59 protein-coding genes and 1 tRNA gene (1 of these 60 cut by a window edge) are annotated in these 56,548 nt (G+C 63.0%); 25 read left to right on the top strand and 35 right to left on the bottom strand.

Translation table 11 applies throughout. The features are described from left to right. A protein-coding gene (serA, locus tag VMF11_00300) for a phosphoglycerate dehydrogenase (GenBank protein ID HTU68732.1) crosses the window boundary here: on the bottom strand, positions 1-202 show its beginning. Its footprint begins 1,397 nt before the window's first position; only the first 202 of its 1,599 coding nucleotides appear in the window; it begins with the start codon at positions 200-202; its stop codon lies beyond the left edge, outside the window. A 75-nt stretch (positions 203-277) separates the two neighbouring features. Between serA and VMF11_00295 the strand changes: the two genes are divergently transcribed. From VMF11_00295 to VMF11_00280, 4 genes are all read left to right on the top strand, one after another. Then, the gene (locus VMF11_00295) at positions 278-1,144 is read left to right on the top strand and encodes an aldehyde dehydrogenase family protein (protein HTU68731.1); all 867 of its coding nucleotides are present in this window, start codon (positions 278-280) and stop codon (positions 1,142-1,144) included. Positions 1,145-1,148: 4 nt separating this feature from the next. Continuing rightward, positions 1,149-1,925 (top strand): EAL domain-containing protein, encoded by a 777-nt coding sequence (locus tag VMF11_00290; GenBank protein ID HTU68730.1) that lies wholly within the window; start codon positions 1,149-1,151, stop codon positions 1,923-1,925. Between the two features lie 50 nt (positions 1,926-1,975). After that, positions 1,976-2,698 (top strand): hypothetical protein, encoded by a 723-nt coding sequence (locus VMF11_00285; GenBank protein HTU68729.1) that lies wholly within the window; start codon positions 1,976-1,978, stop codon positions 2,696-2,698. Between the two features lie 69 nt (positions 2,699-2,767). Beyond that, positions 2,768-2,855, top strand: a tRNA-Ser gene (locus VMF11_00280). Positions 2,856-3,002: 147 nt separating this feature from the next. On the opposite strand, the gene VMF11_00275 is transcribed toward VMF11_00280, so the two are convergent. Next, entirely contained in the window at positions 3,003-3,305 is a 303-nt protein-coding gene (locus VMF11_00275; protein HTU68728.1) for a hypothetical protein, read from the bottom strand. A gap of 53 nt (positions 3,306-3,358) precedes the next feature. Here VMF11_00275 and VMF11_00270 point away from each other — a divergent pair, with 53 nt between their 5' ends. Continuing rightward, the gene (locus tag VMF11_00270; protein ID HTU68727.1) at positions 3,359-4,204 is read left to right on the top strand and encodes a hypothetical protein; all 846 of its coding nucleotides are present in this window, start codon (positions 3,359-3,361) and stop codon (positions 4,202-4,204) included. Here the strand turns inward: VMF11_00270 and VMF11_00265 are convergent. Then, positions 4,201-4,947, bottom strand: a complete 747-nt coding sequence (locus VMF11_00265) for a hypothetical protein (GenBank protein HTU68726.1) — start codon at positions 4,945-4,947, stop codon at positions 4,201-4,203. The two genes, VMF11_00270 and VMF11_00265, sit on opposite strands and share 4 nt — an antisense overlap. Before the next feature lie 7 nt (positions 4,948-4,954). Then, positions 4,955-5,440: a YqeG family HAD IIIA-type phosphatase gene (locus VMF11_00260; protein ID HTU68725.1), complete on the bottom strand. Its 486-nt coding sequence runs from the start codon at positions 5,438-5,440 to the stop codon at positions 4,955-4,957. Positions 5,441-5,725: 285 nt separating this feature from the next. Between VMF11_00260 and VMF11_00255 the strand changes: the two genes are divergently transcribed. The 3 genes from VMF11_00255 to VMF11_00245 all read left to right on the top strand — a co-directional run bounded on the left by VMF11_00255 (position 5,726) and on the right by VMF11_00245 (position 15,135). After that, positions 5,726-14,107 (top strand): LAGLIDADG family homing endonuclease, encoded by an 8,382-nt coding sequence (locus VMF11_00255; GenBank protein ID HTU68724.1) that lies wholly within the window; start codon positions 5,726-5,728, stop codon positions 14,105-14,107. An 87-nt stretch (positions 14,108-14,194) separates the two neighbouring features. Continuing rightward, positions 14,195-14,776, top strand: coding sequence for a hypothetical protein (locus VMF11_00250; protein HTU68723.1), 582 nt, complete (start codon positions 14,195-14,197; stop codon positions 14,774-14,776). A 113-nt stretch (positions 14,777-14,889) separates the two neighbouring features. Further along, the gene (locus VMF11_00245; protein ID HTU68722.1) at positions 14,890-15,135 is read left to right on the top strand and encodes a YdeI/OmpD-associated family protein; all 246 of its coding nucleotides are present in this window, start codon (positions 14,890-14,892) and stop codon (positions 15,133-15,135) included. 293 nt (positions 15,136-15,428) lie between these two features. Here the strand turns inward: VMF11_00245 and VMF11_00240 are convergent, their stop codons facing one another. After that, positions 15,429-15,941: a GNAT family N-acetyltransferase gene (locus tag VMF11_00240; GenBank protein HTU68721.1), complete on the bottom strand. Its 513-nt coding sequence runs from the start codon at positions 15,939-15,941 to the stop codon at positions 15,429-15,431. 41 nt (positions 15,942-15,982) lie between these two features. Continuing rightward, positions 15,983-17,023 (bottom strand): methionine synthase, encoded by a 1,041-nt coding sequence (locus VMF11_00235; protein ID HTU68720.1) that lies wholly within the window; start codon positions 17,021-17,023, stop codon positions 15,983-15,985. A gap of 39 nt (positions 17,024-17,062) precedes the next feature. Between VMF11_00235 and VMF11_00230 the strand changes: the two genes are divergently transcribed. From VMF11_00230 to VMF11_00210, 5 genes are read left to right on the top strand one after another with little or no spacing between them, the layout of a single operon-like run. Continuing rightward, positions 17,063-17,806: a dienelactone hydrolase family protein gene (locus VMF11_00230; protein ID HTU68719.1), complete on the top strand. Its 744-nt coding sequence runs from the start codon at positions 17,063-17,065 to the stop codon at positions 17,804-17,806. Between the two features lie 38 nt (positions 17,807-17,844). Further along, a complete protein-coding gene (locus tag VMF11_00225; protein HTU68718.1) occupies positions 17,845-18,522 on the top strand; it encodes a DUF969 family protein in 678 nt (225 codons plus the stop codon). Further along, positions 18,519-19,475, top strand: coding sequence for a DUF979 domain-containing protein (locus VMF11_00220; GenBank protein HTU68717.1), 957 nt, complete (start codon positions 18,519-18,521; stop codon positions 19,473-19,475). The genes VMF11_00225 and VMF11_00220 overlap by 4 nt, the downstream gene beginning before the upstream one ends. Continuing rightward, positions 19,472-20,455 carry a DUF2891 family protein gene (locus VMF11_00215; protein HTU68716.1) on the top strand — a complete coding sequence of 328 codons (984 nt, stop codon included), beginning with the start codon at positions 19,472-19,474 and terminating at the stop codon, positions 20,453-20,455. Before VMF11_00220 ends, VMF11_00215 begins: the two co-directional genes overlap by 4 nt. Before the next feature lie 45 nt (positions 20,456-20,500). Further along, positions 20,501-21,025, top strand: a complete 525-nt coding sequence (locus tag VMF11_00210) for a DNA starvation/stationary phase protection protein (GenBank protein HTU68715.1) — start codon at positions 20,501-20,503, stop codon at positions 21,023-21,025. A 51-nt stretch (positions 21,026-21,076) separates the two neighbouring features. Here the strand turns inward: VMF11_00210 and VMF11_00205 are convergent, their stop codons facing one another. From VMF11_00205 to VMF11_00195, 3 genes are read right to left on the bottom strand one after another with little or no spacing between them, the layout of a single operon-like run. Next, positions 21,077-21,460: a DoxX family protein gene (locus VMF11_00205; protein HTU68714.1), complete on the bottom strand. Its 384-nt coding sequence runs from the start codon at positions 21,458-21,460 to the stop codon at positions 21,077-21,079. A gap of 1 nt (position 21,461) precedes the next feature. Further along, positions 21,462-22,130 carry a hypothetical protein gene (locus tag VMF11_00200; GenBank protein ID HTU68713.1) on the bottom strand — a complete coding sequence of 223 codons (669 nt, stop codon included), beginning with the start codon at positions 22,128-22,130 and terminating at the stop codon, positions 21,462-21,464. A gap of 11 nt (positions 22,131-22,141) precedes the next feature. Continuing rightward, entirely contained in the window at positions 22,142-22,948 is an 807-nt protein-coding gene (locus tag VMF11_00195; GenBank protein ID HTU68712.1) for a glucose 1-dehydrogenase, read from the bottom strand. Between the two features lie 59 nt (positions 22,949-23,007). On the opposite strand from VMF11_00195, the gene VMF11_00190 reads away from it, so the two are divergent. Beyond that, positions 23,008-25,821: a TonB-dependent receptor gene (locus VMF11_00190; protein HTU68711.1), complete on the top strand. Its 2,814-nt coding sequence runs from the start codon at positions 23,008-23,010 to the stop codon at positions 25,819-25,821. On the opposite strand, the gene VMF11_00185 is transcribed toward VMF11_00190, so the two are convergent. Genes VMF11_00185 through VMF11_00165 form a run of 5 tightly spaced genes read right to left on the bottom strand, consistent with a single transcriptional unit; the run spans position 25,811 to position 30,758 of the window. Beyond that, positions 25,811-26,344 (bottom strand): DUF1697 domain-containing protein, encoded by a 534-nt coding sequence (locus VMF11_00185; protein HTU68710.1) that lies wholly within the window; start codon positions 26,342-26,344, stop codon positions 25,811-25,813. The genes VMF11_00190 and VMF11_00185 overlap by 11 nt on opposite strands. Positions 26,345-26,348: 4 nt before the next feature. Next, on the bottom strand, positions 26,349-27,008 hold the full coding sequence (locus tag VMF11_00180) for a hypothetical protein (GenBank protein ID HTU68709.1): 660 nt from the start codon (positions 27,006-27,008) through the stop codon (positions 26,349-26,351). After that, complete coding sequence (locus tag VMF11_00175; GenBank protein HTU68708.1) at positions 27,005-28,234, bottom strand: heterodisulfide reductase-related iron-sulfur binding cluster; 1,230 nt, start codon at positions 28,232-28,234, stop codon at positions 27,005-27,007. Before VMF11_00175 ends, VMF11_00180 begins: the two co-directional genes overlap by 4 nt. Then, positions 28,231-29,370: an FAD-binding oxidoreductase gene (locus tag VMF11_00170; protein HTU68707.1), complete on the bottom strand. Its 1,140-nt coding sequence runs from the start codon at positions 29,368-29,370 to the stop codon at positions 28,231-28,233. Before VMF11_00170 ends, VMF11_00175 begins: the two co-directional genes overlap by 4 nt. Then, entirely contained in the window at positions 29,370-30,758 is a 1,389-nt protein-coding gene (locus VMF11_00165; protein HTU68706.1) for an FAD-linked oxidase C-terminal domain-containing protein, read from the bottom strand. The genes VMF11_00170 and VMF11_00165 overlap by 1 nt, the downstream gene beginning before the upstream one ends. 56 nt (positions 30,759-30,814) lie before the next feature. Here VMF11_00165 and VMF11_00160 point away from each other — a divergent pair, with 56 nt between their 5' ends. After that, positions 30,815-32,977 (top strand): S9 family peptidase, encoded by a 2,163-nt coding sequence (locus VMF11_00160; GenBank protein ID HTU68705.1) that lies wholly within the window; start codon positions 30,815-30,817, stop codon positions 32,975-32,977. A gap of 3 nt (positions 32,978-32,980) precedes the next feature. Next, positions 32,981-33,922, top strand: coding sequence for an alpha/beta hydrolase (locus VMF11_00155; GenBank protein HTU68704.1), 942 nt, complete (start codon positions 32,981-32,983; stop codon positions 33,920-33,922). A 4-nt stretch (positions 33,923-33,926) separates the two neighbouring features. On the opposite strand, the gene VMF11_00150 is transcribed toward VMF11_00155, so the two are convergent. The 3 genes from VMF11_00150 to VMF11_00140 all read right to left on the bottom strand — a co-directional run bounded on the left by VMF11_00150 (position 33,927) and on the right by VMF11_00140 (position 37,588). Beyond that, the gene (locus tag VMF11_00150; protein HTU68703.1) at positions 33,927-34,448 is read right to left on the bottom strand and encodes a hypothetical protein; all 522 of its coding nucleotides are present in this window, start codon (positions 34,446-34,448) and stop codon (positions 33,927-33,929) included. 72 nt (positions 34,449-34,520) lie between these two features. Then, positions 34,521-36,155, bottom strand: a complete 1,635-nt coding sequence (locus tag VMF11_00145; GenBank protein ID HTU68702.1) for a DUF6600 domain-containing protein — start codon at positions 36,153-36,155, stop codon at positions 34,521-34,523. A gap of 113 nt (positions 36,156-36,268) precedes the next feature. Beyond that, positions 36,269-37,588 (bottom strand): adenylate/guanylate cyclase domain-containing protein, encoded by a 1,320-nt coding sequence (locus VMF11_00140; GenBank protein ID HTU68701.1) that lies wholly within the window; start codon positions 37,586-37,588, stop codon positions 36,269-36,271. A 125-nt stretch (positions 37,589-37,713) separates the two neighbouring features. Here VMF11_00140 and VMF11_00135 point away from each other — a divergent pair, with 125 nt between their 5' ends. Further along, positions 37,714-39,234: an adenylate/guanylate cyclase domain-containing protein gene (locus VMF11_00135; GenBank protein ID HTU68700.1), complete on the top strand. Its 1,521-nt coding sequence runs from the start codon at positions 37,714-37,716 to the stop codon at positions 39,232-39,234. A gap of 6 nt (positions 39,235-39,240) precedes the next feature. On the opposite strand, the gene VMF11_00130 is transcribed toward VMF11_00135, so the two are convergent. Next, a complete protein-coding gene (locus VMF11_00130) occupies positions 39,241-40,161 on the bottom strand; it encodes a hypothetical protein (protein HTU68699.1) in 921 nt (306 codons plus the stop codon). Positions 40,162-40,182: 21 nt separating this feature from the next. Here VMF11_00130 and msrA point away from each other — a divergent pair, with 21 nt between their 5' ends. Beyond that, complete coding sequence (gene msrA / locus VMF11_00125; protein ID HTU68698.1) at positions 40,183-40,824, top strand: peptide-methionine (S)-S-oxide reductase MsrA; 642 nt, start codon at positions 40,183-40,185, stop codon at positions 40,822-40,824. Positions 40,825-40,830: 6 nt separating this feature from the next. Here msrA and VMF11_00120 read toward each other — a convergent pair whose 3' ends face one another. Next, entirely contained in the window at positions 40,831-41,595 is a 765-nt protein-coding gene (locus VMF11_00120; GenBank protein ID HTU68697.1) for a 3-hydroxyacyl-CoA dehydrogenase, read from the bottom strand. 28 nt (positions 41,596-41,623) lie between these two features. After that, positions 41,624-42,445 (bottom strand): CoA transferase, encoded by an 822-nt coding sequence (locus tag VMF11_00115; protein HTU68696.1) that lies wholly within the window; start codon positions 42,443-42,445, stop codon positions 41,624-41,626. Between the two features lie 90 nt (positions 42,446-42,535). Between VMF11_00115 and VMF11_00110 the strand changes: the two genes are divergently transcribed. Next, complete coding sequence (locus tag VMF11_00110) at positions 42,536-43,423, top strand: divergent polysaccharide deacetylase family protein (protein HTU68695.1); 888 nt, start codon at positions 42,536-42,538, stop codon at positions 43,421-43,423. On the opposite strand, the gene VMF11_00105 is transcribed toward VMF11_00110, so the two are convergent. Further along, positions 43,389-43,778: a helix-turn-helix domain-containing protein gene (locus tag VMF11_00105; protein HTU68694.1), complete on the bottom strand. Its 390-nt coding sequence runs from the start codon at positions 43,776-43,778 to the stop codon at positions 43,389-43,391. The genes VMF11_00110 and VMF11_00105 overlap by 35 nt on opposite strands. A gap of 85 nt (positions 43,779-43,863) precedes the next feature. Here VMF11_00105 and VMF11_00100 point away from each other — a divergent pair, with 85 nt between their 5' ends. Next, entirely contained in the window at positions 43,864-44,367 is a 504-nt protein-coding gene (locus VMF11_00100; protein HTU68693.1) for a DoxX family membrane protein, read from the top strand. A gap of 3 nt (positions 44,368-44,370) precedes the next feature. On the opposite strand, the gene VMF11_00095 is transcribed toward VMF11_00100, so the two are convergent. Continuing rightward, a complete protein-coding gene (locus tag VMF11_00095; GenBank protein ID HTU68692.1) occupies positions 44,371-45,024 on the bottom strand; it encodes a hypothetical protein in 654 nt (217 codons plus the stop codon). Then, positions 45,003-45,521 carry a hypothetical protein gene (locus tag VMF11_00090; GenBank protein HTU68691.1) on the bottom strand — a complete coding sequence of 173 codons (519 nt, stop codon included), beginning with the start codon at positions 45,519-45,521 and terminating at the stop codon, positions 45,003-45,005. The genes VMF11_00095 and VMF11_00090 overlap by 22 nt, the downstream gene beginning before the upstream one ends. 23 nt (positions 45,522-45,544) lie before the next feature. Between VMF11_00090 and VMF11_00085 the strand changes: the two genes are divergently transcribed. From VMF11_00085 to VMF11_00075, 3 genes are read left to right on the top strand one after another with little or no spacing between them, the layout of a single operon-like run. Next, complete coding sequence (locus VMF11_00085; protein HTU68690.1) at positions 45,545-46,402, top strand: YihY/virulence factor BrkB family protein; 858 nt, start codon at positions 45,545-45,547, stop codon at positions 46,400-46,402. Positions 46,403-46,410: 8 nt separating this feature from the next. Next, positions 46,411-47,100 carry an alpha/beta fold hydrolase gene (locus VMF11_00080; protein ID HTU68689.1) on the top strand — a complete coding sequence of 230 codons (690 nt, stop codon included), beginning with the start codon at positions 46,411-46,413 and terminating at the stop codon, positions 47,098-47,100. 14 nt (positions 47,101-47,114) lie between these two features. Beyond that, complete coding sequence (locus tag VMF11_00075; GenBank protein ID HTU68688.1) at positions 47,115-48,125, top strand: hypothetical protein; 1,011 nt, start codon at positions 47,115-47,117, stop codon at positions 48,123-48,125. A gap of 5 nt (positions 48,126-48,130) precedes the next feature. Here the strand turns inward: VMF11_00075 and rimM are convergent, their stop codons facing one another. The 12 genes from rimM to VMF11_00015 form a co-directional block, all read right to left on the bottom strand. Then, on the bottom strand, positions 48,131-48,637 hold the full coding sequence (gene rimM / locus VMF11_00070) for a ribosome maturation factor RimM (GenBank protein HTU68687.1): 507 nt from the start codon (positions 48,635-48,637) through the stop codon (positions 48,131-48,133). Continuing rightward, complete coding sequence (locus VMF11_00065) at positions 48,615-49,145, bottom strand: KH domain-containing protein (protein HTU68686.1); 531 nt, start codon at positions 49,143-49,145, stop codon at positions 48,615-48,617. The genes rimM and VMF11_00065 overlap by 23 nt, the downstream gene beginning before the upstream one ends. After that, positions 49,145-49,435 (bottom strand): 30S ribosomal protein S16, encoded by a 291-nt coding sequence (gene rpsP / locus VMF11_00060; GenBank protein ID HTU68685.1) that lies wholly within the window; start codon positions 49,433-49,435, stop codon positions 49,145-49,147. The genes VMF11_00065 and rpsP overlap by 1 nt, the downstream gene beginning before the upstream one ends. Further along, complete coding sequence (ffh, locus tag VMF11_00055; protein ID HTU68684.1) at positions 49,429-50,763, bottom strand: signal recognition particle protein; 1,335 nt, start codon at positions 50,761-50,763, stop codon at positions 49,429-49,431. The genes rpsP and ffh overlap by 7 nt, the downstream gene beginning before the upstream one ends. A 131-nt stretch (positions 50,764-50,894) precedes the next feature. Next, complete coding sequence (locus VMF11_00050; GenBank protein ID HTU68683.1) at positions 50,895-51,137, bottom strand: acyl carrier protein; 243 nt, start codon at positions 51,135-51,137, stop codon at positions 50,895-50,897. A gap of 41 nt (positions 51,138-51,178) precedes the next feature. Beyond that, a complete protein-coding gene (locus VMF11_00045) occupies positions 51,179-51,934 on the bottom strand; it encodes an SDR family NAD(P)-dependent oxidoreductase (protein HTU68682.1) in 756 nt (251 codons plus the stop codon). Continuing rightward, positions 51,931-52,872, bottom strand: a complete 942-nt coding sequence (gene fabD, locus VMF11_00040; GenBank protein HTU68681.1) for an ACP S-malonyltransferase — start codon at positions 52,870-52,872, stop codon at positions 51,931-51,933. The genes VMF11_00045 and fabD overlap by 4 nt, the downstream gene beginning before the upstream one ends. Beyond that, on the bottom strand, positions 52,872-53,855 hold the full coding sequence (locus VMF11_00035; GenBank protein ID HTU68680.1) for a beta-ketoacyl-ACP synthase III: 984 nt from the start codon (positions 53,853-53,855) through the stop codon (positions 52,872-52,874). Before VMF11_00035 ends, fabD begins: the two co-directional genes overlap by 1 nt. Before the next feature lie 9 nt (positions 53,856-53,864). Beyond that, complete coding sequence (rpmF, locus tag VMF11_00030; protein HTU68679.1) at positions 53,865-54,071, bottom strand: 50S ribosomal protein L32; 207 nt, start codon at positions 54,069-54,071, stop codon at positions 53,865-53,867. 22 nt (positions 54,072-54,093) lie between these two features. Beyond that, the gene (locus tag VMF11_00025; protein ID HTU68678.1) at positions 54,094-54,507 is read right to left on the bottom strand and encodes a DUF177 domain-containing protein; all 414 of its coding nucleotides are present in this window, start codon (positions 54,505-54,507) and stop codon (positions 54,094-54,096) included. Between the two features lie 165 nt (positions 54,508-54,672). Then, entirely contained in the window at positions 54,673-54,903 is a 231-nt protein-coding gene (locus tag VMF11_00020) for a hypothetical protein (protein ID HTU68677.1), read from the bottom strand. 6 nt (positions 54,904-54,909) lie between these two features. Continuing rightward, positions 54,910-55,083: a ribbon-helix-helix protein, CopG family gene (locus tag VMF11_00015; protein ID HTU68676.1), complete on the bottom strand. Its 174-nt coding sequence runs from the start codon at positions 55,081-55,083 to the stop codon at positions 54,910-54,912. 210 nt (positions 55,084-55,293) lie between these two features. Here VMF11_00015 and VMF11_00010 point away from each other — a divergent pair, with 210 nt between their 5' ends. After that, entirely contained in the window at positions 55,294-56,004 is a 711-nt protein-coding gene (locus VMF11_00010) for a transglycosylase SLT domain-containing protein (GenBank protein HTU68675.1), read from the top strand. Between the two features lie 12 nt (positions 56,005-56,016). Then, entirely contained in the window at positions 56,017-56,379 is a 363-nt protein-coding gene (locus VMF11_00005) for a hypothetical protein (protein ID HTU68674.1), read from the top strand. The last annotated feature ends 169 nt before the right edge of the window (positions 56,380-56,548 follow it).

Here is a 56,548-nt window from a genome sequence, read left to right as displayed (position 1 = left end):
CCGAATCGAGCAACGCCGCATCGACGCGTGTTTCCGAGCGCACGATCAGCCCGCGCGCTTCGTGAAGCGCTTCAAAGAGGGCCTCACGCGGTCTGCCGACGAGGGAAATTACCTCCGCGCCGGCCTCGCGCAAGACTGCAAGACCGCGTTCGTCAAACGGTTCGGCGACGACGACGCGTCCAAGGGAACTGGGGGAGACCATGGGCCGCAGCTTCGCCCGAGGGCTCGCCCTCCCTTGCGTCGTACCCGGTCCTTCGCAATGTCCAAGAACGGCGACGTGCGGCTCTCTGTCCGCAAAATGTACAAACTCTACATCAATGGCGCGTTTGTACGCTCGGAATCCGGCCGCAGCGATCCGTTGTGGGACGGAAAAGAATTTGGTGCGAACATTGCGCGCGCATCGCGCAAGGACGCGCGCGACGCGGTCGTTGCCGCGCGCGCTGCGCAGCCGGGGTGGTGGAAAACCGCGCCGAGTACGCGCGGACTGGTTCTCTATCGCTTGGCCGAGATGATGGAAGCGCGCCGCGACGAGCTGACCGAGCGCGTGCGGGAAGGCGCGGAGTGCTCGGAAGCCGAGGCCGAACGCGAAGTCACCGCGGCGATCGACCGTACCGTGTGGTACGCCGGTTGGTGCGATAAGTACGCAGCTCTGCTCTCGACGCGCAACCCGGTCGCCGGCCCGCATTTCAATTTCTCGACCGCGGAACCGATGGGCGTGGTGGTCGTGTGCGCACCGGACCGTCCCGCTCTGCTGGGTCTGATCTCGGTGCTGCTGCCGCCGGTCGTCGCCGGCAACGCGGTCGTCGCTCTCGCCTCGGAATTCGATCCGCGCACGGCGGTCGTCTTCGCCGAGGCACTTGCGACCAGCGATCTTCCGGCGGGCGTGGTCAACGTGCTTACCGGCTATCGGAACGAGATCGCCCCGGTCATGGCCAAGCACATGGACGTGAACGCGATCGTCGTGCCGCGCGGCGATCCGCAGCTGCGCGACACGGTCGAACGGGAATCGGCGGAAAACGTGAAACGCGTACGGCTCTATCCGATGCGTTCGCGCGACGAATGGTTTGCCTCGAGCGCCCAGAGTCTGGGCGACATCGGCGACTTCTGCGAAATCAAGACGATCTGGCATCCCGCGGGGGTCTGAGCCGGTGAGCTACCGACTCCCGATGCACCAGCGCCTCTCCAACGCGCTGAGCTATGGGGAGTTCCAGATCTTCTACCAACCGGTTGTTCGCTTGGCTGACGGGGCGATCCATGGGATGGAAGCGCTGTGCCGGTGGCCGCAGCGCGACGCGACCTTTGCATCGCCCGAAACCTTCATCACGCAGGCCGAAACCTCGGGATTCATCGTGCAGCTCGGCGAGTGGGTGATGCGCACCGCGATCGATCAAGTCAGCCGCTGGCAGGGCGAACACGCGCGCGATCTTCACTTGGCCGTGAATCTCTCGGGCCGCCAATTTCTCCATCACAACTTGGCCAAGAGCATTGAGGAAGCGGTACGCAGCGCGCACTTGCGTCACAACACACTCGAGTTCGAAATCACCGAAAGCGTTGCCATGCACAACGCCGAGGATTCGATCGGGATCATGCGTCAACTCAAAGGGCTCGGTCTTGCGCTTGCGCTCGACGATTTTGGGACGGGGTACTCCTCGCTCTCCTACCTCAAGCGCTTTCCGATCGACAAGCTCAAAATCGACAAGTCGTTCGTGCGCGACATCCCCGACGATACCAACGACGTCGCGATCGTTTCCGCGATCATCGCGATGGCGCACGCGCTCGGCCTCTCGGTTCAGGCGGAGGGCGTCGAGACCCAGGACCAGGCGGACTTCCTCGCCGACTGCGGATGTGAGTTCGCTCAAGGCTTCTTGTTCGGGCGCGCGCTGCCCGCCGGTGAATTCACAGCCCTCTTGGCAGGCGGGCGCTAAAAAGAGCCATAATTTAACGGTCGACTGCTACTTTCTCGGGGGGTTTATCTATGTCTGTTCGTGCCTCTCGCGCGTTCGGAGCGCTGATTGCCCTGACGGCCCTCGTGTACGCCTGCTCAGGCGGCTCCGGCCAGTCACCGACCCCGTCGCTCGGCTCCGGCAGCGACCCCGGCCAATTGACGAACTTCCGCGCCGCGACCAGCGCGGAGAAGGGCGAGGTCCGCCCATCGCTTTCGGTCGGCAGCCGTGTTCCCGCAACCGACTCGCGCGGCAAGCCCGGTTACTACACGCTCGTCACATCGCTGACTACCAACGACAAGCTTGATTTCAGCGAATGGACGAGCCGCTGCGATCCCGATATCTTTCGCGCGCCGTGGTACGTCTCGCTCCGGAATCTCTCGCTGACGGTTCCCACCACGACGCTTGCGGTGTGCTCGTCGAGTTCCGCGACCGCCACGCCCAGCCCGACACCGACGCCGACTGTCACGCCGGAACCGGTTTCGAGTTCCTTCAGCGTCACGCGCGCGTCTTCGTCGCAGGCGGCCGGCCTGTACATCGTCAAAATCGATATCGGCTTCTTAGACCTGAGCGTGGACACACTCAGCGGCCCGGCGACGACGGCGAACGGCGAGTGGACATTCTATCCCGACGAATCCACGACAAACTTCCAGTTCGGACATTTCTACGCGTTCTTCGTGGCACAGTGGAACGCGGGCAGCGCGCCGACGGCATCGCCATCGCCGACGCCTACGCCGACCTCAGCCTCGTTCTAAGAAACACCAGGACTCTGGTTCGGCCGATGCCAATCGACGAGAGGCTCCGAAAGGAGCCTCTCGCTTTACGGAGGGGTGGTCGAGCGGTTGAAGGCACTCGCTTGGAAAGCGAGCAGACGTGATAAGCGTCTCGAGGGTTCGAATCCCTCCCCCTCCGCGGGCTTTATCCGCCAAAGCTGAAGCTTTGTCGTTTAAAGCCGTCGTGGCTGCGCTCGCCCCCTGGGCTCGCTTCGCTCACGCTGTGACGTTCGATGCACCCCCGCACGGGCTTAATAGTAAGGCTGAAGCTTTGTCGTCTGCGTTACTAATTGCGGTCGAGTAATCGCCATTCGCCGGCGATTTTTATCCAGCGGTCGATCGTGTTCGTGCTGTGGCCATGGATGCCGACATACTCGGCATAGACCTCGAGGCGGTTGCCGTGCAGAACGATCTTGCGCACCAAGACAGTGAGCGGATCGTATTCGAACGTCGCGAGCTTCATGCGCGCGCGATCTTTGAAGTGCGGAGCGAGCACGCTTGCCTCTTGCGTCGGATCGTGCGTGACGGCGTTGCCGAGCTGCGCGTAGCGCTGCGCGATCGTCGACTGAACTTCCATCGGAACGGGCATGCGGAAACCTCCGAGGCTTGCGCAAAGGCGCAGCGCGGCGTAGCGTTCGTGGTATGGCCCGCATACTGCTACAGACCACGATTCCCTACGCCGCGGACGATTGGCACGTCGGCCGCTTCTCGCTCCTGCGCGATGAGCTGGCGCGCGCCGGCCATGCGGTCACCGCCCGCAATCGCGAGCCCGACGCCGGCAGCGACGATCCGGTGCTTTCGACGCTCGCGCGCGCCTCGTTCGATCAACTCTGGTTGATGGGCGTCGACACGGGCGACGGCCTGAGCGACAACGACGTCGCCGGCATCATCGCATTTCGCGATGCCGGCGGCGGCGTGTTGACCGCGCGCGATCATGCCGACCTGGGCGCCTCGATCCGCAAACTCGGTCTGCTCGGGGTGGTCAATCACTTTCACAACTTCAACCCCGAGGAAGAGCCGGCGCGCCGCGCGCAGGACGATCAGGACGACCCCGACATTCCGTGGCCCAACTATCACTCGGGATCGAACGGCAATTATCAGCGCGTCGAACTGATCGAACCGGTGCACGAGATCTTTCGCTCCGATCGCGCACCGAACGGCGCGATCGAATTCTTCCCCGCGCATCCGCACGAAGGGGCGGTCGGCGCACCGGCGAGCGAGTCGCGGGCGCGGGTCGTCGCGCGCGGGCGCAGCACGCAGAGCGGGCGCTCGTTCAACATCGCGGTCGTCATCGATGGTGAGCCGGGCCGCGCGGTCGCGGAATCCACGTTCCATCATTTCTGCGATCTGAACTGGGACGTCGATCGCGGTTGCCCATCGTTCGTCACCGACAAACCGGGCGATGAGATGAAGCGCGATCCGCAGCGGCTCGAAACCTTCAAAGAGTACGTGCGCAACATCGCACGCTGGCTCACACCGGCGGCTTAGCTGCCCTCGGGCGCGACACCCTCCACGTGCGCAAGCCAAAAATCGAATGACGCGCGCGCCTGTTCTTCCAGCATCGCGTCACCGGTCACGATTTCGCGTTCGAGCTGATGGTGCAACGTCGAGCGTCCTCCGTAATTTGCGTCCATCAGGATGTCGGCGCGCATCAGCGCATCCAGCATGTCGGGCTCGAAGCGGACTTTCGGCGGCAAGGTGCTGATGATGATTTCCGGCGGGTTTTCACTGGGCCAGGGCTGCGCATCGTAGCGTTCGCAGGCCGCCTGTACTTTCTCTTGGTTGCGTCCCCAGACGAACATATACGCGTCGTTTTCCGAGAAATGGCCGAGGATCGCCCGAGCGGTCGGGCCGTAGCCGAGAACGCCGACGCGCTTGAGCGCGACGGGCTCTTCCAGCAGCACTTCGAGCGCGCTGCGCGCGCCGATGCCGTCGGTATTGTGCCCGATGATCTGCGGCCCGAAAAACAGCGTGTTCACCGCCTGCGCGCGCTGCGCTTCTTCGGTCAGCACGTCGCACGCGTGCAGCGCTTCTTCTTTGAGCGGCGTGGTGACGTTGGCGCCGGTGTAGCCGTCCATCCGCATGCGCCGAATCACCGCGACCGCGTTGACCGCGGGCACCCGGATGGCGACGTAACTCCCGTCCTCGATCTCGGCTTCGCGCAGAAGGTGCCGATGGATCTCGGGGCTGCGGCTGTGCGCGACGGGATCGCCGATGACCGCGAGTTTCATGCTTTCCTCACTCGGTCGGACGATCGGGCAACATCAAGCGCTCGAAAAACCGGAAGATCTTCGTGATCGGAAAATCCTTGCGCTCGATCGGCTCGGTAAGAATGGTGTAGAGCCCGCAGAGTTTGCCCGAGAGCACGTCGGTGAAGAGCTGATCGCCGACGACGGCGATCTGCTTGCGCGGAAGGCTGAGCATGCGAACGGCCCGCATCACCCCGAACGGCAGCGGTTTGAGCGCGTTCGGAATACACGGGATCTTCAGCTGCTCCGCGATCGACGTCACGCGCACGGTAAAATTGTTGGAGACCATCACCATCGCGAAGCCGCGCAGCCGCGCTTGCTCGACCCAAGCGACGTGATCGGCCTCGAGTTCGGTCTGGCGGAAGCCCATCAGGGTGTTGTCGAGGTCGATGATCAGACCGCGAAAGCCGTGCTCGTAGAGGGTGTCCACGCTGACCCCGGCCAGGCGCGAGACGTAGCGGTCCGGACCGAACATTTGCGCTGCGTTCCGACGGCTTATCCCCGGTATCCTCGGAAGGCTCCACAGCCTCTCCTCGCGGCGCGAGGGCCATCCCCGCTTTCTCCGCAGCTTTTTGCCGTTCTCCACACGGCAACCACAAGGAAGACAACCGGCCCGACCCCAATATCTTGTGCCAATGCGGGTATTGTGACACAATAGGTGTCCCGACAGCCCTCCGACGCACCCGATACGAACAGGTGTTCGCATAGCTAGCCGCGAAGTCTTCTCATTCCCCCAAAACGAGCAAGGAGCAGCTCTTCCATGAAGTTTCGCCGCCTCTATTCCACCCTCGGCGACCCCTACGCGGGCCTCGAATTCGAACCGCGTACCTCACGCATCGTCAACCCCGACGGCTCGGTGATTTTCGAAGCCAAGGACGTCATGGTCCCGACCGGCTGGAGCCAGGTCGCGGTCGACGTCCTGGCCCAGAAATATTGCCGCAAGGCCGGCGTCCCGAGCTCGACGGTGCGCGTGCCCGAAGAGGGCGTGCCGGAGTGGCTGTGGCGCTCGGAGGCGGCCTCGGATGCCACGTTCGGGGCGGAACGCGACTCGCGCCAGGTCTTCAACCGGCTCGCCGGCTGCTGGACCTATTGGGGCTGGAAGTACAACTATTTCGATTCCGAGGACGACGCGCGCGTCTATTACGACGAAATGTCGGCGATGCTCGCGCGTCAAGTCGGCGCGGCGAATAGTCCGCAGTGGTTCAACACCGGCTTGCATTGGGCGTACGGCATTTCGGGCCCGGCGCAAGGGCATTACTACGTCGATCCGCACAGCGGCGAAGCGGTCAAATCGACCTCGGCATTCGAAAGGCCGCAAGTTTCCGCGTGCTTACCGCATCACGCGCTTGTTTCCACGCCGGATGGACCAATTTCGATCGGTGATATTGTCGATGCTAAGCTGATCGGTCAATGGGTCTACGACGAGCATGGTCTCACTCAGGTCGTTGCCGTTATGCCGAACGGAACCAAACCGGTCGTGCGCGTCAACCTTTCCAACGGCAATTTCATCGAGGCTACCGCCGATCACCGCGTTCGTGTGAGAACATCTAAGTCGCGAACGGCTGCATGGAAGCGAATCGACGAGTTGCAACCCGGCGATCGCCTCATCGAGAGAACGAATACTGCTATTCTCAAGCGTTCAGCTTCACTAGCTGACATTGCCGAGGCTTCACTTGCCGGCTGGGTCCAGGGCGACGGCTTCGTCGGGAAGTATCGCACGGGAACGAACAAGAGCCTGACCCTTGAAGCTCTGGCCGTAAACGGTGACGAGCGCGCCCATGTGAGCGCCATTTCAGAAATCGCGCTCGCCGGCTTACATTACAACGAGTCGACGCGCCCAACGCCGATCGGGGGCGTGCAAGTGACACGCCGCCGTTATTATGGCGAAGTGCTCCGCTCATTCGTCGAGCAGTATGAACTCGAAAAACGAAGCGAAGAACTCCGCGTACCGAAGGCAATTATGCGCCTCGGCCGGGACGCCGTTTGTGAATACCTGCGCTCCCTTTTCCAAGCCGACGGGTGTGTAACGAGCCAGGGTAAAGTTGAATTTGGCACGGTCTCTCGAGAATTCGCAGATGACGTTTCTGCACTTCTGCGCAATCTCGGGATCGGCAACATCGTACGGACGTATGGCCCATACGATGACGTGCGGAGGCCGTTTACCAAAGTACAGATCGCACGCGAATGCGATCGCTTGCGGTTTAGCGAGCACGTTGGCTTCGTCGACGACGAAAAATCGCACAAGTTGATGCAAACGTTTCTGCGGCCCGGAAAGTACTCACGCAGGGAACGCTTGCTCAGTGTGTTGTCGGTAACGCCGGTTGGCGTCATGCCCGTCTACGATATACAAACGACTAGCGGCAGTTTCCTGACGCGCAACGTCGTCGTCCATAACTGTTTTATCCTCTCCATTGAAGACGATCTGGTCAACGAAGGCGGCATTTTCGACGGATTGATTCGCGAAGCGCGCATCTTCAAAGGAGGCTCGGGTTCCGGTGCCAACTTCTCCAAGCTTCGCGCCGAAGGCGAAAAGCTCACCGGCGGCGGCACGTCGAGCGGCTTGATGTCGTTCCTCAAGGTCTTCGATCGCGCCGCGGGTGCGATCAAATCCGGCGGCACCACGCGCCGCGCCGCCAAGATGGTCGTGCTCAACGCCGATCATCCCGACATCGAACAGTTCGTGACATGGAAGGTTCGCGAGGAGCGCAAGGTCGCGGATCTGGTGATCGGATCGCGCATTCTACAAGAGCAACTCAACGCAGTCATGGCTGCCGCGCACGACACACGCATTCCGGAAAGTTCGCGCCTCGACGTCGCGTTCAACCCGCATCTGCGTGAAGCGCTGCGCAAAGCACTCGCGATGGGCGTGCCCAGCGGCGCGACGCAGCAGGCGTTGGATTACGCGCGTCAGGGCTACAAGAGCTTGGAGATCGAGCAGTACGACACCGGTTGGGATTCCGAGGCATATAACACGGTCTCCGGTCAGAATTCGAACAACTCGGTTCGCTTGACGAACGCGTTCTTCGATACGCTCGATAAAAACGAGGATTGGGCGCTGACCTCGCGCACCAACGGCAACACGGTCAAGACGATCAAAGCCGCGGATCTGTGGGAACAAATCGGTCTTGCCGCCTGGCAATGCGCCGATCCCGGATTGCAATTCGACGACACGATTCAGGAGTGGCACACGTGTTCGAACGACGAGCGCATCAACGCAACGAACCCGTGCGTCACCGGCGACACGCTGATTGCCACGGCCGATGGCCCTCAGCGCATAGCCGAGCTCGTCGGTAAGGCTGCGTTTGTCATTGGCTCCGATGGCAAGCCGCACTTTGTTAACAAGATCTTCTCGACTGGCCACAAACCCGTCTACCGGCTTGTGACAAAGGCGGGCTATACGCTGGACCTGACCGCCGACCACAAGGTCCTCACTGAGAACCGTGGCGATGTCGCGGCTTCCCAACTGCGGGAAGGTGATCGAATTCTTCTATCCGGTTCTGGCTTCGGTAGCGAGCCATTGGATGAAAAGATCGCCGTCGGCATTGGCGTAGCTGTCGGCGATGGCTGTGTGACCAATGGCGACAGCAATAGCCTCATCCTAACCATGCACGACGACGAAAGGCCAGTGCTTCAAGATATCGCAGATGGCATTAACATATTAAAGGCCGCGATGCTCGACGACGGTCGCAGCCGACGAGCCACAATGGTCACCGCGCCTCAGTCCGCATCGGGAACACGAATCTCGATTGGGAACAAGCGCGTCATCGAACTCTTCTCTCGCTTCGCCGTACTAAATCACGGGAGCGCCAAGAAGCGGTTTACCGACGCTGTCTACCGTCTCGATAAAAATTCGACAGCGGCACTACTGCGCGGCCTCTTTACTGCCGACGGAACAGTCGCGAATTATGGTGAGAAGTCGCAATATATCTCGCTCGACTCTTGTTCGTTGGAGCTTTTGCAGCAAGTTCAATATATGCTGCTTTCCTTCGGAATCAAAGCAAAGCTCTACACGGATCGCCGCACGTCTTCTTCTTCCATGTGTCCGGATGGGAAAGGCGGTCTTTCGAAGTACGACGTCGTCCAGATGCACTCACTTCGCATTTCCCGCACGTCCCGTCTTGCCTTCGAACGCGAGATAGGTTTCCACGTTGGCTCGCATAAAGCTTCGGCATTGAGGCGTCTAAACAATTCCGTTACGTGTTATCGCGATCATTTAGCCGACAAGTTCGAAAGATTGACCCCTATCGGCCGAGCTGATGTATACGATTTAACCGAGCACGACACTGAGCACTTCGTTGGTAACGGTTTGCGAATACATAATTGTTCGGAATACGTATTCATAGATGACAGTGCCTGTAACTTGGCATCCTTGAATCTCGTGAAGTTCGAGGACGAACGCGGAAGCTTTGATGCAAAGCGTTTTGCCGAAGCAGCGCGCGTCTGGACGACCACGCTGGAAATTTCCGTCGCAATGGGACAAATGCCGTCCAAGACGATTGCCGCGAAGAACCACAAGTATCGTACGCTCGGCCTTGGCTATGCCAACCTCGGCACGCTGCTCATGCGCATGGGTCTACCTTATGATTCCGAGGAAGCATTTGGCTGGTGCGCGGCGATCAATGCGCTGATGACCGGTTCGGCCTATCGTACGTCGGCCGAAATGGCGCAGCAGCTTGGCGCGTTCGAACGCTACGAAGCTAATCGCGAGCCAATGCTCCGCGTGATCCGCAATCATCGTAACGCAGCCTACGATGCCAATCTCGGAGAGTACGAAGGGCTCAGCATCAAACCCGTCACCTATGCCCCGACGCTGTTCACGCAAGAGACGTGGGCACTCGCGCGCAAGATGTGGGATGACGCGCTCGCTATCGGCGAAGTCTCGGGTTTCCGCAATGCTCAGACGGTCGTGATCGCGCCCACGGGTTGTCTCACCGGCGATTCGATGGTTATTACCGATCGCGGCCTGATGCGGCTCAATCGCCTTGGCAATGGAGATGGCGCGAAGTGGCAAGACGTCGATTTCCGCGTTCTAACCGACGACGGCGAGCAGAAGGCAACAAAATTCTTCGTCAACGGTGTCGAGCATACGCGGCGCATTGTCACCAAGAGCGGCTACGTTATTCAGGGTACGCCGACGCACCGGATCAAGGTCGTTGATCCGGCAAGCGGCGATCTCCAGTGGAAGCGCATGGCCGACGTTGCGCCGGACGATGTCGTCGCGCTTTCCATGGGCAAGCTCATCGGGACGCCGAAGACCGTCGCGCTACCGGACATCAGCGAGGAATACTGGACCGGCGATTACACCACGCGCGTACCGCGCACGATGGATGCTGATCTCGCAGAGCTCGTCGGCTACTTCATGGGCGATGGGTCCTTCCACAGCAAGGGCCTGCGTTTCTGCGTCGCAAACGCCGACACGGACGTTGCCGAACGGCTCTGCAAACTCGCGAAATCTCTCTTCAATCTCGATGCCGTATGTACAAAGAAGACCGGCTACACCGAGGTCGCGATCAATTCGGTACCATTGACCCTCTGGTGGGAGGCCTGTGGTTTCAAGAAGCTACCACCAACCGAAGGCCACAGCGGGAAGGGATACGTGCCGCGGATCCCCGATGCATTGCTTGCGACGAACGATCCGGTGATCTACGGTGCGTTCGTGCGCGGCCTTTACGAAGCCGACGGCACCGTAACGAGCGGGGTACCGTGTTGGACGACCGCATGCCGTGAATTCTCGGGCGAAGTGAAGACTCTACTCCTGCTTCTGGGCATCCCGACGACGACGACAACCAATATCTCCGGCTGGGGCCAGTCAGAGACCTATTGTACGCGGGTACGGAACGTTTCATACAACAAAGTCTTTGTGAGTGTGGCGGGCTTCATCGGCGCACGCAAAGCAACGGCGGTGGCGCACAACGATTCGTGGCAGGGTCGTAAGAAGGATAACGTCTACATCGGCGAGACCGCGTTCCGCGAGCTCGTCTCGACGGGCAGCGTCTCGAAGGCCGTTCTCTACAACTCCAACAGACGCTACCGCGGCGCGATTTCGCGCCACCTTGCGACGCAGATCGTTGCCCGGACCGGTAACGAGGAACTAGCATGCTCGCTTGACTTCTACTACGACCATGTTACGAGCAACGAAGACGGCGGCGAGCAATTGACGTACGATCTCTCCGTGCCTGCGAACGTCACGTACATCGCAAACGGCTTCATTTCGCACAACACCATCGGGCTGGTCATGGATTGCGATACGACCGGTATCGAGCCCGACTTTGCGTTGGTGAAGTTCAAAAAGCTCGCCGGCGGCGGCTATTTCAAGATCGTCAATCAATCCGTCGATGCGGCGTTGCATCGCCTCGGCTATTCGCAAGAGCAGATCGAAGAGATCGAAGCTTACGCCAAGGGTACCGGCACGCTCTTCGAGGCGCCGCACGTCAACCGCGCAACGCTCAAAGCCAAGGGTTTCGACGACGAGGCGATCGCGCGCATCGAGGCGGCGCTTCCAGGCGCGTTTGAGCTGCCGTTCGTCTTCAACAAATTCGTCCTCGGCGAGGAATTCTGCAAGGACAAGCTCGGGCTGAGCGACGAGCAGCTCAACGACTGGAACTTCTCGCTCCTGCGCGACGGCCTCGGTTTTACGACGCAACAGATCGAAGAAGCCTCGGCACATATCTGCGGACGTATGACGTTGGAAGGCGCACCGCACCTCAAGGACGAGCATTTGCCGGTCTTCGATTGCGCTACGCCCTGCGGCAAGTACGGCACGCGGTACATCCGCCCCCTCGCCCATGTCGACATGATGGCGGCCGCGCAGCCGTTCGTTTCCGGCGCAATTTCGAAGTGCGTCGTGGGTGAGACACTGTTGACAACCGAAAATGGGCTCGTTCGCATCGAATCTCTGCACCAGGGTGAACGTGATGACTCATTCCGTTTGCACGAAATGCGCGTCGCCTCGCTCAACGGTTCTCGCAATACCGACGCATTCTACTTCGGCGGCAAGCGCCAGGTCCGCGAGATTCGCCTGCGCTCGGGCCACCGCGTGGTCGGAACCCCGAATCACCGTGTTTTGACGTGCGGCGATCAAGGGTTAGCATGGCGTTACCTCTCGGACATCCAACCGGGCGAGTACGTTGCCACGCAATATGGCGATGACCTTTGGTCGAGCGAGGCTGCCCGGTTCGACGACTTTATCGCGTCTCCGAGCTACGGCTCACAAAAGAACGTAAGCGTTCCTGAGCAGATGACATCGGATCTCGCGTTCTTCCTAGGCGCCTACGCGGCTGAGGGACATACCTCGCGTTCCAACTACACCGTCAACATAACGAATTCGGTGGAAACGGTGCTCCTTCGCGTGCAGGACGCTGCGCGATCGGCATTTGGGATTGAAGGAAAGATTCTTCACCCGGCCGATCGTTGCTCGAGCATCGTCTTCGCCTCGAAGACACTCGTCGAGTTTCTGGAATATCTTGGATGTGGCTCGCGCGCACGCGCGAAGCGGATCCCGGATGCAGTTCTGCGGTCACCGCGCGAACACGTACTGGCGTTTCTCACCGGCCTTTTCCTCGACGCCTACGTTACGACAGAAGGATTGAGCAAGTGGGCGCTTTGTCTCGACTCGCCTGCACTGCTCGACGATCTTCAAGCCGTCCTCACCAACCTTGGCATCGTTCACAGCCGCATCGAGAAGCTCAACCGGCAGAACGGAAAGACGTACGGTGAGGTCCATGCAGCGGGCCGTCAGGCGCAAAAGCTGCTCGCCATGGTTCAGTTCCCGGAGCCCGCGAAACTCGCTCGCACCTGGTCGATCCTTACCGATAGCTTCGCGCAGAGCGCGGCAGACGTTGTTCCTGGTGTCAGCGGCCGCGCGCTGTACGATTTGCTGCCGCGCGGTACCTCCGGCCGGAGCGGAGCAGGTACGGGAGGCGTACGCAGCCGTTACACCAACCTGCTTGATTCGCGTACAAAACATGTCTCCTGGGAAACGCTACAGCGCCTCTCCAAGGAGATTGAACTTCCCGAGTGGCTGGACGAGATTGTGAACCGGAATCTTCACTTCAGCCCGGTCGAATGCGTCGCCGACGCCGGCGAGCGCCTCGTCTACGACATTTCCGTGCCCGTAACCCACGCCTTTGTCGGCAATGGCATTGTGAACCATAACACGATTAATTTTCCGTCCACTGCAACAATCGCCGATATCAAAGAGGCGTACCGGTATAGCTGGGAGCGCATGATCAAGGCGGTCGCGCTCTACCGCGACGGCTCGAAGCTCTCGCAGCCGTTAGCCGCAAGTTTCGATTTCGGCGGCGATGCATCGATTGGCGAAGAAGTTCCACAGGCGCAGCCGTTCCAGCAGCCGCTGCAAGTGGCCGAGAAGATCGTCTACCGCTATATCGCAAAGCGCCGCAGCATGCCGGCGCGCCGCAGCGGTTACACGCAGAAAGCGGTGATCGGGGGACACAAAGTCTACCTGCGCACCGGCGAGTACGACAACGGGCAGCTCGGTGAGATCTTCATCGACATGCATAAGGAAGGCGCCGCGTTCCGATCGCTGATGAACAACTTCGCGATCGCGGTGAGCCTAGGTCTGCAGCACGGCGTGCCGCTCGAGGAATACGTGGAGGCCTTCACCTTCACGCGCTTCGAGCCCAATGGTCCGGTGGTCGGTCATCAGAACATCAAGATGGCGACCTCGCTACTCGACTACATCTTCCGCGAGCTGGCGGTGAGTTATCTCGGGCGTTACGATCTCGCCCACGTGCAGCCGTCGATGGAGATGGATGCGATGGACGTGGGCGGATCCGGCGAGGAGTACATCGCCGAAGAAGCCGGTCCGACGCGCGTGCGCCCGGCCGGCGTCGCCGAGAAATTCCACCCCGTCTCGACACATCTGCGCCCCGGCAAGGACGAGGGCGATCACGGCGACCCCGGCGGCGGCATGCACGCGCCGGCGATGCACGATACACCGAAGCCGTTGCCGCACGCTGCCACGTCAACCGCGGTCATGTCGAAAGTCGAAGCGGTCAATGCTTCCAAGGCGAAAGGCTACACGGGGAACGCCTGCGGCGAATGCGGGCAACTCACCATGGTCCGCAACGGCGCCTGCGAGAAGTGCGACAACTGCGGAGCGACGAGCGGATGTAGCTAAACCGGTGCAGCAGGTGTGGTGACAGAACTCACGCGACATCCTTCCCCCGTGCCAGGTCCGCAAGGCCTTGCATGGGACGGTACGACTATGTGGGTGACGAGCGCCGCAGATGGCCACTTGTATGCGATCGATCCTCAGATGTGGACGGTCCAGCGCGAGTTCGTTTCGCCGTCCGCGTCATTGGGCATCACATTTACCGGCTCCGATTTCCGGTTGATCCTGGCGCCGGCGATCGACGAACCGGACCTCGAGCGCGATCACCGCTACGTCTATGCATTTTCGCCTGACGCCGGATTTGCCGAGTGTTTCGTTTGTCCGGATAACTCAGGCTCGTTCCTGGCCTATGGAAACGGAAGCTTGTATCTCTCGCAGGCCTGGGATAAGAAACTCATCGAACTCGACAAACACGGCGCCGCCGTGCGCGAAGTGCAATTGGAGCGCCGCCCGGTCGGCATGACGATCGTCGACGGCGCCTTCTACCTCGCGACCGTCGACGACGAGTGGGGCGACGGACGCTTCGAGCGACTCGGCATCGGCGATGATGCGTCATCGATACAAGCGCTTCGCTCGTTTCCCTTCAAACCGCGCAGCGTTGTATTCGATGGAGCGCGGTTCTGGGTCGCCGATCGCAATAACCACGCGATCGTGTCGTTTGCGCCAAGTACCTGACCTAGCGGGCGTGGGTGCACGTCATCAGCGGCAGCATACGCGCCGGGCAGCGAATGCCGCCACCACACGACCGGAAAGTACCCAGCGCCCTACGAACTAGGGCCCTGATGGCCATGGCAAAGCAGCGGGGCGGCCCGGTTCACAACCTGCCCGCCGACTTCCGCAAAGCAATCGAGTCCGACGCGATCGCGAAGGAAGTGTGGGCCGACATCACGCCGCTGGCCCGCAACGAGTGGATCTGCTGGGTTACGTCCGCGAAGAAAGACGAAACCAGGCAAAAGCGCATAACCGTCGGGCTCGACAAGATGCGCAAGGGCATGCGCCGTCCGTGCTGCTGGCCCGGCTGCCCTCACCGCTAGGGAAACCTGCGCACTCGCGCTGGAACGGACGGGCGACGTGAAATACCTCCGGCATCAGTCCGGGTGCAGCCCAGAGTTCAACGAGAGCGAAAGCAGACATTGAAAGAGCCGAAAGAGATTTGGAACGCGTTCGCAACGATCTGAACGATGCAACAGCATCGCTCGAGCGAAATTGGCGCGGGCAATCCGCGAAGCGACGCAAAGGGCACTCGAACGAACGGATCGGTTAGAATTCGACATGCGACAGGCCCTGGAAGAAATCAACAAGGCAGTGAAATAATCTGGATGGATGGTTACATGCATTTCTCCATTCGCACCACTTCGATTGCTCGTCCGACGCCCAGCTGCACATCGAACGTTTCACGCCGCGCGTATCCCCGAGCCTCGTAAAACTTCACACCGGTGAGCGTTGCAGCCATCTCGAGCCGTCGAAAACCCTCGGCAAGCGCGGCGCGCTCGCAAGCGTCAAGAATGAGCGTCCCAATGCCGCGCCGCGCCCATGACGGATGCACGAAGAACGCTCGGATCTTTGCGGCCTCGCGCACCGGATCGAGCAGCAACTCGTCGTGTCCATGCCACTGATCGCCGCCGAAGAGCGTCTTGCGCCGGCTCCAACCGCCGCAACCCACGATGTTCCGCTGCCGCGTCTCGTCCGCCGGAATCTCGGCTACGAAATACGTGCCGTCAGCGATCAGCGTGGTGTCGACGCCATACACTTCGACGATAGCCGCTTCGATCTGAGCGGCGGAATAATCTCCCGCCTGCAATCCTCGGACGGACGTCTCGATCAGGCGCTGCAGCTCCACGGCATCTGCTTGTCGTGCCGGACGAATCTGCGCGCGCGGCGTCATCCTCGCGCGGGAGCCGAAACGTAGCGCGCTCGCATCGAACGCGCTCCTTCGCCCAGGGCGCGCAGCTTTGCGTAGGCGACGTCACGTGACATCGGGGCCATGCCGCAGTTCGTAGTCGGGCTGATGGCTTCCGCCGGCAGATATTCGAGTGCCGTTTCCATCGTTCGCACGACGTCTTCCGGCGTCTCGATCTCGTCGGAAGCGACGTCGATGCAGCCGACCGCGACCGACTTCGCCTTCAGATGCGCAAGCACGTGCGGCGGGACGCGCGAACCCGCGAGCTCGATCGCGACCTGGTCGACGTTGCTGCGCGCCAGCATCGGAAGCACGATGTCGTACTGATCCCACTTCGCCCCGAGCGAACGCTTCCAGTCGTTGTTCGCCTGAATCCCGTAGCCGTAGCAGACGTGGACCGCCGTCTTGCACGATACGTCGCGAACGGCGGCATTGAGCGCGTCGATGCCCCACTCGTCGACCTCTTCGAAATACACGTTGAAGGCGGGTTCGTCGAGCTGAACGACGTCGACGCCGAGCGCGCACAGATCGAGGATCTCGTCGTGGATCACCTCGGCGAAGGCGAACGCGAGATCGCGCCGCGAGCCGTAGAAGCTGTCGTACAGCGTATCCACGATCGTCATCGGCCCGGGAATCGTGATCTTCAGCGAACGATCGGTCACGCTGCGAGCGAAGCCCACCTCCATCGCGTGCACGCTCGCCGGGCGGCGAATCGGGGCGACGACGCTCGGGCAATCGGCTTCATAGCGATCGGCGCGGATACCGCGCCGCACCTTCTTCGAAAAGTCGACACCTTCCAGACCGGCGACGAAGCCATGCACGAAGTGGTCGCGGGACTGTTCGCCGTCGGTCACCACGTCGATCCCCGCGCGCGCCTGCTCGAAGAGCGCGATCCGTGTTGCGTCGCGCATCGCTTCGGCGAGCGCGTCTCCGCTCTGGCGCCACTGCGGCCAGAGGCGTTCGGTTTCGGCGAGCCAGGATGGCTTCGGGAGGCTGCCGGCAATCGTGGTCGGGAAAAGCATAACGCGGGAATTTCGACTCGCCACCGGCAAACGACTCCCATGATCGAACGCCAAGTCGAGATCGTCACGTCCGCGGGGCGCATGGACACGTTCGTCACGCACCCCGAACGCGACGGGCCCTTTCCGGTCATCTTCTTTTACATGGATGCGCCCGGCATTCGCGAGGAGTTGCGCGACATGGCTCGCCGCCTCGCGAGCGTCGGCTACGTGGTCGTGCTCCCGAACCTCTACTATCGCGCCGGGACCGGAACGACGCTGGATCAATCCACCGTGCGCGACGAAGGAGGACCCGAGCGCGAGCGGATGTGGCAACTCATGTACAGCCTCACCAACGCGCTCGTCATGGACGACACGCGAGCGCTCTTCGATTTTATCGATGAGCAACCGTACGCGCGCACGGCCCGCATCGGCTGCGTCGGCTACTGCATGAGCGGCCAATTCGTTTTTACGGCCGCGGCGGAGTTCCCCGATCGCATCGCCGCGATGGCCTCACTCTACGGCGTGGGGCTCGTGACCGACCGGCCCGATAGCCCGCACCTGCGTGCGGATCGCATCGCGGCCGAAATGTACTTCGGCTGTGCCGAGGTCGACAGCTACGCGCCGCCCGAGGTCGTCGTCGAACTCGAACGCACGCTGGCGGCAACGAGCGCGGTTTTCGAGGTCGAACGCTATCCGGGAACCGAGCACGGTTTCGCGTTTCCCAAACGACCGGTGTACGATAAAGCCGCCGCGGAACGGCACTGGGAACGGCTATTCTCGCTCTTTCGTCGCTGCCTCGATTAGCCGAAGGCCCTCGGAACCGCCAGTCCTAAGACCACGCCATGATCGTTCTACTGGGCGTTGCGCTGGTCGTCGTCGGATTCGCGCTGCGCATCAATCCGCTGCTCGTCGTAACCGTCGCCGGCATCGTCTCCGCGTTGCTCGCCGGCTTGAGTCCGGTCCATATCCTCGAAGCGTTCGGCACGGGATTCGCTGCCAGCCGTTCCGTCACGCTCGCGTTCCTCGTCCTCCCGGTCATCGGACTCCTGGAGCGCTACGGGTTGCAGCAACGCGCGCGAGCGCTGATCGCGCAAGCCTCGGCGCTTACGGCGGGTCGCTTGCTGCTGCTCTACCTCGCGTTGCGCCAGTTGACGGCGGCTTTCGGCCTGACCAGCCTCGGCGGCACGCCGCAGATGGTGCGCCCGGTCATCTACCCGATGGCCGAAGGCGCCGCTATGCGTTCGTTTGGGGAGGTCCCGGAGAGCGTAACCGAGGCCATCAAAGCCAATGCCGCCGCGGCTGATACCATCGGCGACTTCTTCGGCGAAGATTGCTTTGTTGCCATCGGCTCGGTGCTGCTGATCACCGCCTACGTCAACGCGAGCTACCATCTCAAACTCGACCCGCTACAGATTGCGCTCTGGGCCGTGCCGACGGCGATCGCGGCGTTTCTGATTCACGGATTCCGGTTGCTGCGGCTCGATGCGCGTCTGGCTGCGATGGCGTCCGATTTGCAATGATCGGCCCCGAGTGGATCTACTGGCTGCTCGGCGGCTTCTTCTTCGTCGTCGGCGTGCAAATCGCGTTCGATCGCGCGCATCCCAAGCGCTGGCCGACCGCCGCATTTTGGTGCCTGTTCGGCGCGTCGATCTGCGCGGGGGATCACGTCCCGTCGTGGCTTCTCGGGGCCGTCGTGATTCTCGCCGCGCTGCTCGCGGGCTTCGGATTGACCGGGCGCGGCACGGTCCGCACCACGAGCGAAACCGAACGCGAAGCGAGCGCCGCGCGCAAGCGCAACCTACTCCTCGTTCCCGCGCTGACCATTCCGTTCGTCACCGTGCTCGTCGCGCTCGGCGGCGGGCACGTCACGATCGGCGCAAAGCCGCTGCTGGCTCCCGGTTCGCAAACGCTGATCGGGCTCGGCGTCGCGACGATCGCGGCGCTCGCGGTCGGATGGATGCTCCTGCGGCCGCGGAATCCGGGCGTCGCGTTCGTCGAGGGCAGACGGCTGCTCGAAGCAATCGGATGGGCAGCGCTGCTTCCGCAAATGCTCGCGACTTTGGGACTCCTCTTCACCCAAGCCGGTGTCGGAACGCAAGTCGGCTTGATCGCGCAACACGTCGTCCCCGAACACTCGCGTCTGTTCGCCGTGATCGTCTACGCGGTCGGCATGGCCGCGTTCACGATGATCATGGGCAATGCGTTCGCCGCCTTTCCGATCATGACCGCAGCGGTCGGATGGCCGATCCTGGTGGTGCAGCTCGGGGCGCATCCGGCGCCGATGTTTGCGATCGGCATGCTCGCCGGATTCTGCGGCACGCTCTGCACGCCGATGGCGGCCAACTTCAATCTCGTACCGCCGGCGCTGCTCGAGATGCGCGATAAGTACGGGCAGATCAAAGTGCAGATTCCGACCGCGATCGCGCTCTTCGTGGTAAACCTCTGTCTCATGCTGCTCGTTCCGTTCCGATGAGTACGCTGCACGAGGAGCTCGCGCCGCGGATCGCGCCGGTCGTGCTCGCCAACCTCACGACCCGCTATCCCTATCACGACACGCATCTCGTGCGTGCGGGCGAGCAGCCGCACGATCCGACGCAGGCACATCCCGCCTTCGGCAACTCCTTCGACTGGCACTCGAGCGTCCACTCACATTGGACCGCCGTACAATTGCTCGATCATTTCACCGCAACGCATGCAGATGTGCCGGAACGCGCCGCATTGCGCGCCGCCGTCGATGAAAATCTCGATGGCGCCTGCGTCGCGATCGAAACCGCGTATCTCGTTGCGTATCCGTGGTACGAACGCCCGTATGGCCGGGCCTGGGCCCTCCTTCTTGCATCTGCGGCACCGAGTGAAGCGCTTCACGACATGGCCAAACGCGTGGCGGAAGCCGCCGTCTTGTGGCTGCGCGTCTTGCCGGAGCCGGTCCGTCACGGTGTGCACGCCAACACCGCGTTCGCGCTCGGTCTCATGCTCGATTCGGCGCGCGTGCTCCGGCTGGAAACGTTGGAACGCACGATCGCCGAGCGCGCGCAAGCCTGGTTTGCGAACGACTGCGCGTGGCCCGAGCATTGGGAACGCAGCGGGAACGACTTTCTCTCGCCCGGGTTGGCGCAAGCCGATCTGATGCGCCGTCTGCTCGCCCCCGACGCGTTCGCGCGCTGGTGGAGCGCGTTCTTACCCGGTCTCTCGCGCGAGTCGCGAATCCTCGCGGTCGTCGACGTGCCCAACGTCAGCGATGGTCAGATCGTACATCTGCACGGCCTGAATCTTTCGCGCGCAGGAATGCTTTCGCGTATCGCAAAGGCGCTCGGAGAACCAGCGCTATTGGATCATGCGCGCCGGCTCTACCGCGCCGGCGTCGAGCACGCGATTTCCGGTGACTACCTGACCACGCATTGGCTCGCGACCTTCGCCTGGGATGCCGCCACGAGCATCGACCGCGCCTCGTAGTCCCGCACCCCGCAACCCGCACACCAGCAAAGGGGTCTACGCCAAATGGAAACGACAACACTCTCCCAATTCCAAGCGCGCCTGGGCACCCCGTCCGATCTTTCAGAGGACGCCCGTGCCGAGATCAACAAGGCGCTGCTTCCGCTCACGGCCGACGTCATGGCGCTCTTTCTAAAAACGAAGAATTACCATTGGCACGTCTCCGGCAGCCACTACAAGGAATATCACGAACTCCTCGACGAGCACGCCACGCAGATCTTTGCGATGATCGACGTGCTCGCCGAACGCTCGCGTAAGCTCGGTCAGCCGACGCTTCGCAGCGTCGGCCAGGTGGCGAAGGTCACGCGCGTCGATGACGACGACCGGGAGTACGTGGAGCCGCACGCGATGTTGCGCGCGCTCGTCGAAGACAACAAGGATCTGCTCAGCCGCATGCGCGCGCTGCACGGAACCGTGGATGACCTCGGCGACGTCGCCACCGCTTCATTGCTCGAGGTCTTCATCGACGAGACCGAACGGCGCATCTGGTTCCTCTACGAGACTGCCACCGGCGAACAGTACACTAATTAGCGAAGATCCGAACGCCCTCGCCCACGAGATCATGGCGCAGATTCCCGACAGCTAACGCAAGATCACGAAGCGGCCGCCGTCGGTGAAGAGAATCACCAGCAGCACCGAGATCAGCGTGAGGTCGTAGTACCAGCCATAGCCCTCTTTGCCCCAGAAGCCGGTCTTCCAGACGAAGATCTTCTTCTGGATCGCGCCGAGCATGATGAAAATCAATCCGATCGCCGCGAGCTGCTGCAGTACACCCAAGATCACTCCCGCGCCGCCGGCGATCTCGGCCACTGCTAGAAAAACGACGAACCCCTTCGGCATCCCGATGCTCTTGCTGCGCGCGTCCGGGTCCTTGAGGTCGTCGAAGCCGCTGTCCGCGTAGATCGCGCCGGCCATCAACCGCATGAGCACCAGACCATAATCGGTGAAATGCTCGAGATGAAACATACTATGAACCTCCACCAAAAACCGAGTCGGGAATCGCTACGTTGGTTTGATAGGTTCCATACGAGACCGTCGCGTTGCCTTTGTACGCCGGGAAGCTGACGCTGATCGTCTCCTCCTCCGGCAGGCGGTACGCACCGGCGACAACGCTCTCTTGAATGTCCATCACGATCGTCGCACCGTTGCGATAGAACCAGCGCGCCTCCACCGGGTCGAACGTGCCGGTGTCGACGTCGAGATCGACATGATCGACGGTCGATGGGTGCTTGTATCGCCCCTGTAGCGTCACGACGCTGTGACCGTTGCGCGAGCCGGTTCCTTCGATCGTGATATCGAAGGTTTGCGGCCACGTGAGCGGCGTGCCGAGCGACGAGTACACATCGCTAAATTCCTTTGCCAGTGATGGAACGCTGCTCATCCGCAGTGCGGATCGGTCGGGAAGCTCGAAATATCGCGTCCCGTCCATGCGTACCGGAAGCGAGATCGGGCCCTCGAAGACATGGGCTTCGATCTGTACGGGCACGACATACGACGTCAACCCCTTCGTATTCGCGACCATTCGATCGAGGATTTCGCCGACGCTCAGTGGCGCTTGCGTCTGCGCGAGGGAAGCACTGCCGGACCCCAAGATGGCCATCGCGACGACAAGGACCGGATGCCGGTACCAGCGCACGCCGAACCCGATCAGATCGAGACGGTTGCGACGGAGCCGCCGTCGACGCGCAGCACGCTGCCGGTAATGAACGAGGCCTGGTCCGAGGCGAGAAAGAGCACCGCTTCGGCCGATTCTTCGGACGTGCCGGCACGGCCCAGCACGATGTTTGGCCGGTTCTCTTTGAGAAATGCCTGCTCGGCCTGCGCCGGCGTGGTGCCGTGCTCGCGCGCGAGATTTGCGAGCATCTCCTCCACCAGCGGCGTCTTGATGAAGGCGGGTGCGACCGCGTTCACGAGGATTCCGTCCGCGCCGACCGCCTTCGAGAGGGACTTCGTCAAATTGTTGAGCGCGGCTTTCGAGGCATTGTAGTGGTTCATGACGGGATCGGGCTGTACCGCCGATTCCGATGAGATGTTGATGATCCGCCCGCGCCTGACTTTGCGCATGTGCGGGAGCACGAGCTGAATCAATCCCACCACCGAAAACAGATTCAGCTCGAAGAGCGCGCGCCAGTTTTCGAGCGTGAGATCTTCGAACGGTGCAAACGCTCCGATCGAGCCGGCGTTGTTGACCAGTACATCGATTCCGCCGAAGCGATCGACGGTCGTTTTCACCAAGCGCTCGCGGTCCTCGGCTTTGGTCACGTCACCCGCGATCGCAAGCGCCGTACCCGGCAAGTCTTTCGCGTCCCCAGCCGCCCTCTCGACCTCGTGCGCGCCGCGCGCGAAGAGGACGACGTTCGCGCCCTCGCGCGCGAACGCGAGACCGGTCGCGCGGCCGATGCCCTTGCTCGCGCCCGTCACGATAACCGATCGTCCCTTTAGCCCGTAGTCCATTGCTTTGTCCAATCGTATTGAATATAATCCAGGCTTAATATCGTTTCGAGGGGGGCCAGATGTATATCCGCCGTCTTTTCGGTCTTGCGTTGCTCCTTACTCTTTCGCCTCTCGCTGCTTATGCACAGGGCGCTCCGTCCGGCGCGATCGCCGGCTCGGTGAGGACGAGCGCCGGCGTCGCGGTCCCGGGAGCACTCGTCACGGCGGACGGCCCGACGCACGCGTCCGTCCCCTCCGATGCACGCGGCGATTTCAAACTCGCACTCACGCCTGGAGTGTATCGGCTCACCGTGACCAAGGGCGGGTATGTGCCGGCCTCGCTGTCCGACATTGCGGTTCTCGCCGGCTCGACGCAGTCGGTCGAGGTGACGATGACACTGGCCGACCTCACCTCGCTGCGCACGATCGCCACCGTCTCGACGTCGGCGCGCGCCAGTTCGATCAATACCGGCGCGGCATCGAGCACGTATCTGCCGGGTACGGAGGTGAGCAATCTCGCGAATCCGCAGATCAACGACGTCATCCAACGCATCCCGGACGTCGTGATCCAGCGCCAGGGAAGCCAACCCGATACCACGATCGTGCTCGGCGGCGTGCAGCCCTACGAAACCCAGGTACTGATCGACGGCCACCCGATTTCGCTCGGAGAGTTTGGCGTGTGGTTGACCGAGTATTTCCCGTCGTATCTGCTTTCCGGCGTTGAAACCGAGGTTGGTCCGGGCAACACGACTGCATTTGCCTCAACAGCTGTCGGCGGAACCACCAACCTGGTGACGCCGGGATATACGGTGAAGCCGACGACGAACTTCGTCATCGGCAGCGACAACTACAACTCTCAATATTCCAGCCTTCTGCTTACCGGATCGTTCGGTAAGTTCGCGTATGTCGCCGGCGCCGGGTACGGCAGCAATAACGGACCGTTCTTCAATCAGACGCACTGCGTGGTCTCGCCCGACAATTACTCCAGCGGCGATAACCTGCCGGGGAATACGGGGATCATTCAGTTCTGCGGAAACTCCAGTGGTTCGCTCTTCAACAAGGGCTTGATCTTCAAACTGCGCTACTCTTTTTCGCCGGCGACATCGTTCGAAGTCGGCTTCATCGGCGCGTACGGCGGCTATCTTCCGCAGGGCACCTCGTACGGTCAATACCTCGGCATGACGACGATCGAGCCGTGCCTTGTGAACGCCGGGTACACGGCAAACTCGGCGTGCACCAACCCCGGCTACGGCAATCTGGTCGGCAAGTCTATCCCGGCATACGCCTGGTATCCCGGTTCGAACGTCTATTACAACCAACCGATTTTCACCGCGGAGTTTCGCCAGTCCATCGGAAACGATACCTTGCTCATTCGCCCGTATGCCGGAAACATCGAATGGATCCTCGACGGAGCCGACGAGAACGAGTTCCCATACTTCTACTCTCTGCCCGGCGCGTGCAGCGCGGCGAATGGCGGCACGAGCGGAACGAATTGCGCTAACTTCATCAACGCATGCAACAACGAGTCGAATTACGACGGCTATTTTGCCGGAAACATCTCAGCCGATGGGACGGGCGAGTGTAACCAATCGCAATTCAGCGAGCTCGAACAGGACAAGCTCTACGGAAGCACGCTAAGCTATCTCCACCCAGTTGGCGATAATCTTTTCACATTTACCTACGATTTCCATGGGGATAACAGCTACGGCTACTACAACGCTAACATTCCGCAAGACGTTACCGTTCCCGAAACGCTCATGCACTATACGACGCTTTCGCTCGTCGGTGACATCCGGGTATCGCGCACCGTCGGTGTAAAGGCGGGTATTTATGATTCGACGTGGAGCGTGGACGGCTCCCAAAACGTGACGCCGTATGCGACGCCGAATCCGACCACCTACTTGGTGCCTCAAATCCCGTTGCAGCGCAGCGCCTCGCGGTTCGATCCGCACGTCGCGCTGACGTATCAGCCAACCGGCAACGTCTCCTACCGCGCGGCGGTTGGAACGTCGGAAACGTTCCCGTTCTCGGGATACTTGAGCGGCGCGCCGTTCTACACGCCGCCGTCGGCTACATCAGGCACGGTGGCACCCAATGGCTTCGTAACCTTCAAAGCGCCCTATCTCAACCCCGAGAACGCGACGGAAGAGAGTCTCGGCATGGACTGGCGCGCGCAGCCCAACGGAATCTTCCGAATTGACCTGCAAAATACGCAGGTCCACAACGTCTTTGAGGAACTCACGACTCCAACCGCGATTTCGTGGCCCTATAATGGCACGGTCCTCACCGGAGTGAGCACCGTGCAACCCACGAACGCTGCGCTTCTGAGCGTGCAGACAGCCACGCTGAGCTACACCTACGCGCCGCGCTTCGGCCTCGGCTATTTCGCCTCGATGGCTTTTGAACGTTCGATCGTCAACGGTATTCCGCTGGTCTTCTACGGGCTCGGCCCGTCACTACCCGCAAACGGCCAACAAACGTGCGGCTTCGGTCTGACCATTCCCGGCAGCGTCACGTGCATTCCGTACATGAAGGGATACTACCAGCTGAATTATACGTTCAAAGACCGATCGTATGTCGGCCTCGGCGCGGATTTCGAAGGGAAGAACAACACGTATTTTCAGCCGCCGTTCCTCCAGTTCGACTTGACCGCGAAGAAGACGATCACGCCCACGCTCGAAGCGCAGTTCAGCGTCGAGAACCTACTCAACACCAACGACTTCTATTATTTGCCGCAGCCGAACGCCGGCGTGACCACCACGCTCGGCCAGTACGGCCCGCTCACGGCGGGCGGACCGGCCCAGTACTATCAGACGACCGAGCCGTCTACGCTGATCCCGACGCTCCCGCGCACCATCCGGTTTCAGCTGCGCTGGCACGTCGCTAGGCCATAGCCTCGCGTAATTTCCGGATCGTATTCCAGTTGCGCGCGGTCGCTTGCGTGCCGAGCTTGCGCTCGATCAGCGCGGGTGTCAGCTTGGACTCACCGATGCCGTCGGGATAGACCGCGTAGAGCGTATTCCAGCGCAGCGCGGTCTGCTCGGCGCCCACGAGCGACGCTTGCAGCTCCTTGCCTTTCGCCGCTGCGGGCGCTTCTTTCAAGAAGACCGCGACGACGTGACTCGGATCGCGCTCCGCCTCTTCCTCGAACGGGTTGCCCGTTATGATCTCGTCCAGTTCCTGAGCGGTCCGCACCATCGCGGTCGTCGCAAGACTCATCTCCAGTAAGAGTATGCGTTCGATCTCCGTCTCGATCGTGGTCGGTGCGCGCTTGGGCGCTTCGAAAATCAGATTTCCGCTTTGCAGCAGCGTGCGCACGTCCGCAAAACCCAGCGCCTCCACGTGCTTGCGCACCTCCGCCATCGGCGCCGTCTTCCCGGAAACGTTCACGCCGCGCAGCAGTGCCAGATAGATCATCGTGTCACTGCAACGTATTCAGATCGACTTTGATCGAGCAATCCGAGGCCGAGGTGCCGATGTAGCGCGGATATTCGTCTTCGTCGTCCATCCGGTTTACTTCACAGCCGCCTTCGTCCAGTGTCGAAGAATAGGTCTTCGGACGCGTGGGCTCGATGGCAATTGCCGCCCGCGCAATCTTCCACGTCGCGGGCACGATCAGCATCGAATGCCTGTCGAAGATGATCGCCTCGCCGAACGGTGCCTTGCTGATCTCTCCGCCGGGTCCGAGTGCGACGTCGAATGGCGGCTGTCCGTCGGCGGCAGGATGCAAGATCGTCACTTTGTAGACCGGCTCCACCATCGTTCCCGGCGGGTAGACCAGGTCGGCGGGTTTTGCCTCGATGCGGCCGGGGCCGGCGGCTCCGCGGCAGTACAGCATCGCGTCAGGCGGCGCGGTTGCCTCGGCGGGCGCGTCGAGCACCGACGGCTCCGTGGTTTTGCCAAGGCTACTCACTCGCTCCCACGTGCCAAGCGCGGACGAACCATCGGCCGCGTAACACGTCGCCGTGCCCGTGCTCTTCGTAGCGGTAGCAAGCGTAATGGGATTCGGAGGCGGCGACGCCGCCGGCGCCGCGGCGATCGACGCGAGTACGAAAACGAGATAGGCATGGCGAACGGTCATGCTTCGTCCATTCGACGCCCATCGAGCGCTGCATCCAGGATCTCGACCGGGTGAACGATCTTCAGCTCCACGCCACGCTCACGCAGCAGCGCCTGCATCTGCAGCGTACAGCCGGGATTCCCGCTCGCGACGATCGGCGCGCCGGTCGCGAGAACGTTCTCGATCTTGCGCAGGCCGATCTCCCGCGAACTCGCCGGCTCGAAAAGATTGTAGGTCCCGGCGCTGCCGCAGCACTGGTCGCCGTTCGGAATCTCGACCAGCTTCAGGCCTGGAATAGTGCACAAGAGTGCGCGCGGCTGCTCGCGCACCCGCTGCGCGTGCGCCAAGTGACAGGCATCATGGTAGGCGACGACGGCGTCCATCGGCCGGCGTACCGCCCGCGGCTCGAGTTCGGCCAAGAATTCGCTGACGTCGCGGACCTTGCCGGCAAACGCCTGCGCTCGCGCTGACCACGCCGGATCGTCCGCCAAGAGCTCGCCGTACTGCTTCATTGCCGAACCGCAGCCGGCGACGTTCACGATCACCGCGTCGACATGCGCTTCTTCGAAGCGCTCGATCAGCGTGCGCGCGAATCGCTTCGCTTCCTGCGCACGTCCGCTGTGCAGCGAGAGCGCGCCGCAGCAACCCGCTGCCGGCGGTACGATCACCTCGCATCCCTCGGCGCAGAGCACGCGAATCGTCGCGGCGTTGACGTGCGGAAACATCACCCGTTGTACGCATCCCGCCAGTAGGCCCACCCGTGCCCGCATCGGCCCCCGCGCCGCATGACGCTCGGGCAACGGCGCCGCCGCCGCCGCGACGTCGATCGTTGGAAGCAGCGCGCCCCCTCGTACGAAGCGCTGGATCCCAAGCCGCGCGGCGAGATTCATGAGCGGCGCCAGCCGCAGCATGCGCTGCGGATACGGAAAGACCGCAAAGATCAGCGCGCGGTACCAGCGTTCGAACGGCGATCGCCTCACCTGCGTCTCGACCTTAGCGCGCGTCGCCTCGATCAGCAGATCGTAGCGAACGCCCGACGGACACGCGGTGACGCACGCCATACATCCCAAACAGCGATCGAAGTGCTCGACCACCGATTGATCCAGCGCGAGCGTGCCTTCCACGACGCCCTTCATCAAATCGATCCGGCCGCGCGGCGAATCGGCTTCCACTCCCCACGAGCGATACGTCGGACACGCCGGCAGGCAAAAGCCGCAGTGCACGCATTCCGAGATGAGATCGATCACAATCCGCCCACGAATCCGCCCGGATTCAAGCGTCGATCCGGATCGAAACGCTCCTTGAGCGCCCGCATCAATGCGAACGCGGGCGGAGGCGTTCCCCAGGAATCGAACGCGGCGCGCAATCGCGGCGGCGCTTCATCCACGACCAGCGTGCCGCCGACACTCTCGGCCCACGCCCGCGCTTGTGTAAGCGCATCGAGCACCCGCGGCAGATCCGAACAATCGCCGCCCAGGAAGCCGGCGCCGGTCACCGGATAGATCACCGAACGGGCGTGAAGCAGTGCCGCGTGGAGCGGAGCAATTGCGCGCGCATGCAGGTCTTCCACCATCGACGGCGGCGCGGTTACTTTGAGCTGAACGTCGCCCGAGGTACGCGCCAGGTCATGCACCGCGCGCAGCGATGCGCCTTCGCGCACGTCGCCCGGGTGGAGCGCGAGCGCCGCGCTGCACTGCGCCGCAACACCCGCCGGAAAGCCTTCGAACCGCACGCACGCCGCGTAGCGTTCGCCGTCGTAGACCGCGTACACGGCGCTCGGCTCGAGCTGCGCCTGCGTCATCGCGGCGCAGAGTCGCCGCAGCGCGCTCGCGTCGCAGCCGACGAACACGATGTCCTTCTGCGCTTCGGGCAGCGGATGCAAGCGAAACGTCACCGTGCCGATCATCGCGAGCGTTCCGTAGGTGCCGACCATCAACTTCGGAATATCAAAGCCCGCGACGTTCTTGACCACCTTCCCGCCGCCGCGTGCGAGCGTTCCGTCGGCGCGAACGATCGTCATTCCCACGATCACGTCCTTGGCGGTGCCGTAGCGCGTGCGCAGCGGCCCGTAGCTCGCGGCCGCGACCGCGCCGCCGACCGTCGTACGGTCCGGCGCCGGGGGATCGAGCGCAAGGCGTTGTTTCGATTCACGTAACACCGCCTGCAAACCGGCGATCGTCATCCCCGCCTGAGCCGTGACGATCTGGTCGGCCGGCACGTAGTCCACGATCCGATCGAGTACGCGCGTCGAGACGACCTCGTCGACCGGAACCGCGCTCGGACCACGCAGCGAGGCGCCGCCGGTGATACCGACCGTCTTCCGGCGCGCCGCCAATTCGCGCAACAGCGCCGAAGCCTCGTCGAGTGACGCCGGCGCGTGCATCAGCGCGCGCCCGCGCGATCGCCGCAAAGCCGCGGTGCCGGAAAGACCTTGGTCGGATTGAACGACTGCGTGGCATCGAACGCGCAGCGCACGTACTGCATCGTCTCCAAATCGTCCTCGCCGAACATCTCGCCGAGGTACGCCGCTTTATCGGCGCCGACGCCATGTTCGCCCGTGATCGAACCGCCGTACTTCACGCAGATGTGCAGGATCTCGGAGGCCACGTGTTCCGCTCGTTCCGATTCATCGCCGGCGCGCGCGTCGTAGAGCACCAGCGGGTGTAGATTGCCGTCGCCGGCATGAAAGACGTTGGCAATCCGGAAACCCGAGCGGCTGGAAAGCTCGGCGATCTCGCGCAACACCCGCGCGATATCGGAACGCGGAATCACGCCGTCTTGCACGTAGTAGTTCGGACTGATCCGCCCCATCGCCGCGAACGCACCCTTGCGTCCGATCCACATCAACTGCCGTTCCTTCTCGTCGTGCGGGCTGCGAATTTCGAGCGCCCCGCTCTCTTGCAGGATGGCGATCGCGGCCTGCGCGGTCTCCTCGACTTCGGCACTGACACCGTCGACGTCCATGAGAAGTGCGGCGCCGACGTCGAGCGGCCAGTCGACGTGCGTTGCGGCAACGATCGCTTCGATCGCCAGCGCATCCATCATCTCGATCGCGGCGGGAACGATCCCGGCCGAAATGATGCGCGAGACCGCCTCCCCCGCCTCATCGGTCGACGGAAAGGTGGCAAAAACGGTGCGTGTCGCCTGCGGCTTGCGCAAAAACCGCACGACGACTTCGGTCACGATGCCGAGGAGGCCCTCGCTGCCGATCACCGCACTCATGAGGTCGTATCCGAGCGGATCGGCAACCGCGCTGCCGATTTCTACCACCTCGCCGGTCACGAGCACCAGCGTGAGCGCGACGACGTGGTTGACGGTGAAGCCGTACTTCAAACAGTGAGCGCCGCCCGAATTCTCGGCAACGTTTCCGCCGATCGAGCAGACGCTCTGCGAGCTCGGATCGGGCGCGTAGTAAAAGCCCAGCGGCGCCAAATGTTTGCTGATGTCGAGATTGATCACGCCGGGCTGCACCCGCATGCGTTGGTTTTCGAGATCGACGGCGAGGATCGAACGCATACGCGCCGTGCCGATGACCAGGGCGCCTTCGACCGGCAGCGCGCCGCCGGAGAGACCCGTACCCGAGCCGCGCGGCACGATCGGCATGCCAAGCTCGCGGGCGCGGCGGATGCACCGCGCCACCTCGGCGGTGCTGCCCGGCAGAACGACGCCCGCGGGGCGCACGCGCGTTCCGGTCAGGCCGTCACATTCGTAGACGCGCAGCCCGGCTGCATCGCTGATGTAGTTTTCGGGGCCGACGATATCCGCGAACATGCTGCGGCTTTCGCCAAAGCAGGCGCAACGCCCGTCGGCGTTAACTAGCAGTTCTCATGAGCACGCCGCGACTTCTCACGTCTGCCTCCGGGCAAGCTGCCGATTCCTATTCTTCACCGCTCAATTCTTCGCGGGCCGGCCTTTTACGGCCGCTGAAGCGGCTTCTCGCGCTGGCCCTGGCGAGCGCCCTGCTCGCTCCGATCGCATCGCCGGGTGCCGTGCTGCGGCCGGTGCGCGCCGAGGACCTCTTCGCGCTCTCGCTCGTCTCGGCGCCGGCCATCTCACCCAACGGCCGGCTCGTCGCCTTCGTCGTCGCACGGATGAACGGACCGAAGGACCGCTACGATCGCAACGTGTGGCTGGTTTCGACGAGCGGGGGCGCGTCCTACCCGATCACGCGCGACGGTGTATCGGATTCGCCGGTCTGGGCGCCGGACGATCGTCTGGCCTTCGTGCGATCCGTCAACGGCGTACCGCAAATCTTCGCCTACGATCCCTCCAAGCGAACGACCGCGCAGCTCACGCATCTGGCCGCGGGCGCCTACGATCCGATCTGGTCGCACGACGGCAAGCGGATCGCCTTCGCGTCGGTAACGGTCGACAGGCAGCCGCCGGCACAGATCGACTTTGCCGCGGCGGGCTTTACGCCCTCACCGGCGCAGCGCACGAGCGACATCCGGCAAATCGACGTCGAGCGCTACGAAGTCAACGGCCTCGGCTATACCTACGATAAGCACCAGCATCTGTGGGTGATGCGGGCCGATGGCAGCCATGCGATCGCGCTCACCCGCGGACATCGCTGGTCGGAGGATCAATTTGCATGGTCGCCGGACGACGCGCGTATCGCGTTCACGTCGATTCGCCGCGACTCGCCGCGGGTGGGCCTCTCCGACGTGTATACGATTCCCTCCACGGGCGGAGCGATGCGGCGCGTGTCCTCGCCGCAGGAAGCGAATGTGCAGCCTGCCTACACGCATCACACCAATCGCCTCTACTTCTTCTCCGGCAACGTCGAGGACAGCGCCGAATATCCGGCGTTCGTCTCGATTGCACCCAACGAACGTGCGCCGACGGCGCTGGTCCCCTCGAACAGCTATCAGTGGGGCGACTGGGTCCTAGCCGACTTGAAGATGCCCGGTGCGATCTGCGGCCCGCTCTTCACCCCGAGCGATCGTACGATCGTCACCGACATTTCGACGCCGGGCTCGAGCACGCTGATCGCGATCGATCGCCGGACGGGCCTGGTCACCAAACTCACCGACGGACGCGGCGAAGTCGCCGACTGCACGATGAGCGCCGATGGATCGACGATCGCGTACACGTGCGCAGACTTCCGGCATCCCGCGGAAGTGTGCGTGCTGGATCGTCGAACGCGCCGCAGCCGCGCGCTGACCGCGCTCAACGCAGGCTATCTTGCGAGCGTCCTGCTTTCCACGCCGCAAAGCTTTTGGATTACGGATGCGGCCGGTTATCGCGTGCAAGCCTGGTTCATGCCCGCCGTCGGTCCGCGAGCGCACGGCAAGCGGCCGACGCTGCTCGATATCCACGGAGGACCCCAGGCCGAATTCGGGTCGACGTTTTTCCACGAGTTGCAATATTGGTGCGGGTTGGGATACAACGTGGTTTTCGTCAACCCCGAGGGGAGCATCGGCTACGGCTGGGCGTTCGAACATGCACTCGAGGGTAATTGGGGTCCGCCGATGTTCGATGACGTGATGCGCGTGATGGACGAGGTGGCAAAACGGCCGAACGTCGATCCCAATCGTTTCGGCGTGCTGGGCGGCAGCTACGGCGGCTATGCGACGCTGTGGGTCATTTCACACACCGACCGCTTCAAGGCCGCGATCAGCGAGCGGCCCGCGAGCGATCTCGCCACCGAGTCGCTCGACGCGTTTTTCGCAAGTTCCAACGGCCTGGGCGGCGAGTACGCGTGGGGAAAACCGTGGGATGCCGCGAGCAAAAACTACGTCGATTCACCGCTGAACGACGTTGAGAACGTCCACACTCCGTTGCTGCTGCTCCACTCGACGCAGGACACCGAGACACCGCTCGATCAGACGTTGGATGAATTCTCGGCGCTCAAACAGCTCGGGCGCGTCGTGCGTTTCGTCGAGGTGCCGAGCGAGAATCACGACCTCAACCGCGTCGGAAGCCCGATCCATCGCGTCGAGCGGCTGCATATCTTCGCGAGCTGGTTCGCCAAGTATCTCGAGCCATGAATCATGCTTGACTGGCGTATCACGCTACTGCACTGGATCACCGTTGCGCGGGGCCGGCAATTTCGTCCGGGAGCGAGCGTCGCGCAAGTGCGGGCAGGCTACGCTGAACTCAACCGCCGTTTCGGCATGCCGCCGGTCGCGCAGGTTCAAACCAGCGTGCTGACGTTTCCGGCACGAGACGGCGCCAGGCTCAGCGCGCACCTGCACCGTCCCGACGGTCTTGCGACGCCCTCGTCCGTGCTGCTCTTCTTCCACGGCGGCGGTTGGGTCATCGGCGACGTTCCGAGCTACGATCACCTCACGCGCTATTTCGCGCATGCCGCCCGACTCGCCGTGATCTCGGTTGAATATCGTCTGGGTCCGGAGCATCGCTTTCCAGTCGCGTTCGAGGACGGTTTCGACGCGCTGGGGTGGCTGCAACGCGAAGCGCCGGCTCTCGGGCTGGACCCGCGGCGCATCGCGGTGGGCGGTGATTCCGCCGGCGGCGGGATTGCCGCAACGCTGAGCGCGTTCGCGGTCGCCGGCGGGCTCGCGCGCCCAGCTTATCAACTGCTGATCTATCCACCGCTCGACGCGACCGAACGCTTTCCCTCGCGACGCGCATTCGACAAAGGGGCGATGCTGACGCCGCAGCTGCGCACGTGGTTTATGCAGAACTTCTTTCGCTCGAAGGCAGACGCGTCGAACCCCTGGCTGCGACAGATCGACGCACCCGATCCAGGGCTGTTGCCGCCGACCTATCTCCTGGCCGCCGGCTACGACGCGCTCGTCGACGAGGGCCGCTACTACGCGGACCGCTTACGCAGCGCCGGCGTTCCGGTCGTCTACGACGTGCGCCCGACCCTCGCACACGGTTTCGTGAATTTCCCGCGCATCGTGCCCGAAGCACGACGCGCCTTGGGAGCGGCCGCGTCCGCCTTACGCGGCGCGCTCCCCCAAAGCTAGCCGCTTAAGGACCGCCGTCGCCCGGCGACGTTCCCGAGCGCATCGCGTCGAACCGCGCCCACGCGTCCATCGGCTGCGGCGGCGGGATCGAAGCGAACGTGACGCCCGGTCCGCCGCCGTAGATCATCGCCACCGTGTCGCTGGTCTCCGGTGCGTCGGGATAGGCGTTCTTCATTTCGTCGAGCATCGCGACTGCGCGAGGGCTCGAAGCGGCGCCGGCCCGATGATAATCGCGCAGCAAGCGAGCGTACATGCGCGGCAGCCACGGATCGTTCGGATATTGTTGGTGCCAGTCGCTGATCGATGCCGCGACGTCGTCCAGTTCGACGACCGCGTTGCTGTCGATGAGCTCGCGATCGGTCTTGCTGTCCATGTTATCGAGCCGATTGCGAATCTCGAGAATGCTCTGGTGATGCGGTCCAAAGTATTCATCGGCGGGGGCAGGTCCGGAATTGGAAGCAGCCGGCGCTACAAACGGAACGCCGGCGAAGAGCATGACGGCCAACAGGCCGATCAAGGTGCGCATATGGGTGCCCTCAGTTGTGTGGAAAGAGGCGCCGTCTCTAAAAGACGGCGCCCCGTGCGTTATAAGTGGTGCTTATGGTCTCCCTCGTCCACCTGGACGGCTTCCGCGGTAGGTACTCGAGCGCGAAGGCCCACTCCGATAGGCACCTTGCGCGCGATATTGCGGCGCGTACTGACGCTGCGCCGCGTATTGGCGTTGATACGACGGTTGATAGGAACGTTGAGCGTACGAACGCGGCGCGTACGAACGCTGCGCGTATTGCCGTTGGTACGAGCCCTGGTAAGCGCGCTGCTGGTACGACGCGCGGGCATACGATGGCCGCGCGTACGATGGCCGCGCGTACGACTGCCGAGCGTATGACGGCCGAGCGTATGAGGACACGCCCCCGAAGCGCTGCCAGCCGCCGGCGGACGCGGCCGGGCGCGCGTACTGCGACACGCCGCCGCCGCCGAAGCGCTGCCAACCCGGACTTCCCCCGCGACCGGAGTAGCTCGGGCGCACGCCGCCGGGCGATCCGTGCTGCCATGCCGCATACGAGACGCTGCTGTATCCGTGCGCGTAGTTGCGGTAGCGGGTGAAATCGAGGCCGAACGAAAGGCTCGCGCCGCGTCCCCACCACGGGCGATAGAACTCACCGGGCGCGAGCGGGACCCAACCCACGTTGCCGAAGCCGATCCCGATGTGCGTGCCTCCGCCGAAGCCGAAGAACGCCACCAGCGCGGGCGACCACACCGCACGCGCGTAGGGCGGCCCGGGCGACCACGCCCAGCCGACCGTCGGCGCATAGAACCAGCGGCCGTAGTGATACGGCGCCCAACCCCAGGGTTCGGCGCCGACCCATGTGGGGCCGTAATAGTTCAACGAAACCCAGCTACCCGCGCTGTACGGCGTCCAATCCGGAGCGACTCCGTTTGGCACCCAGGCATCGCCGTAACCCGGAATGTCGACCCACTGACCGTACTGGCTCAGGTCCGAGCTTCCGACCATGTCATCGCCGACGTATTGCGACTGCGTGCTCTCAGCCGCGGCGATCTGCTGATCGCGCGTGTCCCCCCACTGCTCGAGGTCCGTCTGCGCGACCTCGCCGATATACTGATAGCGCGGATTCGTCGCGCTACCGGCCACCACCATCGTTTGACCCGGATCGACTTCTTGTGACCCCTGCGGCGTCGTGACGGCGAGGCTACCGCTGCGGGCGGTCAGCTGCGTCGTACCGTCTGCGGTAACCGTAATCAGGTATGCGCCCGCTTCCGACGGCTCCACGTTCACCGAAGGCGTTTGCACTTGCACGTTTGATTGACCGGTCGCGAAAACGCGCAATTGAATCGTGCCCTGTGCGATCTGCGCGGTTTCGCCGGAATCGTCGAGCTGGGTGAACCGCAGCTGCGTATCGGCGCCGGCCCGAATGATCGTATCGGCGTCGAGTTGAACCTCGGCGCGCCCGTCGTCGCCCGTCGTAATATAATCGCCGGCTTCGATCGGCGCGTTGGCAATGGCGGTCGCTTGATCGCCTCGATCGCCGTGCTTGAGAGCGACCTGTCCTTCGACAATGGCCAGGCGCGCAACCGGCGGCGCGTTTGCGCCTGCTTCGGCGTCGTATTGCCCGTAATCTTGCGCGTATGCGGGTATTGCACCCACATAAGCTGCCGCCAGCGTGGCGGATAAAATGAGCGCAAACGGCGCTCGCTTAATCGACGAGTGGATCATGGTAGGGGCCCTCTGTGCCAGTGGAAATGCCTCGCGTCAACGCCACAGACCTTTCACAAAATTCCGGCTGCGACGACCTCTAATCTGATCCTAAACTTTGAGAACGAGTTGATCTACTTCGTTTCGATCCGTTCCGCACCGTCCCAAGCGGGACCGCCGCCTTTCAGGACAGCAAGCGAGCAGCTATCCCGGTAGTGCGCCGCCACCGTATCCTGCGCGTTCATTTGCGAAACGCGCGCGAACGCGTTGCCGGCGCTCAGAAATAACGCCTCACGGAATTGGTTGATCGCGTTGCCAAACAGATCCGCGGTGTTGATCTTGTGCTGCATAAGCTCGGGCGGGTCGTTGTCGAAGCACTCGTAGATCTCGACGCTGCGCATCTTGCCTTTCGCCCTCACCGCGCCCAGATGGCGTAAATGGAATCCGTGATCCGGCGGAAGTCTGTCGACGATCGATTTACCCAGCAGCAGCGAAACCCCGAAGACCTTCGTGAGCCCCTCGATTCGCGCCGCGACGTTCACGGCGTCGGCGATAACCGTCGTCTGCATGCGCTCTTCCTCGCCGATCGTACCCAGGATCAGCTCGCCGCTGTGGAGCCCGATGCCGATGCGAACCGGCTCGTAGCCGGCGATCTTGCGCCCCTGGTTATATTTGACCAACGCCCGCTGCAGCTCCACGCCGGTCCGCAGCGCGTCGATCGGCTCGCGGGGGAACAGCGCCATGATCGCATCGCCGATATATTTGTCGATGAATCCGTGATTGGAACGAATGATCGGCGTCGCCCGCTTGAGGTAAGAATTGAGAAAGTTGAAATTCTCCTGCGGCGTCATGCCTTCCGAAAGCCGCGTGAAGTCGCGGATATCGGAGAAGAATACGGCCATCTCACGCTGCACGTGATCGCCTAACCGGACGTCCGTGATCGTTTTGCGGTTCAGATGCTCGAGGAACTCGCGAGGGACGAATTTGTTCGATGCGCTCGAGTAGAGTTCCATTACCGCGTTGTCGTCGGATTTTGCGGCGCGCAACCGAATGGTGAACTCACGCAAGTGTTTACGATGCAGGCAGAGCTCGATCCGGCGGGTGAGGACGAGCGCGTTGTTTGCATCGAACGGCGTGACGACGTAATCTTCGGCGCCGCGCTGGAGACAAGCTTGAACGCGGTCGTTCGCCGTGGTGGGCGCGGTCACGATGACGGGCACACGGCTGGTTTTGCCGTTGGCCGGCTGTGCGGCGCGAAGCAAGTTGAACACGTCGTTGCTCGGCTGCATCAAATCGAGCAGCAAGAGATCGACGCTCCGAGACGCAATCGCGTCCAGCGCTTCAGCCACGCCGCTGAAACGAACGTCGGATTGACCTGCGCCGCGCAGCAGCCCCTCCAACGTTTGATTGTCGCCGGCGCTGCCGCCCACGCGAAGAATCCGTGCCGACTGCACCCCTACACCTCCGGGGTCGTAGGTTCGCTGACAACGAAGAAGCTTTCCCTCGTCGTTTTGGACCCATACCAATATACCAGGTGCCTGCTTACAGGAGCTTTACAATTCTGAAGGAGCCGGGCCGGATGGGGCGTGCGCTTCCCGCCCTGATGGCGCTACTCGTGGCCATGGTCCTGATCGGTCTCCCTTTCGCGGTTTGGCTCGATTTGCGGGACCTCACGAGCTCATCGCTCGAGCGGCAGGCGACGAACCTCTCGACCGTGATCAGCGGCATCCGCGACTTCTATGCCAGCAACGTCGTCGACCGCGTGCTCGCGGCCGACGGCCATGCGTTCGTCACCGCGCACTACCTCGAGCATCCCGGCGGCATCCCGATACCATCGAAGTTCTCGCTCGAACTCGCCCACGTGATCGGCAACGGCCAGGCGACCTACCGCTACCGTTTCATCTCGCACTACCCGTTCCGCGGGACCGCGGCGCATCCGTTCGACGCGTTCGAAGAGGCGGCGCTTGCCTCGCTCGAGCGCAACCCCCGTCAAACGCTGACGAACGTTGCGTGGAACGGCATGACCTCGCAGGTGAGCTACGCCACGCCGATCATGATGGAGGCCGGATGCGTCGCGTGTCACAACGCCAGCCCCGATAGCCCGAAGCGCGATTGGAGCGTCGGTCAGGTCGGCGGAATTCAGGAGCTGATCGTCACCGAGCGCGCGGCCTACAACGTGAGCGGTTTCCGCTATCTCCTGCTCTATTTCGTTTTTCTCGCGATCATCGGCTTCGGAGCGATCGCACTCCAGCGCCGGCAATCGCGTGAAACGCGAGCGGCATACGCCTTCGTCTCCTCGATCTCCCAGAAGATCTCGAAGTACATCTCACCGCAGATCTACCAGAGTATCTTCAGCGGGCGCACCGGCACCGAGATCGCGACCACGCGCAAGAAGCTCACGATCTTCTTCTCCGATATCAAGGATTTCACGTCGACCAGCGAGCGGCTGCAGCCCGAGACGCTCACCGCGCTGCTCAACGAGTATTTCACGGAGATGTCCGCGATCGCGCTCGGGTACGGCGGAACGATCGACAAATTCGTGGGCGACGCGATTTTGGTTTTCTTTGGCGATCCGGAGAGCCGCGGCGAGTCCGAAGACGCGCTCGCCTGCGTCTTTATGGCGATCGCGATGCAGGCGCGCTTGACCGAATTGAACGCGCGCTGGCGCAGCCAAGGGATCGAAGATCCGTTCCGCGTTCGCATGGGCATCAACACCGGCTACTGCAGCGTCGGAAATTTCGGATCGCTGGAACGCATGGATTATACGATCATCGGCGCCGAAGCAAACCTTGCCGCACGTCTGGAGTCCATCGCGGAACCCGGCACGATCGTCGTCAGCTACGAGACCTACGCGCTCGTTCGCGGAGCCGTGCACGCGCACGCGCTGGCTCCGATCCGCGTCAAAGGCATTTCGCGCGAGGTCATCCCGTACGTCATCGAGGGGTACATCGACGGGCCCGCGGCTGCGACGGTCTTTAGCGAACGCGGCGGCGGCCTCGAGTTCTATCTCGACGTCGACGGGATCGAAGATCCCAAAGCGGTACGGGCGCTGCTCGAAGACGCGATCCGGGCCCTCGACGCGCGCAAAGAAACCGAATGAATCTCCCTAGTATCCGGGCGGGTCCGGCGCCTCACTCAAATGCTGCGCGTATTCGCGCGCGTTGAAATACCACGCCGGAAGGCTTGCCGGGAAGACCAAATCTTTGTAGTCGTAATCGACGATCTTTCCGTCACCGTCGTAGCCGCCGTAGACCACGCCGTGGATGTGGGTGATGATCGGAATGCCCTCGTACATCGTGAAATCGATGGTAAAGAGCACCGGATACTCCGGCCCTCCCTCGACGAAAAGCGTATCGGTCGCGACGAGCTTACGCAGCTCGAGCGTTTTCGCGTCGACCCAGAGTTCGCGTAGGCGATTGCGCTGCGGGTCGCGGCGCGGCACCAAGGTGAGGTGCAGCTCGTCGCCCTCCCGCTGCACGCTCGTCACGCGATAGTCGAATTCCGCATGAACCTTCACGGTGACGATGATCGGCGGCTGCGATGCCTCCGGCGTCGGGACGAACGAGGGCGGATACGTGTGCAGCGGAGCCGGTTCGAAGACGTCGGCCGTCGGCGGTCCCGGATCGGTCGCGGCGTTGAAGATCGGGCGGTCGAAGGTCATCGGCCCGACGTCGCCAAGCTCGCTGATCCGCCGTCGCAACGCATCATGATCCTGCGAGCGGTACCAGACGAAGTCGGTATAACTGTTGGCGTAGTCGGGATAGCCGTAATTGGTCGATTGCTTGCGAATGATCTCGTAGGTTTCATACGGCGGCGGAGGCCGGTGCGAGCGAAACCTATCGCGGATGTCCGCGAGCAGATCGTCGGGTGACGGGAGCGGTGTCGGCGCCGCTGCCGCCGCCGTCTCCGGTTTCGCCGCCGCCACGGCGGCCGGTGCCTTGCCCGTGAGCGCAACGCTAGCGAACGCCAGCGCCGCAAGCACGAACGGCGCGCCTTTCGAGAATATCTGGGAAGTGATCCGGGCCATGGCGCGAAGCGTTCTCCATATATGAATCGTTTTCGTGCCTTGACGCTGGCGACACTGACGCTCTTCGTCGCCGCAACCACGCCGGCGCCCGCGGCCACCCAGCACGTCGTCTTGGCGGGCGGATGCTTTTGGGGTATGCAAGCCGTGTTCGAATCGCTGCGGGGAGTGACGCGCGTTGTCGCCGGCTTCTCGGGTGGTGCCGCCGACACGGCGCACTACGATATGGTCTCGACCGGAACGACCGGCCACGCCGAGTCGGTCGACGTCACCTACGATCCGTCGAAAATTTCCTTCGACCAACTGCTCGCGGTCTATTTCCTGGTCGCGCACGATCCCACCGAACTCAACCGTCAGGGCCCCGACGACGGCACGCAATATCGCTCCGAGATCTTCTTCACGACCCCGCAGCAGCAGGCGCAGGCAACGCTCGCGATCGCCTCGCTCGAGAAGCGACACGTTTTTCCCGACCCGATCGTGACGATCGTGGCTCCGCTACGCGGCTTCTATCCGGCCGAAGCCTACCATCAGGATTTCCTCGTCCACAATCCGGACAACGACTATATCGTCTACAACGACCTGCCGAAACTGCGCGCGCTGCGCGCGCGTTTCCCCGAGTTGGTGAACGAGAACGCCGCCCCAATCCGGGTCATCGCTAAGAACTAGAGGTCGTTACCTGGGGGCGAGGCGGATGGCGCCGTCAAGCCGGATCGTCTCGCCGTTGAGCATCTGGTTTTCGAAGATGTGACGCGCGAGCGCCGCATATTCGCCCGGCCGCCCTAGCCGCGCCGGGAATGGCGTCTGTTTTCCCAGCGACTCGCGTGCCGGCTCGGGTAAACCGGCGAGCATCGGCGTATCGAAAATGCCCGGAGCGATGCTGCACACGCGGATCTGCGCTTGCGCGAATTCGCGTGCGAGCGGAAGCGTGAGCCCGACGATTCCGCCTTTCGATGCCGAGTACGCTGCTTGACCGATCTGGCCGTCGAACGCCGCCACCGACGCGGTGCAGACGATGACGCCGCGGTCTTGCGCGCTTTCGACCGGCCGTTTCATCATCTCCGCCGCAACCAGGCGCACCACGTTGAACGTCCCGATCAAATTCACCGCGATCACTTTACTGAAATGCGCGAGCGGTTGCGGACCGTCCTTGCCCACGGCGCGCTCCGCGGTCGCGATGCCGGCACAATTGATCGCGCCGTGCAGCGCGCCGAACTCGCGGAGTGAAAGCGCAATCGCGGCGCCCACCTGATTTTCGTCGGTGACGTCGGTCTTGGCAAAGCGTACCGGCGCGCCGAGTTCCTGCGCGAGCCGTGCACCGTGCTCACCGATATCGGCGATCACGACGTTCGCACCGGCGCTTGCGAATTCGCGAACGCAGGCGGCGCCCAGTCCCGAGCTGCCCCCGGTGACGAGGATGGTTTTTCCGGCAATTTCCAAGTGGATCGATCTCCTTACGCTCGCGGCGTCAACGAATTGCGGCCAGCGGCACGTCGTGGTGCTGCGCGAGCTGCTCCCACTCCTGCGCGCTGCGTAGCGCAAAGGCGGCGCGCAACGCGCCGGCGTCTACCGCTTCGACTTCGAGCATCGCCAGCAGCCGCTGGACGAAATGCGGTTCGAGCGCGGCAACCGCGACCCACCCTTCGCGCGCGGGGTAGATATTGTAGGCAGGCAGCGCTCCGCCGAGCACACCGTTTTCGCGGGTAAGGCCGTGCGCATAGGGCTGCGCGAAATCGGTTGCCGCATCGGTGATCGCGACGTTCGCCGCACCGGCCTCCCCGTTTCGTTCGCGCCGCAGGAGCAGCGCGAGGGCGACGCTGACGACGCGCTCGGCGGCCGCCATGTCGCCGATCAACGCGCGCGGGATTGCCGGCGGCGCGATGGTTCCCGCCCGCGCTTGATAGGTCAGGTCATGGCCGGCACGGTCGTCGTTGGGCGGGGCTTCGCCGGTGAGCGATACGCAGCACAGCCGCGGGTAACGGGCGTGCAGGCGCGGCCAATCGAGGCCGGCGTTCCGCAGCGCACGCGCGCGCATCGCGGTGAGCAGGAGATCCGCGTCGAGCAAGTACGCATCGATCCGGGCGGCGGATTCGGGGGCGCGTACATCGATCCGTTCGACCGCGATGCCGCGCGTAAGCGTTTCGTACCAGGTCGGTGATGCGTGGGCCAGCGGATCGCCCCGCAGCGGCTCGACTTTGACGACGCTCGCGCCAAGCTGATGCAGGCGTGCCGCGGCAACCGGGCCTGGAATATTCGTCGCTATTGCGACGACGCGTATGCCTTCGAGCACCTATACGGTAAGCGAAGCAGGCCGAATGCGAGCACTCATGGGCGAATCCCCCGCAGGTCTAACGTACCGTGATGCGAACGAGCCATCTCCGTGTCGAAACGCCGTTCCCGACGCCGCCGTCCCGGCGACTGGCTCGTACTCGTTCTCCTCTTCATCATCGCCTTTGCGGCCGGCTGGTACCTTCTGCGGCCGCGTCACGCTGCGCCGCCGAGCCTTGCCGTCGCATCACCTTTGCCCATACTGACCGCAACGCCGATCGCAACCGCAGCGCCGACCGAAAGCCCGACACCGGGTGCATCACCCACGCCGAATGCGGCCGGCCCAAAACTCGCGCTGATCATCGATGATTGCGGACAGTGGGTCGATATCGAACGCGGGTATATCGCGCTGCCCATTCCGCTCACGCTCTCGGTGTTGCCGTACGTTCACGCGGCGCGCCAGATCGCGCAGGAAGCCCACGACGCCGGCAAAGGGGTGATGCTGCATCTGCCGATGGAGCCGCAATCCGAGATCTATCCCGGTCCCGGCGAGGTGAAGACGGCGATGACGGATGCCCAGGTGATCGCACAGGTCCAGGCCGATTTGGCCCAAGTTCCGCTCGCGCAGGGCGTGAACAATCACGAGGGGAGTAAGGCCAGTGCCGACGCGCGCGTGATGCACGACGTCATGGAGGTGCTTGCACGGCACGGCCACCTCTTCTTCATCGACTCACGCACCAGCGCCGCCAGCGTCGGCGAACAGCAGGCAGCGGCCGCCGGCATCCCGACGGCGTCGCGCGACGTCTTTCTCGATAATCGCGAGAACGTCGCCTATACCGAAGCGCAGCTTCGCGAAGCCGCCGGCATCGCAAGACGAACCGGAAGCGCAATCGCGATCGGTCACCCGCGCGCAACCACGCTGGCAGCGGTGCGCGCGATGATTCCTCAGTTACAGGCTGCGGGAATTAGGTTTGTGCTCGTTCAGAGCTTGACGCATTGAACTCCAGCCCGAGCCACCGTTCGGCCCAGCGGCCGAGCGCGTCGAGCGATTCCTGCAATTCGGCGCCCGCGCAGGTCAATTCGTAAATCACTTTGACCGGCGAACCCGGCTCGACGCGGCGCACGATCAACTCCTCATGTTCGAGTTCGCGCAGCCGTTCCGTGAGCAGCCGATCGGAGATTCCGGGAATGGCCGCAAGCAGCTCGTTGAAGCGGCGGGGGCCGCCCAGCAACACGCGGATGATCGCTCCGGTCCAGCGGCGGCCGATCAGTTCGACCGCGCGATGAAAGCGTGGACAGAGCGCGCCCTGGGTTTCGGGCAAAATCGTCGGTGGCGTTGTGCGTTGCGTTGACATTGGTCGTGGCTCGTGATACCGTCTGGCTATAACTTACCATAAGTAGGTAGCCAAGACAACATAAGTAGCGGAGGATGTTCGAAAAATGGATGCGGCTTTGCTCTTCGTTCGCCTCGTGGTCGGTCTAGCCATCGCGGCCCACGGCGCTCAGAAGCTCTTCGGCTGGTTCGGCGGATACGGCCTAGCGGGAACCGGCGGCTTCTTCGAGGGCCTGGGGTTCCGGCCCGGGCGGGTGTTCGCGTTCTTTGCCGGGCTCGGAGAGGCAGGCGGAGGGGCGCTGATCGCGCTCGGCCTGGGCGGCGCGCTCGGCCCGGCGCTGGTCGTGGTGGTCATGCTGGTCGCGATCTTCACCGTCCACATCACCAAGGGGTTCTTCATCACCAACGGCGGCTGGGAACTCAACGCGATCTACATCGCCGCGGTGGTCGAGATCGCGTACGTCGGCTTCGGCGCGTATTCGTTCGATCGCGCTATCGGCTTCGCATATCTCTCGTCGGCACAAGCCGCGACGGTACTGATGATCGCCGCGATCGTGCTCGCCGCCCTCAACCTGCTCGTGCGGCGCTCGGCCCCGCAACAGACGACGTAGGCCCTACGGTGACGGCAACGCCGCCGGTAGTACCGTGCTCGTCGATCGAGCGGTCAACGTTGCGGTTGCGCCCGCACCGAAATCGAGGTAGTCGGGGATGAGCGTCCGCGGATCATACCAGATCGTTTCCGTCACGGCGCCGAAATGAATCGTTGCCGACGCATCGCCGCCGGGCACGCTCGGCGGACGCACCGGCGGTGATGCATCGCTCACGGTTGCAGCAAGTGCTCGCGGCGCGGTTAGCAGAAGGATACACTGCGTAGCGCCCGTCGCGCGAAGCACCGCCGGGAGCATAACGCTGAACGTCAAGACGTTGTCTTCTACCAGCACACACGCGGAATCGTCCAGAGCGACGCTCCCGCTGTGTCCGTCGAAATCGTACACGGCCGACGCGGCTGAGAAGGTGATCGTAACCAGCGGCCGGCCGATGTTTCCTCCCGAGTATGAAACCGGATGAAGCTGCGCGTCGAAACGCTGATCGGTCGTTGCCTCTAAGCCCGAACCTGAAAACGCTTCGTGCGTGATCGTCCCGCCGCCCGGAGCCGACGTAATCACGATTGCCGACGTGAATTGCGCGGTCGGCGTTTGAAGATGGTACGTGTATGTGCCATCGGCCGGGAACGCGACGACGGTGCTCAGGAGCAGAGCGACGAGCATTTCCTAACCTTACCATGCGGCGTCGGCGTCGGCACGGTCACCGGAAGCGGCGTACGCCGCGGCAGCGCAGACCCGGTCCAGATCGGACGCGGCGTCTGCGCCGGCACCGGCGTAAAAACCGCGCGCGGCGCAACCGACGGCAGCGCAGCGTTGAACGGCGACGGCGTCGCAAGCACCGTGCGCGCGAGATGAATCTGGAAGCGGCGTGACTCGTAGCTCACGGTTACGCCCAAGTCCCGCAGCACCGCGGCGAGCGGGACGTAGGTGCGATCGAGGGCATCCGGCGTCCGCGGGCGCAGCCGGATCCGAACCTCGTGTCCCTCGCGGGCGATCACGAGCGTATCGCCTTCATACCACATGCGATCCGCAACGCGGGTTACGAACGGGCGCAGCGGCGCAAAAACGTGTCCGCCGGCCGCGTAAGGCCGGTGGTATGCCCGGATGGGGCACCCGTTGACCTCGACGGTTACGACGGCCGCCGGTGGGAATAACATCACGGCATAGCGATATACCGCATCCGATGGGACGACTCATCCACACCTTGCGCCTGGCAAGCCTGCGCTTCTCGAAAGACGGATGTGCGTTCTTGGCGCAAGCCGTCGCGTTCAACGCGATCTTCGCGCTCTTTCCGCTGGTCGTCCTGATCCTCAGCGCCGCTTCGATCATCTTTCCGTTTGCGCAAGAGCGCGTGCTGAATTTCTTGGGGACGTTCAGCCCCACGTTACACCAGTTCGTCGCCGCAAACATCCAGACATATATCTACGGACGCGGAATCACCAGCATCATCGCGCTGATCTTCTTGGTATGGTCGGGGAAAAATCTTTTCATGGGGCTGGCCTTCGCGCTCGATCGAGCGCTGAACGTGCCGGCGGGCCGCCCGTTTTTTCACAACGTCGCCGTTTCGATCGTCATGCTTCCGGTAATCGGCTTGATTTTGATGATCGCGATGGCGCTGCCGATCGTGATCTCGATCGCGATGTTTCTCGCGCAGGTGCCGGACCGTCAGAACCTCACCCATTTCTCCGCCTACGGAATCTCGTTGGCACTCGTCTTCGTCGTGACCATGGTGCTCTACCGGTTTCTCCCGAATCGCCGCATCTCGTGGTCATTTTCGCTTCCCGGCGGCGTACTCGTCGCGATCCTTTGGCCGCTGGTGCAATTTGCGTTCACACAGTACACGCTGCACGTCAACTTCACTCAGATCTACGGCGCGCTTTCCGTGCCGCTCGCGCTCTTGCTCTGGTTTTACGTTATCGGCTCGGTCTTTTTCTTCGGTGCGGAGTTCTCCGCGGCGTGGCACGTGAAGGACACCGCGGGCCTAGCACGGGTTGACGATTTGCTCGACGCGCTGCCCGCAAAGCAGCGGGTCAAACGCTAGACGATCTCGTGCTGGTCTTCATTCACGGCGCGGGATGCACCGCCGACGTGTTCGCCGCCCAAACCGCTGCGTTCCAGGACGCAATCGCCTTGACGCTTCCCGGGCATACGACGCCGGGAGAGGCGGCAAGCATCGACGCGTTCGCGGATTCCGTTGCGGCCGAGCTGCGGGATCGCAACGTACGCGACGCGATCCTTTGCGGACATTCGATGGGCGGCGCGATCGCACTCGAGCTGGCGCTGCGCAAGCACCGGGGCGTACGCGCCGTCGTGATGCTCGCATCGGGCGCGAAGTTGCGCGTCGGACCCGCGATCTTTGCCCAACTCGAAGAGGACTTCGAACGCGCCGCCCACGAGATACCGCGCTACTTCTTCGCCGAGCCCACCGCGGAGCGGCTCGCCGCGGCGGCCGCGTCGATGCTGGCGGTCGGCCAAGCGCAAACGCTGCGTGACTTTCGCGCATGCGATGCCTTCGATTGCATCGGCCGCCTCCAGGAGGTGGCCCTTCCGCTGCTCGCGCTCACCGGCGAACGCGACGTGCTCACTCCGCCGAAGTTCGCCCAAGCGCTCGCCGACCGGGTGCCGGAGGCTCGGGCGCGAATAGTGCCCGGTGCCGGGCACCTTGTGATGGTTGAGCGCCCAGGTGATGTGAACGACGCGCTTCGCGCGTTCGTTAACCACGTAGAATCTGCGATCTAACAAAGGAAGTGCCGTTGCGCCGTCTCCTCGCTCTTTTTGCGCTGTTTGCAAGCGCGCTGCTGATCGCGGCGACTCCCAAGCTGCATCCGTTGCCCATGCCCAGCGCCACGCCGCCGCCTTCGGCCGTGAACAAGCCGGTCGTGCTGATCTATCCATTCGAGGCGCCCCCGGATCTCAATCAGAAATACGGGACCGCGATCGCACAGATCTACGCGCAGGTCATGGCGCAAACGGGCGGCGTGACCGTCCTGCAGATTCCGACCGGTATCCTGCGCGAGGATTATCAGAAGTTCGCGCACGTGCAGCATGCGGACTACTACGTGAGCGGCTACATTCAGCCGATCGGGCAGGGCGCGGCTATCGTCGCGCAAGTCGTCGACGTAGCGAGCGACATCAGCGTATACTCCGCCACGACGAACATCTCCGACGTCCAAGACGTTGCCTCACAAGCTCTCACCGCACGCACGGTCATCCTCCAGGCCGCAGGCATCGACCGTCCCGAAATCAACACCGGGCCCGCCGATACACCGACACCGTCCTCGACCGCCGGTGCTTCCGTTCCGATTACCAGCGTGCTGACCGATCTGTTCAAGGGAAAACCAAAGGTCGCCAAAGCGGGACCGACAGCGACGCCGGAGCCCGCAAAGCCCCCGCGCGGCGTGCTGATCGTGCATCCGATCGGTAATGCCGGGGCGAAGGTCTTGAGCGCCGGGGCCGACGACCTCTACCGGGCGCTCGACGCACGGTTCAATACGACGATGACCAGTGTCGTCAGCACGGACGTGGCCAAGGCCGCCGATTCCATTTGCGGTACGCATCGCGACAACACCGTCGTATCGGGCGTGCTCAACGTCACGCACGTCGGCGGATTCCGCCCGCACGACAGCTACACGTTCACGCTCAACGTCTATGCCTGCTTCGGCGCGGTGCTCTACACCGACACGCAGACCAACGACAATTACGCTCGCGCGATCCACGACGCGGTCGAGGCGTACTACACCAATCATCCCGCAAACGACGGATGATGCGGCTAGTCCAGTAAACCTTCCGGGAGATCGCCGACGACGATCTCCCGATTTTCCAGGTCGACCTCGCGGACGAACGCGCGTACCATCGGCAGCATCCCTGCGCGCGTGACGAGCATGTCGCTGCTCGGGTAGTGTTCGACCCGCTCGACCGTTCCATAGCCCTTACCGTCGGCGCCGATCACCGCGCAGCCGATCAAATCGGCATCGAGATATTCGCCCGGTTCGAGCACGAGCGACTCGCGTGGCGCAAAGAAGGTAGCGCCCACGAAGCGCTGCGCGCTGGTGGCATCGTGCGCTTGCGCCAGCGTGATGAGCAAGCGCCCCTTGTGCTCGCGCACGCGCTCGAGGGTCACGAGCTCGCTCTCGCCGCCGGCCACGCAACGCAGCTGCGCGCCGGCTGAAAAAACGGCGCGACCCGCCGATGTCGGGTCGCACTTGAGCTCGCCGCGGATACCGAACAGGCCGGCGATCCGGCCGATCGGCAATTCACTCTGTTTCGTCGCTCGCACCTTCGTCAAACGACGCCGCTTCTTCCACATCGAGAATATCGACCGAGACGCGTCCCTCGGCGGTCGCGCGCACGATCGTGCGCAGCGCTTGCGCGACTCGCCCGTTGCGTCCGATGACCTTGCCCAAATCCTCGGGGTCGACGACCAGTTCGATCACCGGTTTGCCCTCTTCATCGGTGAACAGTTCGACGCTCGCGTCGTCCGGATGCGCGACGAGCTTCTTGGCGAGCAGATCGAGCAGCGCGGTCGCGCGCCGCAGCGAAGCCCACGGATCACCAGGTTGACGGTCGCGCCGCTCCCGACGTTCGTGATAGCCGCCCCCGCCGCCGCCCGCGCCGCTGCGGCGCCGCGGAGCGCGCTCGGTGCGCGGCGGACGTTCCTCTTCCGGCTCGACGTCGTCGATGACCGTTTCGTTCGTAGCGATCTTACGCCCGGGAAGCGTCGAACGGCGCTCGGCCTCGTCGACGTCTTCGCCGAAGAGACCGAACTCGTCATCGAATGATGACATTACGCTTTGCCTTTACGCGGAGCGCGCTTGGTCGTCGGAATCGGACCGCGCTCCATGATGCCCTTCTCCGCAAAGAGACGCCGCACGGTCTCGGTCGGCTGCGCGCCCTTAGCCAGCCATTCCTTGGCCTTCTCCGCGTTGACTTCGAGCGTCTTGGGTTCGGTGCGCGGGTTGTAGTGACCGAGGATCTCGATGAACCGGCCGTCGCGCGGCGAGCGTGAGTCGGCGACCACGAATCGGTAGGTCGGCTGCTTTAGTGCGCCCATGCGGCGCAGTCTGATCTTCACCATGGTAGAGCTGTACGTGTCTTTCCGCGGCCCTTGCCGCCGAGCTGCTTCATCATCTTTTGCGCGCCCTCGAAGTTCTTGACCAGCTTGTTCACTTCGCTGACCTGCGTTCCCGAACCGATCGCGATGCGTTTACGCCGCGAGCCGTTGAGAATCGAGGGATTGCGGCGTTCGCCGCGCGTCATCGAGCAGATGATCGCTTCGACGCGCTTCAAATCTTTCTCCGGGACGTCAAAGTCCTTGGGCAACGCGCGCGAGAGACCGGGGATCATCTTCATGATCTCGGTCATCGAGCCAAGCTTTTTCATCTGACGCATCTGCTCGAGGAAATCATCGAGCGTGAAGCTGCGTTTGCGCAGTTTCTCTTCGAGCGCCTTGGCCTGCGTTTCGGAATAGATGCTCTGCGTTTTCTCGATGAGCGTGAGCACGTCGCCCATGCCCAGGATGCGCGAGGCGAGACGGTCGGGATAGAACGGCTCGAGCGCCGAGAGCTTCTCGCCGACGCCGACGAACTTGATCGGCGCCCCGGTTTCGTTGAAGATCGAAAGCGCGGCGCCGCCGCGCGTATCGCCGTCCATCTTCGTCAAGATCACGCCGGTGATGCCGAGGCGATCGTTGAAGCCCTTGGCAACGTTGGTCGCTTCTTGGCCGGTCATCGCATCGGCAACGAAGAGGATCTCTTTCGGAGCGGTCGCGGCTTTGATCTGCTCGAGTTCGCGCATCAGCGCGTCGTCGATCTGCAGCCGCCCGGCGGTATCGATGATTACCGTGGAAAGCCCCAGCCGGCGCGCTTCGTTTACGCCCTCGCGTGCGATCTTCACCGGATCGCCGGCGTCGGCTTCGTAGACGGGAAGATCGACCTGTTTGCCCAGCGTTTGCAATTGCGCGATGGCGGCGGGACGATAGACGTCGGCAGCCACGAGCAGCGAGCGCCGCCCCTGCTCTTTGAGCCGCAGCGCGAGCTTACCCGCCTGCGTCGTTTTTCCCGAACCTTGCAACCCGACCAGCATGATCACCGAGGGCGGTGCGTCGCTGAATTGCAATCGAGCCTGTCCTGAGCCTGTCGAAGGACCAAGCAGTTCGACCAACTCGTCGTGCACGATCTTGACGATCGTTTGCGCTGGCGTGAGCGACTCGAGCACGTTCTGCCCGATCGCCTGGTCTTTGACGCGTGCCACGAATTGCTTCGCCGCCGCCAATGAGACGTCGGCCTCCAGCAACGCGATGCGCACTTCGCGCATCGCATCGCTGACGTCGCTCTCGCTGAGCTTGCCGCGCCCGGTCAGGCGCGAGAAGATCGCGCCGAGCCGATCGCTGAGTTGATCGAGCATTTAGAAGGCGCTCCGCCCTAGGCTCCGCGCCCCCCACATCGCTGCGCGATGCGGGGCCCCCATGCCATGGGGTGCATTGCACCTAACTGCCAAGCAGAGCACTCCCCTGGGGCACCCCTAAAGAACACATATTACGTAGCTCCGGCGGTCGCTTGATCGATGCGTGCGACGGCATCACCGACGGTCTTGATCTTTTCAGCCTCTTCGTCGGGAATGTCGATGTTGAACTCGGTCTCGAACGCCATGACCAACTCGACCTGGTCGAGCGAGTCGGCGCCTAGGTCATCGGTGATCGAGGCCTCGGGCGTGACTTCCGATTCGTCGACGCCGAGCTGCTCGACGATGATCTTCTTGACTTTGTCGAACGTGGACATTACGGCTCCTTATCGGTAGATGAGTATCCCATGGTGGGAATTCACATGACCATGCCACCGTCGACCACGATGGTCTGACCGGTGACGTAGGCGGCGGCATCCGAGCACAGGAAGGCGACGACCCCGGCGACGTCTTGTGGCGTCCCGACTCGCCCGAGTGCGGATAGCTCGATTTGCGCCCGCAGCGCCGCCTTGGCGGCGTCGGGCAGCTTCTCGGTCATAGCCGTCTCGATGAAGCCGGGCGCGACGGCGTTGACTCTTATGTTCCTCGAACCCAACTCCTTTGCAACTGACTTCCCGAGCGCGAGCAACCCGGCCTTGGAGGCCGCGTATGCGGCTTGGCCCGCATTGCCGGTAAGGCCGACGATGCTGGAGACCAGCACGATCGCCCCCCCGCGCTGCTTCATCATCGGTTTTGCCACCGCGCCGCAGAGATAGAACGCCGATTTGAGATTGACCGAAAGCAACTGATCGATCACTTCCGGCTTCAGGCGCAGGATCAGCGCATCGAGCGATTGCCCCGCGTTGGCGATCGCGTAGTCGAGCCGTCCGAAGCGCTGCACCGTCGCGCCCACCGCTGCTTCGACCGCCGCCTGATCGGCAACGTCGGCGATGAATACTTCCGCCGTCGCTCCCGGGCGCACAGCCGCGCATTCGCCTGCCGTTTCATCCAAGGCGGCGCGGTCGCGGCCGATCAGCGCGACGTCGGCCCCTTCGCGGCACATCTCCACCGCGATCGCGCGTCCGATACCGCGGCTCGCCCCGGTAACGAGTGCGGCCTTTCCCGCGAAGCTCATGCGAGCACCGTGTCGCGCAACTTCTTCACGCCGCCATAATCGCTGACGACGACAATTTCGGGCGCGGCGGGAATGCTCCGTTTCATCAACGGCCCCAGCACCGGGCTCGCACCGCATTCGACGATCAAATCGAGATCGTATTCCACCAGCCGTTCGGCCGTCTCGTGCCAGCGCACTTCGTGCGTGATCGAGAGGATGAGATTTTTCTTGATGGTGGCAACATCGCGGTACGGCTGCGCGTCCACGTTGGAGATGACGTCGAAGCGCGGCAGCGTGAACGGCGCGGCCTCGACGACCGGGGCGAACTGCTCGATCGCCGGCTCCATCAGCGCCGAATGCCATGCACCCGAAACATTCAGCGGCACCACGCGCTTGGCGCCTGCATTCAGCAGCGCGTCGCCCGCGGTCTGCACGGCAACCAGGTCGCCGCTGATCACGATCTGCGTCGGCGAGTTGAAATTGGCCAGCTGCACGCGCCCACCCGTACGCTCGCGCGTCTGCTCGACGACCCGGCGAATCATCTCGGCTTCCAAACCCAAGATCGCCGACATGCCGCCGGCCGCGCGATCCGCCGCACGTTGCATCGCGATGCCGCGCGCGTTGACGACCCGCAGCGCGTCTTCAAAGCCGATGGCTTCGGCCGCGTAGAGACTGCAGAATTCGGCGAACGAATGACCCGCGCTGACCACTACGCTCTCCGGCGGAAGATCGAGCGCCGCGAACAGCGCGACATTCGTGGCGAAGATCGCCGGCTGGCTGTACTGCGTCTCACGCAGCTTTTCTTCCGGTCCGTTCTTTTGCAGCGCGAGCAGATCGTAGCCAAGCACCGGAATCGCGCGTTCGAAGAGTTCGCGCGCAGCGGCGGAGTTGGCTGCCGCGTCGACGCCCATGCCCAGCGTCTGCGAGCCTTGCCCGGGAAAAATCACCGCGATCCGCATCAGGCGACCCATTTCCATACGACCGCGCCCCACGAGAGGCCGCCGCCGAAGCCGACGAAGACGATCACATCGTCGGTCTTGATTTTGCCGTCGCGCACCGCCTCCGAGAGCGCGATCGGGATCGAGGCGGCCGACGTGTTGCCGTACTCCTGAATGTTGACCACGCAGCGCTCGGGCGGAATTTCGAGATATTTCATCGCCGCATCGATGATGCGTTTGTTTGCCTGATGCGGGATCAGCACGTCGACGTCGGCCTTGGTGAGCGCAGCTTTGGCCAGCGCACGATCGGTCGCGGCAATCATCTTGGTGACGGCAAATTTGAAAACTTCGCGGCCTTCCATGTGGATGCGGTCGGCTTTGCGATCGAGCGTGGCATGCGTGGTCGGGCAGCGCGAGCCGCCGGTTTCGACCCGCAACAGCTCCGGGCGGCTGCCGTCGCTGCCGAGCTCCGAGGCGAGGAACGAATCGCGCTCGTTCGATTCGAGGACGACCGCGCCCGCGCCGTCGCCGAAGAGAATCGCGGTTCCGCGATCGTCACGATTGACCAGTTTCGAGAGTGTCTCCGCACCGATCAGCACGATCCGGTTGTAGACTCCGGCACGGATGAGCGACGAGGCGACGGTGAGACCGTAGATGAAGCCGCTGCACGCGATCTCGATGTCGAAGGCGGCTTTGTCGCGCGCGCCGAGTTTGGCGGCAACGATGCAGGCGGTGGCGGGAAAGAGGTAGTCGGGGTAGACGGTACAGACGATGAATGCGTCGATGTCGTCCGCGTTCAGGCGGGCGTTTGCGAGCGCGTTGCGCGCCGCCGCCAACGCCAAATCACTGGTGGCTTCGTTTTCGGAAGTCCAGTGCCGCCGTTTCATTCCGGTACGCGTCGTAATCCACTCGTCGGACGTGTCGAGCCATTGCTCGAGATCGTGGTTGTCCACGATGCGCTCGGGCGCGTAATGCCCCACGCCGGCGATCTTAACCCCGGTCAAGACGATTGTCTAATCGCGATCGTGACCGGCGTGTTCGTCGCGGACTTCAACGACCTGACGGCCGTCGTACGTGCCGCAATGTCCGCACACGAAGTGCGGCCGTTTGGGCTGGTGACACTGGGGGCATTCCACGGTCGTGACCGGGTTCAGCTTCCAGTTCGCCGCACGACGGCTGCGCGTTTTACTGCGCGGCGTCTTCCACTTTAGATTTGCCACTTTGTAAGTCTTTCTATCTCCGTCAGTATTCGATTCCCGGACACGCCCGGCTACAGCGAAGTCCCATCGGCATCTCGCTCAGCACGAGCTGCTGCGCGAGATCCGCCACGTCGACGCGTCCCCCGACTAGGACGTTGCCCTCACCGAAGGGGTCGTCGTCGCGACCGGCATTCGGGTCGATTCGCTCGTCGACGTCGGCATGCACCGGAATGTCGACCTCTTCCAAGCACGAGTCGCACGCGCCCCGAGCCTGCGTATCGACCGTGCCTACTATATGAAGCAGCCGGTCGACATAGCGTAATTCCAGATGCACGGTGGCCGGTGAAGGAAACGCGATCCCCTCAAATTCCTCGATGGGCACCTCGTCGTCGATCAGCATGAGCTGCCGACCGCCCGCGAGGAGCCCGGTAATATCGACCTTGTGCGAACGAGCCATGGCGTTTGCGACCGTCGTAGGATGGGGGCCCACCGGAGCTACCCAAAGTAAGCGCCGCTTACTTTGGGTAGCCCATGCGAGCCCCCATAACGACTACGCGATTGTAGAACCCCGCCAGGGTCTTGTCAAACGTCGCCGTGAACCGAGGCCCCCGACTGGGCCCACCTAGGTGCGCGTGAAGTAGTACGTGATAATCGCTGACGCTATAGCGATGAGGGCGGCGTCGAACAGACCCCACGCGTCTAGGATGCCAGCTAGCGCGCAACCGCCCCTGACGGCATCGACCACTTCGATCAGGAAAATAATGCCAATTACGCTTAGAACGCCAAAGGCCAGGTACGTCTTCACGTCATCGGGGTGATGACGCGGCTCTCGAATATCGCGGTAGTCGCTCAAACGATCCTATCGGCCGGCGCTGAGCAGTTCGCGCTCCCGAGCGGCGTCCATCGCAAAGACCTTCTGATCCAGTTCCTCGAGGGCGCGGCGGATTACATCCGCCTTGCTCACCTCAAGGCGCGTAGCTAGCGCGTCTAGACTGGCGGCAGCCCTCGGGCCAAACTCAATCGTGTACTTCATGCCGTGAGTTTACCATGGATTTGACGGCATCTCAACGGCAACATAGCCACGGCGTGACCTGGCCCAGGCGTGTGGGTCGCCCATGATGCTCGCTTCGCGCCTAGGGCCGCGCCGCCTCGGCTTTTCCGAACCACTAGCCGACGCGACCCGAACGCGCAGTAGTACCGGCGAGATGCAAACCTCACCGACCAACCCACCCGAAGCCTGGGCATGAATCCGCTCGGAGCCCTCACCGGCCGATTGGCCGCCCAAGGCGTACATTACGCCCCCGAGATCGTCCAGGCCGCCGCCAAGCACGGCCTCGATCCGGCCCTTCTGGCGGCGGTCGCCGCCCAAGAGACGGGCGGCCCAGGTGCCAACGGCGGGCGGAACGTCGTGGGCGACGGCGGCCATGGCCGCGGCCTCTTCCAGATCGACGATCGCTGGCACGAGTTTGCGAAAACCGGTGCCGCGATGAATCCGAGCGCGAACGCCGACTATGCCGCGGGAATGCTCTCCGGTCTGCTGCGCCGCTACGGCGGCAACGTGCGTGCAGCGCTCAGCGCGTACAATTCCGGCAGCCCGGACGGCGCGGGAACCGAGACGACGTGGGGCGACGGTCAAACGCTCGACTACGCCGACTCGGTCCTGCGCCATTACCAGCAACTCGAGCCACACCAAGGGAGACCACAACGAATGAGTATCAACCTGATCGGCGCGCTTACCGGCGGCGTGGAAGGATTGGTCAGCGGGTTGTTCGGCGGCAGCACGTCTGCCGCGAGCGCAACCGACGGCATCGACCCGACCTCGCTGGAGAGTGCGCTCAGCCAGCAGTCGAGCGCCTTCACCAACATCAACACGCTCTCGTCGTACGCGCAATCGCAACCGCAGAGCGACAACCTGCTCGCCAGCCTGATCGACGGCGACGACAGCAACAGCTAAGGAGCGACAACCATGAGTGTAGGACTCAGCCTGCTCGAGAACATGGCGCCCACCATCGGCGGTGCGCTCTTAGGCGGTGCGATCTCGAGCGCAACCGGGAACGGACTATCCGGCGTAGGCGCGGGCGCTATGGGCGGCTCGAACGCGAGTCTGGCGACGATGATCGCCGGCAACGACGCCTTCAACACCGGCCTCATGGGTCAGGAGATGGGCGCGCAAGATCAACTCGATCTTCAAGCCACCGCATTCGATGAGGCCATGGATCAACAATCGGAGAACATGCGGGAGATCAACTCGCTTCGCGATGCGCAGATGGCGCAACGCAAAGCCGACGACGGCATCACGAAAAAGTTCATCGAAAGCATCGGCGAGTAGATGTACGCGGTCCCAAACGTTGCGGTGCGTGCTCCACGCGCGCCGCAACCCAGCACCGGCGACGCCGCGACCGGCGCAGCAGGCGGCGCCGACCCGGATGCCGCCGCGAACGCTCTCGCCGAGCAAACGATCGCGGCCCAAAAAGCCGCATTCAACTACGAAGCGGCGG

Source organism: Candidatus Baltobacteraceae bacterium (assembly GCA_035502855.1).
Classification (GTDB): Bacteria; Vulcanimicrobiota; Vulcanimicrobiia; order Vulcanimicrobiales; family Vulcanimicrobiaceae; genus Aquilonibacter.
This window is presented reverse-complemented; position numbering and strand designations above follow the sequence as displayed.

What these genes read in the sequence shown, in the direction of transcription:
- VMF11_00285 (HTU68729.1), top strand. Translation starts at nt 1,976, where the DNA reads ATGTCTGTTCGTGCCTCTCGCGCGTTCGGAGCGCTGATTGCCCTGACG.
- VMF11_00275 (HTU68728.1), bottom strand. Translation starts at nt 3,305, where the DNA reads ATGCCCGTTCCGATGGAAGTTCAGTCGACGATCGCGCAGCGCTACGCG.
- VMF11_00270 (HTU68727.1), top strand. Translation starts at nt 3,359, where the DNA reads ATGGCCCGCATACTGCTACAGACCACGATTCCCTACGCCGCGGACGAT.
- VMF11_00265 (HTU68726.1), bottom strand. Translation starts at nt 4,947, where the DNA reads ATGAAACTCGCGGTCATCGGCGATCCCGTCGCGCACAGCCGCAGCCCC.
- VMF11_00260 (HTU68725.1), bottom strand. Translation starts at nt 5,440, where the DNA reads ATGTTCGGTCCGGACCGCTACGTCTCGCGCCTGGCCGGGGTCAGCGTG.
- VMF11_00255 (HTU68724.1), top strand. Translation starts at nt 5,726, where the DNA reads ATGAAGTTTCGCCGCCTCTATTCCACCCTCGGCGACCCCTACGCGGGC.
- VMF11_00250 (HTU68723.1), top strand. Translation starts at nt 14,195, where the DNA reads ATGTGGGTGACGAGCGCCGCAGATGGCCACTTGTATGCGATCGATCCT.
- VMF11_00245 (HTU68722.1), top strand. Translation starts at nt 14,890, where the DNA reads ATGGCAAAGCAGCGGGGCGGCCCGGTTCACAACCTGCCCGCCGACTTC.
- VMF11_00235 (HTU68720.1), bottom strand. Translation starts at nt 17,023, where the DNA reads ATGCTTTTCCCGACCACGATTGCCGGCAGCCTCCCGAAGCCATCCTGG.
- VMF11_00230 (HTU68719.1), top strand. Translation starts at nt 17,063, where the DNA reads ATGATCGAACGCCAAGTCGAGATCGTCACGTCCGCGGGGCGCATGGAC.
- VMF11_00225 (HTU68718.1), top strand. Translation starts at nt 17,845, where the DNA reads ATGATCGTTCTACTGGGCGTTGCGCTGGTCGTCGTCGGATTCGCGCTG.
- VMF11_00220 (HTU68717.1), top strand. Translation starts at nt 18,519, where the DNA reads ATGATCGGCCCCGAGTGGATCTACTGGCTGCTCGGCGGCTTCTTCTTC.
- VMF11_00215 (HTU68716.1), top strand. Translation starts at nt 19,472, where the DNA reads ATGAGTACGCTGCACGAGGAGCTCGCGCCGCGGATCGCGCCGGTCGTG.
- VMF11_00210 (HTU68715.1), top strand. Translation starts at nt 20,501, where the DNA reads ATGGAAACGACAACACTCTCCCAATTCCAAGCGCGCCTGGGCACCCCG.
- VMF11_00205 (HTU68714.1), bottom strand. Translation starts at nt 21,460, where the DNA reads ATGTTTCATCTCGAGCATTTCACCGATTATGGTCTGGTGCTCATGCGG.
- VMF11_00195 (HTU68712.1), bottom strand. Translation starts at nt 22,948, where the DNA reads ATGGACTACGGGCTAAAGGGACGATCGGTTATCGTGACGGGCGCGAGC.
- VMF11_00190 (HTU68711.1), top strand. Translation starts at nt 23,008, where the DNA reads ATGTATATCCGCCGTCTTTTCGGTCTTGCGTTGCTCCTTACTCTTTCG.
- VMF11_00185 (HTU68710.1), bottom strand. Translation starts at nt 26,344, where the DNA reads ATGATCTATCTGGCACTGCTGCGCGGCGTGAACGTTTCCGGGAAGACG.
- VMF11_00180 (HTU68709.1), bottom strand. Translation starts at nt 27,008, where the DNA reads ATGACCGTTCGCCATGCCTATCTCGTTTTCGTACTCGCGTCGATCGCC.
- VMF11_00170 (HTU68707.1), bottom strand. Translation starts at nt 29,370, where the DNA reads ATGCACGCGCCGGCGTCACTCGACGAGGCTTCGGCGCTGTTGCGCGAA.
- VMF11_00165 (HTU68706.1), bottom strand. Translation starts at nt 30,758, where the DNA reads ATGTTCGCGGATATCGTCGGCCCCGAAAACTACATCAGCGATGCAGCC.
- VMF11_00160 (HTU68705.1), top strand. Translation starts at nt 30,815, where the DNA reads ATGAGCACGCCGCGACTTCTCACGTCTGCCTCCGGGCAAGCTGCCGAT.
- VMF11_00155 (HTU68704.1), top strand. Translation starts at nt 32,981, where the DNA reads ATGCTTGACTGGCGTATCACGCTACTGCACTGGATCACCGTTGCGCGG.
- VMF11_00150 (HTU68703.1), bottom strand. Translation starts at nt 34,448, where the DNA reads ATGCGCACCTTGATCGGCCTGTTGGCCGTCATGCTCTTCGCCGGCGTT.
- VMF11_00145 (HTU68702.1), bottom strand. Translation starts at nt 36,155, where the DNA reads ATGATCCACTCGTCGATTAAGCGAGCGCCGTTTGCGCTCATTTTATCC.
- VMF11_00135 (HTU68700.1), top strand. Translation starts at nt 37,714, where the DNA reads ATGGGGCGTGCGCTTCCCGCCCTGATGGCGCTACTCGTGGCCATGGTC.
- VMF11_00130 (HTU68699.1), bottom strand. Translation starts at nt 40,161, where the DNA reads ATGGCCCGGATCACTTCCCAGATATTCTCGAAAGGCGCGCCGTTCGTG.
- msrA (HTU68698.1), top strand. Translation starts at nt 40,183, where the DNA reads ATGAATCGTTTTCGTGCCTTGACGCTGGCGACACTGACGCTCTTCGTC.
- VMF11_00105 (HTU68694.1), bottom strand. Translation starts at nt 43,778, where the DNA reads ATGTCAACGCAACGCACAACGCCACCGACGATTTTGCCCGAAACCCAG.
- VMF11_00100 (HTU68693.1), top strand. Translation starts at nt 43,864, where the DNA reads ATGGATGCGGCTTTGCTCTTCGTTCGCCTCGTGGTCGGTCTAGCCATC.
- VMF11_00095 (HTU68692.1), bottom strand. Translation starts at nt 45,024, where the DNA reads ATGCTCGTCGCTCTGCTCCTGAGCACCGTCGTCGCGTTCCCGGCCGAT.
- VMF11_00085 (HTU68690.1), top strand. Translation starts at nt 45,545, where the DNA reads ATGGGACGACTCATCCACACCTTGCGCCTGGCAAGCCTGCGCTTCTCG.
- VMF11_00065 (HTU68686.1), bottom strand. Translation starts at nt 49,145, where the DNA reads ATGTCATCATTCGATGACGAGTTCGGTCTCTTCGGCGAAGACGTCGAC.
- rpsP (HTU68685.1), bottom strand. Translation starts at nt 49,435, where the DNA reads ATGGTGAAGATCAGACTGCGCCGCATGGGCGCACTAAAGCAGCCGACC.
- ffh (HTU68684.1), bottom strand. Translation starts at nt 50,763, where the DNA reads ATGCTCGATCAACTCAGCGATCGGCTCGGCGCGATCTTCTCGCGCCTG.
- VMF11_00050 (HTU68683.1), bottom strand. Translation starts at nt 51,137, where the DNA reads ATGTCCACGTTCGACAAAGTCAAGAAGATCATCGTCGAGCAGCTCGGC.
- VMF11_00045 (HTU68682.1), bottom strand. Translation starts at nt 51,934, where the DNA reads ATGAGCTTCGCGGGAAAGGCCGCACTCGTTACCGGGGCGAGCCGCGGT.
- fabD (HTU68681.1), bottom strand. Translation starts at nt 52,872, where the DNA reads ATGCGGATCGCGGTGATTTTTCCCGGGCAAGGCTCGCAGACGCTGGGC.
- VMF11_00025 (HTU68678.1), bottom strand. Translation starts at nt 54,507, where the DNA reads ATGGCTCGTTCGCACAAGGTCGATATTACCGGGCTCCTCGCGGGCGGT.
- VMF11_00015 (HTU68676.1), bottom strand. Translation starts at nt 55,083, where the DNA reads ATGAAGTACACGATTGAGTTTGGCCCGAGGGCTGCCGCCAGTCTAGAC.
- VMF11_00010 (HTU68675.1), top strand. Translation starts at nt 55,294, where the DNA reads ATGAATCCGCTCGGAGCCCTCACCGGCCGATTGGCCGCCCAAGGCGTA.
- VMF11_00005 (HTU68674.1), top strand. Translation starts at nt 56,017, where the DNA reads ATGAGTGTAGGACTCAGCCTGCTCGAGAACATGGCGCCCACCATCGGC.